51 protein-coding genes, 4 tRNA genes, 1 pseudogene and 1 riboswitch (1 of these 57 running past the window's edge) are annotated in these 57,671 nt (G+C 48.3%); of the genes and pseudogenes, 10 read left to right on the top strand and 46 right to left on the bottom strand.

All coding sequences use genetic code 11. The features are described from left to right. Positions 1-238: 238 nt before the first annotated feature. Positions 239-802 carry a transposase gene (locus H1S01_RS04660; RefSeq protein ID WP_188038954.1) on the top strand — a complete coding sequence of 188 codons (564 nt, stop codon included), beginning with the start codon at positions 239-241 and terminating at the stop codon, positions 800-802. Here H1S01_RS04660 and H1S01_RS04665 read toward each other — a convergent pair. The 11 genes and pseudogenes from H1S01_RS04665 to miaB all read right to left on the bottom strand — a co-directional run bounded on the left by H1S01_RS04665 (position 786) and on the right by miaB (position 14,420). Then, the gene (locus H1S01_RS04665) at positions 786-2,696 is read right to left on the bottom strand and encodes a recombinase family protein (protein ID WP_188038955.1); all 1,911 of its coding nucleotides are present in this window, start codon (positions 2,694-2,696) and stop codon (positions 786-788) included. The two genes, H1S01_RS04660 and H1S01_RS04665, sit on opposite strands and share 17 nt — an antisense overlap. 66 nt (positions 2,697-2,762) lie before the next feature. Further along, positions 2,763-3,137, bottom strand: coding sequence for a hypothetical protein (locus H1S01_RS04670; protein WP_188038956.1), 375 nt, complete (start codon positions 3,135-3,137; stop codon positions 2,763-2,765). A gap of 20 nt (positions 3,138-3,157) precedes the next feature. Beyond that, positions 3,158-3,616, bottom strand: a pseudogene (locus tag H1S01_RS04675) (AAA family ATPase); the annotation flags it as partial. A gap of 237 nt (positions 3,617-3,853) precedes the next feature. Then, on the bottom strand, positions 3,854-4,675 hold the full coding sequence (locus H1S01_RS04680; protein ID WP_188038957.1) for a hypothetical protein: 822 nt from the start codon (positions 4,673-4,675) through the stop codon (positions 3,854-3,856). Positions 4,676-4,709: 34 nt separating this feature from the next. Further along, positions 4,710-5,981 carry an NHL repeat-containing protein gene (locus H1S01_RS04685; RefSeq protein WP_188038958.1) on the bottom strand — a complete coding sequence of 424 codons (1,272 nt, stop codon included), beginning with the start codon at positions 5,979-5,981 and terminating at the stop codon, positions 4,710-4,712. Positions 5,982-6,120: 139 nt separating this feature from the next. Then, complete coding sequence (gene hfq / locus H1S01_RS04690) at positions 6,121-6,357, bottom strand: RNA chaperone Hfq (protein ID WP_012283609.1); 237 nt, start codon at positions 6,355-6,357, stop codon at positions 6,121-6,123. Continuing rightward, positions 6,354-7,388, bottom strand: coding sequence for a tRNA (adenosine(37)-N6)-dimethylallyltransferase MiaA (gene miaA / locus H1S01_RS04695; RefSeq protein WP_341479035.1), 1,035 nt, complete (start codon positions 7,386-7,388; stop codon positions 6,354-6,356). Before miaA ends, hfq begins: the two co-directional genes overlap by 4 nt. Further along, positions 7,381-8,169, bottom strand: a complete 789-nt coding sequence (locus H1S01_RS04700) for a class I SAM-dependent methyltransferase (RefSeq protein WP_341479042.1) — start codon at positions 8,167-8,169, stop codon at positions 7,381-7,383. Before H1S01_RS04700 ends, miaA begins: the two co-directional genes overlap by 8 nt. Positions 8,170-8,189: 20 nt before the next feature. Beyond that, positions 8,190-10,277, bottom strand: a complete 2,088-nt coding sequence (gene mutL / locus H1S01_RS04705) for a DNA mismatch repair endonuclease MutL (RefSeq protein WP_188038960.1) — start codon at positions 10,275-10,277, stop codon at positions 8,190-8,192. Next, positions 10,268-13,024, bottom strand: a complete 2,757-nt coding sequence (gene mutS / locus H1S01_RS04710) for a DNA mismatch repair protein MutS (RefSeq protein ID WP_188039180.1) — start codon at positions 13,022-13,024, stop codon at positions 10,268-10,270. Before mutS ends, mutL begins: the two co-directional genes overlap by 10 nt. A gap of 73 nt (positions 13,025-13,097) precedes the next feature. Next, positions 13,098-14,420, bottom strand: a complete 1,323-nt coding sequence (gene miaB, locus H1S01_RS04715; protein WP_341479036.1) for a tRNA (N6-isopentenyl adenosine(37)-C2)-methylthiotransferase MiaB — start codon at positions 14,418-14,420, stop codon at positions 13,098-13,100. 273 nt (positions 14,421-14,693) lie between these two features. On the opposite strand from miaB, the gene H1S01_RS04720 reads away from it, so the two are divergent. The 4 genes from H1S01_RS04720 to H1S01_RS04735 all read left to right on the top strand — a co-directional run bounded on the left by H1S01_RS04720 (position 14,694) and on the right by H1S01_RS04735 (position 15,021). Beyond that, positions 14,694-14,769, top strand: a tRNA-Glu gene (locus H1S01_RS04720). Between the two features lie 4 nt (positions 14,770-14,773). Beyond that, positions 14,774-14,849 (top strand) — tRNA-Phe (locus tag H1S01_RS04725). A 6-nt stretch (positions 14,850-14,855) separates the two neighbouring features. Continuing rightward, positions 14,856-14,940: transfer RNA gene (locus tag H1S01_RS04730), tRNA-Tyr, on the top strand. A gap of 6 nt (positions 14,941-14,946) precedes the next feature. Continuing rightward, positions 14,947-15,021, top strand: a tRNA-Gln gene (locus H1S01_RS04735). Between the two features lie 177 nt (positions 15,022-15,198). Here H1S01_RS04735 and H1S01_RS04740 read toward each other — a convergent pair. Further along, positions 15,199-15,921, bottom strand: a complete 723-nt coding sequence (locus H1S01_RS04740; RefSeq protein ID WP_188038961.1) for a cytochrome c biogenesis CcdA family protein — start codon at positions 15,919-15,921, stop codon at positions 15,199-15,201. A gap of 78 nt (positions 15,922-15,999) precedes the next feature. Continuing rightward, positions 16,000-16,680, bottom strand: a complete 681-nt coding sequence (locus H1S01_RS04745; protein WP_188038962.1) for a hypothetical protein — start codon at positions 16,678-16,680, stop codon at positions 16,000-16,002. A gap of 229 nt (positions 16,681-16,909) precedes the next feature. Here H1S01_RS04745 and H1S01_RS04750 point away from each other — a divergent pair, with 229 nt between their 5' ends. After that, a complete protein-coding gene (locus H1S01_RS04750; protein ID WP_188038963.1) occupies positions 16,910-17,812 on the top strand; it encodes a S8 family peptidase in 903 nt (300 codons plus the stop codon). An 86-nt stretch (positions 17,813-17,898) separates the two neighbouring features. On the opposite strand, the gene corA is transcribed toward H1S01_RS04750, so the two are convergent. From corA to H1S01_RS04825, 15 genes are all read right to left on the bottom strand, one after another. Continuing rightward, positions 17,899-18,870: a magnesium/cobalt transporter CorA gene (gene corA / locus H1S01_RS04755; protein WP_188038964.1), complete on the bottom strand. Its 972-nt coding sequence runs from the start codon at positions 18,868-18,870 to the stop codon at positions 17,899-17,901. Positions 18,871-19,071: 201 nt separating this feature from the next. Next, positions 19,072-19,238: riboswitch (M-box (ykoK) riboswitch) on the bottom strand. 106 nt (positions 19,239-19,344) lie between these two features. Next, positions 19,345-19,515 (bottom strand): DUF2197 domain-containing protein, encoded by a 171-nt coding sequence (locus H1S01_RS04760; RefSeq protein WP_188038965.1) that lies wholly within the window; start codon positions 19,513-19,515, stop codon positions 19,345-19,347. 27 nt (positions 19,516-19,542) lie between these two features. Next, entirely contained in the window at positions 19,543-20,550 is a 1,008-nt protein-coding gene (gene gap / locus H1S01_RS04765; protein WP_188038966.1) for a type I glyceraldehyde-3-phosphate dehydrogenase, read from the bottom strand. A 210-nt stretch (positions 20,551-20,760) separates the two neighbouring features. Then, a complete protein-coding gene (locus H1S01_RS04770) occupies positions 20,761-22,248 on the bottom strand; it encodes a putative amidoligase domain-containing protein (protein WP_188038967.1) in 1,488 nt (495 codons plus the stop codon). Next, a complete protein-coding gene (locus H1S01_RS04775; protein ID WP_188038968.1) occupies positions 22,226-23,332 on the bottom strand; it encodes a YheC/YheD family endospore coat-associated protein in 1,107 nt (368 codons plus the stop codon). The genes H1S01_RS04770 and H1S01_RS04775 overlap by 23 nt, the downstream gene beginning before the upstream one ends. Before the next feature lie 24 nt (positions 23,333-23,356). Continuing rightward, entirely contained in the window at positions 23,357-24,373 is a 1,017-nt protein-coding gene (locus H1S01_RS04780) for a YheC/YheD family endospore coat-associated protein (protein WP_188038969.1), read from the bottom strand. 296 nt (positions 24,374-24,669) lie between these two features. After that, the gene (locus H1S01_RS04785; protein WP_188038970.1) at positions 24,670-25,641 is read right to left on the bottom strand and encodes a YheC/YheD family endospore coat-associated protein; all 972 of its coding nucleotides are present in this window, start codon (positions 25,639-25,641) and stop codon (positions 24,670-24,672) included. Between the two features lie 235 nt (positions 25,642-25,876). Further along, on the bottom strand, positions 25,877-27,283 hold the full coding sequence (locus tag H1S01_RS04790) for an FAD-binding oxidoreductase (protein ID WP_188039182.1): 1,407 nt from the start codon (positions 27,281-27,283) through the stop codon (positions 25,877-25,879). 19 nt (positions 27,284-27,302) lie between these two features. Beyond that, positions 27,303-28,346 carry an electron transfer flavoprotein subunit alpha/FixB family protein gene (locus H1S01_RS04795; RefSeq protein ID WP_188038971.1) on the bottom strand — a complete coding sequence of 348 codons (1,044 nt, stop codon included), beginning with the start codon at positions 28,344-28,346 and terminating at the stop codon, positions 27,303-27,305. Positions 28,347-28,363: 17 nt separating this feature from the next. Further along, the gene (locus H1S01_RS04800; protein ID WP_188038972.1) at positions 28,364-29,152 is read right to left on the bottom strand and encodes an electron transfer flavoprotein subunit beta/FixA family protein; all 789 of its coding nucleotides are present in this window, start codon (positions 29,150-29,152) and stop codon (positions 28,364-28,366) included. 291 nt (positions 29,153-29,443) lie between these two features. After that, the gene (locus H1S01_RS04805) at positions 29,444-31,186 is read right to left on the bottom strand and encodes an ATP-binding protein (protein ID WP_188038973.1); all 1,743 of its coding nucleotides are present in this window, start codon (positions 31,184-31,186) and stop codon (positions 29,444-29,446) included. A 4-nt stretch (positions 31,187-31,190) separates the two neighbouring features. Continuing rightward, a complete protein-coding gene (locus tag H1S01_RS04810) occupies positions 31,191-32,189 on the bottom strand; it encodes an ATP-binding SpoIIE family protein phosphatase (RefSeq protein ID WP_188038974.1) in 999 nt (332 codons plus the stop codon). A gap of 41 nt (positions 32,190-32,230) precedes the next feature. Beyond that, positions 32,231-32,638, bottom strand: coding sequence for an anti-sigma regulatory factor (locus H1S01_RS04815; RefSeq protein ID WP_188038975.1), 408 nt, complete (start codon positions 32,636-32,638; stop codon positions 32,231-32,233). Then, positions 32,616-33,011 carry an STAS domain-containing protein gene (locus tag H1S01_RS04820; protein ID WP_188038976.1) on the bottom strand — a complete coding sequence of 132 codons (396 nt, stop codon included), beginning with the start codon at positions 33,009-33,011 and terminating at the stop codon, positions 32,616-32,618. The genes H1S01_RS04815 and H1S01_RS04820 overlap by 23 nt, the downstream gene beginning before the upstream one ends. Before the next feature lie 11 nt (positions 33,012-33,022). Continuing rightward, positions 33,023-33,880 (bottom strand): STAS domain-containing protein, encoded by an 858-nt coding sequence (locus H1S01_RS04825; protein WP_188038977.1) that lies wholly within the window; start codon positions 33,878-33,880, stop codon positions 33,023-33,025. 217 nt (positions 33,881-34,097) lie between these two features. Between H1S01_RS04825 and ybaK the strand changes: the two genes are divergently transcribed. Beyond that, positions 34,098-34,577: a Cys-tRNA(Pro) deacylase gene (gene ybaK / locus H1S01_RS04830; protein WP_188038978.1), complete on the top strand. Its 480-nt coding sequence runs from the start codon at positions 34,098-34,100 to the stop codon at positions 34,575-34,577. Positions 34,578-34,631: 54 nt separating this feature from the next. Here ybaK and H1S01_RS04835 read toward each other — a convergent pair whose 3' ends face one another. After that, positions 34,632-38,414, bottom strand: a complete 3,783-nt coding sequence (locus H1S01_RS04835) for a phosphoribosylformylglycinamidine synthase (protein ID WP_188038979.1) — start codon at positions 38,412-38,414, stop codon at positions 34,632-34,634. Between the two features lie 236 nt (positions 38,415-38,650). On the opposite strand from H1S01_RS04835, the gene H1S01_RS04840 reads away from it, so the two are divergent. Next, on the top strand, positions 38,651-39,604 hold the full coding sequence (locus tag H1S01_RS04840; RefSeq protein ID WP_188038980.1) for a polysaccharide deacetylase family protein: 954 nt from the start codon (positions 38,651-38,653) through the stop codon (positions 39,602-39,604). A gap of 54 nt (positions 39,605-39,658) precedes the next feature. On the opposite strand, the gene H1S01_RS04845 is transcribed toward H1S01_RS04840, so the two are convergent. Both H1S01_RS04845 and H1S01_RS04850 read right to left on the bottom strand, forming a co-directional pair. Further along, positions 39,659-41,005: an APC family permease gene (locus H1S01_RS04845; protein WP_188038981.1), complete on the bottom strand. Its 1,347-nt coding sequence runs from the start codon at positions 41,003-41,005 to the stop codon at positions 39,659-39,661. 411 nt (positions 41,006-41,416) lie between these two features. Further along, entirely contained in the window at positions 41,417-42,400 is a 984-nt protein-coding gene (locus H1S01_RS04850; protein WP_188038982.1) for a peptidylprolyl isomerase, read from the bottom strand. Positions 42,401-42,504: 104 nt separating this feature from the next. Here H1S01_RS04850 and H1S01_RS04855 point away from each other — a divergent pair, with 104 nt between their 5' ends. Then, entirely contained in the window at positions 42,505-43,620 is a 1,116-nt protein-coding gene (locus H1S01_RS04855; RefSeq protein ID WP_188038983.1) for a hypothetical protein, read from the top strand. A 50-nt stretch (positions 43,621-43,670) separates the two neighbouring features. Here H1S01_RS04855 and H1S01_RS04860 read toward each other — a convergent pair whose 3' ends face one another. Together H1S01_RS04860 and H1S01_RS04865 are read right to left on the bottom strand one after the other, a co-directional pair. Then, the gene (locus tag H1S01_RS04860; protein WP_207732191.1) at positions 43,671-44,210 is read right to left on the bottom strand and encodes a tetratricopeptide repeat protein; all 540 of its coding nucleotides are present in this window, start codon (positions 44,208-44,210) and stop codon (positions 43,671-43,673) included. 90 nt (positions 44,211-44,300) lie between these two features. Beyond that, positions 44,301-45,329 carry an aldo/keto reductase gene (locus H1S01_RS04865; protein WP_188038984.1) on the bottom strand — a complete coding sequence of 343 codons (1,029 nt, stop codon included), beginning with the start codon at positions 45,327-45,329 and terminating at the stop codon, positions 44,301-44,303. 242 nt (positions 45,330-45,571) lie between these two features. Between H1S01_RS04865 and H1S01_RS04870 the strand changes: the two genes are divergently transcribed. Continuing rightward, positions 45,572-47,284 (top strand): ATP-binding protein, encoded by a 1,713-nt coding sequence (locus tag H1S01_RS04870; RefSeq protein WP_188038985.1) that lies wholly within the window; start codon positions 45,572-45,574, stop codon positions 47,282-47,284. 179 nt (positions 47,285-47,463) lie between these two features. On the opposite strand, the gene H1S01_RS04875 is transcribed toward H1S01_RS04870, so the two are convergent. The 13 genes from H1S01_RS04875 to H1S01_RS04935 all read right to left on the bottom strand — a co-directional run. After that, positions 47,464-48,012 carry a BMC domain-containing protein gene (locus H1S01_RS04875; RefSeq protein WP_188038986.1) on the bottom strand — a complete coding sequence of 183 codons (549 nt, stop codon included), beginning with the start codon at positions 48,010-48,012 and terminating at the stop codon, positions 47,464-47,466. A gap of 16 nt (positions 48,013-48,028) precedes the next feature. Next, complete coding sequence (locus tag H1S01_RS04880) at positions 48,029-49,363, bottom strand: SLBB domain-containing protein (RefSeq protein WP_188038987.1); 1,335 nt, start codon at positions 49,361-49,363, stop codon at positions 48,029-48,031. A 44-nt stretch (positions 49,364-49,407) separates the two neighbouring features. Continuing rightward, positions 49,408-50,850 (bottom strand): aldehyde dehydrogenase family protein, encoded by a 1,443-nt coding sequence (locus H1S01_RS04885; RefSeq protein ID WP_188038988.1) that lies wholly within the window; start codon positions 50,848-50,850, stop codon positions 49,408-49,410. A gap of 30 nt (positions 50,851-50,880) precedes the next feature. Further along, positions 50,881-51,852 carry a cob(I)yrinic acid a,c-diamide adenosyltransferase gene (locus H1S01_RS04890; protein ID WP_188038989.1) on the bottom strand — a complete coding sequence of 324 codons (972 nt, stop codon included), beginning with the start codon at positions 51,850-51,852 and terminating at the stop codon, positions 50,881-50,883. Between the two features lie 19 nt (positions 51,853-51,871). Next, positions 51,872-52,162 (bottom strand): EutN/CcmL family microcompartment protein, encoded by a 291-nt coding sequence (locus H1S01_RS04895; RefSeq protein ID WP_155475087.1) that lies wholly within the window; start codon positions 52,160-52,162, stop codon positions 51,872-51,874. Positions 52,163-52,226: 64 nt separating this feature from the next. After that, the gene (locus H1S01_RS04900) at positions 52,227-53,024 is read right to left on the bottom strand and encodes a flavoprotein (RefSeq protein WP_188038990.1); all 798 of its coding nucleotides are present in this window, start codon (positions 53,022-53,024) and stop codon (positions 52,227-52,229) included. Positions 53,025-53,038: 14 nt separating this feature from the next. Further along, complete coding sequence (pduL, locus tag H1S01_RS04905) at positions 53,039-53,656, bottom strand: phosphate propanoyltransferase (protein WP_207732204.1); 618 nt, start codon at positions 53,654-53,656, stop codon at positions 53,039-53,041. Between the two features lie 67 nt (positions 53,657-53,723). Then, complete coding sequence (gene pduA / locus H1S01_RS04910) at positions 53,724-54,005, bottom strand: propanediol utilization microcompartment protein PduA (RefSeq protein WP_155475089.1); 282 nt, start codon at positions 54,003-54,005, stop codon at positions 53,724-53,726. Between the two features lie 13 nt (positions 54,006-54,018). Beyond that, positions 54,019-54,678, bottom strand: a complete 660-nt coding sequence (locus tag H1S01_RS21875; RefSeq protein ID WP_188038991.1) for a BMC domain-containing protein — start codon at positions 54,676-54,678, stop codon at positions 54,019-54,021. Then, positions 54,654-55,169 (bottom strand): glycerol dehydratase reactivase beta/small subunit family protein, encoded by a 516-nt coding sequence (locus tag H1S01_RS04920; RefSeq protein ID WP_188038992.1) that lies wholly within the window; start codon positions 55,167-55,169, stop codon positions 54,654-54,656. Before H1S01_RS04920 ends, H1S01_RS21875 begins: the two co-directional genes overlap by 25 nt. 5 nt (positions 55,170-55,174) lie before the next feature. Next, the gene (locus H1S01_RS04925) at positions 55,175-56,998 is read right to left on the bottom strand and encodes a diol dehydratase reactivase subunit alpha (protein ID WP_188038993.1); all 1,824 of its coding nucleotides are present in this window, start codon (positions 56,996-56,998) and stop codon (positions 55,175-55,177) included. 14 nt (positions 56,999-57,012) lie between these two features. After that, positions 57,013-57,531 carry a diol dehydratase small subunit gene (locus H1S01_RS04930; protein WP_188038994.1) on the bottom strand — a complete coding sequence of 173 codons (519 nt, stop codon included), beginning with the start codon at positions 57,529-57,531 and terminating at the stop codon, positions 57,013-57,015. Between the two features lie 15 nt (positions 57,532-57,546). Continuing rightward, positions 57,547-57,671, bottom strand: partial view of a propanediol/glycerol family dehydratase medium subunit gene (locus tag H1S01_RS04935; protein WP_188038995.1) — the 3' portion only. 520 nt of this gene lie beyond the right edge of the window; only the last 125 of its 645 coding nucleotides appear in the window; its start codon lies off the right edge, out of view — the gene reads right to left on this strand; the stop codon is at positions 57,547-57,549.

A 57,671-nucleotide genomic window follows, 5' to 3' on the forward strand; every position in this document is an offset into this window, starting at 1 on the left:
CGTATCCCACTTCTCGGCGTCCAGAGTGCGGATAGCCTCAAACATGGAATTAACGATTTCACGGGTTTCGCCTTGAGTACCACGTTCCCAGCTCCTTGCTTGAACACATGTATTTGATACTTCAAAAGTGATCCACTTTTAGGGGGAGTGATTACGAAAAAAGTGAGCCACCGAATTTCCAATTTTCCTGAATTCTAGGGAGTGACGAGCAACCTAGAAAGGCAGGTGACGAGAGGAAATGATTACGATGGCTCAATACTATGATATCCAAAGGATGCACTTTAGGGAATGCAAATCCAAACGCACGATTGCCAAAGAGCTGAAGATATCCCGCCGTACGGTGAAGAAGTATCTGACAGAGGGAAAAAAACCCTTACGACCTCCAACATGGAGAAGCATAAAACTAAGGCCGGCCCCAGTGATCGAAGAAGTTCGACCCTTGATTGAGAAGTGGATTCGGGAGGAAGAGAGTGCACCGGTAAAACAACGTCATACCAGAAAGCGTATCTTCGAGCGTTTGGTGACGGAACACTGTTTCACCGGAGCCGAATCGACCGTCCGAAAAGAAGTCGGGCGGATTCGAAACAAGATAAAAGAAGACTACCTCCCTTTGGAGTTTCAACTGGGAGACAATATTCAATGTGATTGGGGGCAAGCCCAGATCACCCTGAACGGAACCCAAAAACGGTTCACCTTTTGTCATGAGCATACACAAAATTATTTACAGACCCGAATATACACCACCAAAGCCGGTTACCCGCCCTTGGCGAAACGTTCAAACTACTTTAGGATTTCAATTTAAGAACTGCTTTAACATAATCAGGGGAGTAACCGTATTCATTATATATTCTTTTCAACGAGAAGCCTTTATTCAGATACAAATCTTCTATTATTGGAAAATCTTTTTTCCTTTTTAGCTCCCAAACCTCTGTCTTACTCCTTATGTGAATACTATTTTTAATAAGGATATCCCGTATTTTTACTTTGCTAAGTCCTGTTCTTTCGCAAATTTGTTGCATTGTAAAGAATTCTATTTCGTACATATTTATAATATCTTCCACATTATTAGCGATAGTCGGTTTAACATATAAATCTACAAACACCTTTTTAATATTCAATTCATAACCAATGAGATTATTCAAATCGACTTCAATGGACTTTTCTTGTAGGGTAATACTTTTAACAATTTTTTCAATAGCTGTTCTCTTAAGATTGATATCCGTATCATTCTGGTCTAAGTGTACTCTGATATCCTCTAGAACAATTACAATTTGTTGATTAATTAGTTTATATCTATCTCTTTTAACTCGAAAATCATTTAAGCTAATTTTTAATGCTTGTATGACGCTTTCTGAGTTATTTAAGCGATTATCAAGCTCAGTTAGTGTCATGATTTGTGATGAGACATAAGCATCTAAAAGTTCATCTACTTTTTTCTGCTTTTCTTGTATCTGGATGACAAAGTCATCTATTTTCTTATCTAGGTCAATCAAGTTAGGAATGTCAATTTGTTTTGTGTATTCTTCCGGATAATTTAAGATATTCTGGACTAATTCCCAAATCAACTTATCTATTTCGTCAACTCGCCAACTTCGTCCTTTGCATTTTTTATGAATATAACCCGACCCAACTACGTAATTCTTTTTTCCAGAGTTACAGCAAGTGTAATAACCTATCAATGTTCTTTGTTCACTTTTCGTGTTCTTACTGTACCTCTTTATAATGGCGGCACCACCACAACGTCCACACTTTACTAAACCACGCAACAAAGAGTACATTTTTTCCGTTGAATTAGGTTTACTTTTTTTGCTTAACTTTCTCTGTACCTCTTGCCATACCTGCTCATCTATATATTTAGGTATTGAAACAGATAGCCATTCATTTTCCGGATTTTCGACAATTTTTTTGATACCTTGTGATTGAATTGTACTAGTTTTGAAAAAGTTAAATTTCCCAGTATAAATCTCACTTTTTAGTATTCTTTGAATACTGCTGTGATACCATACGTTACCATACGGAGCTGGAATGCCACTTTTCGCCAGATACCTTCCAATCTTCGATACACTCATATCATTTAAGACACAGTTAACCATTAATAAATATATTTTCTTTTCTTCTTTATTTTCTATTAAGATATCTTTCTCCTTATCAAAAGTATATCCAAATACTTTTCTAATTCCAGGTACTTTTCCCGCTTTAACCATTTGCCTTTTTCCACGTTTTGAGTCTTCTAATATTTTCGATTTGTTGTACTGAGCAATTGAGCCCTGTACAGTCATTAATAGCATTGATTCGGGGTTATCGGGGTCAAAGTCAATTTCAACAAAGTGAACTTGTCCACCGAGAACCCAAACGCGGTGAAAAATCTGCGATTGAAGGTATGAGTCTCTACTTAAACGATTGGGATGAAGTGTAACAAGATGCCGACCTATACCTTTCTCCATAAGGTCGAGAAGCCAATTTAAAGCTGGTCTATTAGGATCATCTCCCGACTTCCCCGATTCAGCGACAACTAATATCTCATCTTCTGAAACACCAAATTTTCTCTTGCAGAAATCAGTCATATTGTCTATCTGAGAACTTAACGAGTATCTTTCAGCCTGTTCGTCGGTAGATACTCGAGCATAGCAAATTACAGTTATCTTCAGTAAATCCTTTTCTTCGACTTTATTTTTATCATATTGATCAATAATCATTTTTTATTAATTATCCTTTTCTAATAGTATAACAAAAAGCGTTTAAGAAAGCTTGTTCTTGAGTTTTTATTCACTTTTGCTCTTGTGAGTTATTTCGAAACCTTTTTCCACTAGTATCTTTTTAATATATTGTTTAGAAAATCCGTACTTTCGATGTAACTCCCCTATAGTTGTATTTTCGTTTAAGGAGTGACGGAATTCTTCAAAGTTTTTATCCCTTTTTACTTTCCACGTTTCTGACTTATTTCTTAGTGGTACTTTATTAGACTTGAGTATATTACGAACATGCCACCACTTGATACCAGTTATCCCTTCAATCTCAGTAAAAGACATCAATTTATCTAAATACAAGGAAATTATTTGTTCTGATTTGTCTCGGTATTTGTTAGCTTTGTAATTCCAGTTGACCCAGCGATCATATCGGGGCAAATCTTTAATCACTAACGCACAGAAACCTAAACCATCGCCTTGATTAAACTGTCCACAGCCTCTTTACCGAAGTCTTTTTCCCCGCCTCGAGCCAGCGAATAAGCCTCATCGATAAAAAGCACTCCGCCTAAAGCTTTTTTGACTTGCTCCCGGGCTTTGATCGCCGTATGTCCAATATACTCCCCCACGAGGTCAGCTCGCTCCACTTCGACGAGGTGCCCCTTGGGAAGAATATTTAATTCCTTAAACAGTTTTCCGACGATACGAGCTACTGTTGTTTTTCCAGTTCCCGGATTACCTTTGTAAATCATGTGGAGAGCCATGGGATCGTTGACAAGGGTTTCTTTCTCTCTCAGGTTACGAACGTCTACATAAGCGCGTATTTCATAAATCAGATCTTTGACTCGTTGCAGTCCGATCATATCGTTTAATTCTTCTAGAATGGCGTCCAGTCGATTGTTCTGGCGAGACTTTTCTTTCACCTTACCGATGGCGCCGTTTTTATCGATGATCAGATCATCTTGTCTATTGGAAGAGCCTCCTCGAATTAATGGATTCGGGATGGCCGACGTCAGCCAAGAGGGTTTCGGAATATGTAACGGGTTTGACTCAGGGTTTATGTTCACGCGGATCTTCAAAGAATTCACCTCCCGGACTTCCCGATATAATTATTACGCAAGCGCGGGAAATAGAATAAGGAAAAAGCCAAGCAAATGACTGCTTGGCTTCTACAAGGTATGTGTCGATTCCCGGTTGAGGGGAAATAAACCCTGACCAGTCTGGGGCAACTGAGTCGGTGGCGCCGAGTAAAGGGTATGCACCTGGGAACCGTTGTGAAATAAGACATAGCGGGCTTTTAATTTCTTTTCCGTCAAAGCCGCCACCAGTCGGTTCACTTCGCTGATCTCTTCTTCCAGAGGCATCCGCCGGTCTTCTTCGGTCCGAAACCAAACAGCTACAGAATGTCCCCCTTCAAGAGCAACCCAGGAAGTTAACTGAAAGGGTTCTTGCGGATCAAAATGGAGACTGTGAGAGCGCCGGACACCTAATGAAACAACTTCACCATCGCTGTTCATGACGGCCAGCGATAAACGCCCTCTTCCGAGACGGCTGTTCAGCGAGCACAATTCCGGGATGGATCCGCCCATCCAGACTTGTTCATCAAGATATTCGTCAAATTCAAAATCCCACTTGAACAAGACCTTGTGAACTAATACCTCTCGCTGTAATGAAACGAGTCGTGCTGTTGCAATCAGGAGCATCGCTCCAAAGGCCATAACGCCTGCTGCCGTCATCCTCCCCGTAAACGTCAAAGGAACTTCAGCCAATCGTGTCGCTTCCCCGACAAGAAGGTCCGACCCTAGATAAAAGATGGGGAAGCACCCGACGGCGAGGCTGGCGGCGCCGTAACGAAGCCACCAAGCATTTTGGCGAGTAAACCCTTGTTGCAACATGGAGGCTGATAGTTGGTCGCTGTAATTCCATAGCCCAGAAAAGAGGGCAAACCACGCGACCATTTCCAATTGGCTTTCCCAGGGAAATAAACTCATCCTCTACCATCTCCCAATTCGAAGAGATGCCCCTTTATTCAGGATATTTCGACATAACTTTTAAATTCCCTGGTCTGACCGCCGAAAATATTTTAATTTTTCCACTCAAATCGCCCACATAGAGCTTTCCTTCTTCACTTAAAGCGACCGATGCACATCCACCGTCAACGGTAAAGCCAAAAACGAACTCCCCGGAGCTTTTCCATATTTCAACTCGATCGCCAGCGCCTACAAAGACGTAACCTTTCGGATCGACAGCTAGGCTCTTAATGGCCGCTTTTTCACCGGCTTTGCTGGGGCCGATTTTGTTTTCGATCAAACCTTCCTTATTGATGACATATAATAGCCCGTCGACGTTAGCCATAAGCAAACGTCCCTCTGCCATTGGAACGGCAGCCGTGGGAGAAAAGTGGGTTTTCGGGAAGGTGATTTTCCCTTTAACGGTTCCCCAGGAATCCAATATGTCGCAACCTTGTTCATTCCAAGTTAAGTTTACATAATAGTTATCGGCGCTGATCGTCAAAGGAAGTTTTGTGCGGGCTGGCGGCAGAGGCCGTTCTTCATCAGGCTGTTGGGCACTGCTCCACCAGATGGCCGATTCAACGCCTTTGGTAAAAGTGACGGCTCTCCCGTCAGAGGCTCGCACCAGTCCATCCCAGCTCCGTTGTACTCGCTGTTTCCCAGACACCCCCCACGGTTCCGGTTGTTTTGTCCAAAGAACTTTCCCCTCTTTATCCAACGCCGAAAGCGTGCCATCTTCGGGGATGTTGACCAAAAACTCTCCACTCTGTAACGGCAGGACACGTACTGAACGTTGTTTGTTCCCTTTCTTATCAATCTCTTGAGGAACGACCCAGGCACCTTCGAATAATACGCCCTTTTCCCAAGAGCCTGTTTCAGCAACGGGCGGGGTCGTGACGACAGTACTCTCTTGTTGATGCTCTTCCACCGGATTCGACGGAAGGGTATCCTCTATCGGTTCACTGACGACGCCAGTTGTTACTTCTCGATCAAATATATGAGAAATGGTCCCCAAGTAAGACGGAGTTTTCAATATTCCCGTATACCACGCCCCAGCCAATGCCCCGACGAGCAACAGGGACAGCGCCGTGGTGCTAAAGATGACTTGTTTGCGAGAACGATTTTTTCTTCGCTTATATTTATACGGAGGCAACGAAGGCACAATCGTTCCGTCTGCCCCTTGCTGAAAACCAGCGGCCACGATTTTTCCTCTTCTTTTACTTCGAAATTCATCCTCTTTCAGCGGGGTCTTTTCGGAAAAGGGCAGGTTAGATTGGTGTTCCATAATAACTCCACCTCTTAGGAATATTATGGAAGATGTATTCGCTGTGAAATTTACATATCCTGCCATTATACGCAAGTTTCTCTAAAAAAAATGACAAAAAAAAAGCACCTACAATCAGGTGCTTTTTCTCTCTGCGTGATTACGCTTTATTAGCGTCCATGGACAAAGATACCGGTCGAAGGGGCATAATCGTGGAAATGGCATGTTTGTATACCATCTGTTGTTTGCCTTCAACATCAAGGAACACTGTAAAGCTATCAAATCCCTTGACCATACCTTTGATTTGAAAACCGTTGACCAAAAAAATGGTAACAGGAAGATTTTCTTTGCGGACCTGATTCAGGAAAGCATCCTGAAGGTTCAGCTGTTTCGTCATTGAAGCGACCCTCCAAAATTTATGTTCTCTATGTGCCCTCCAAGAGCCTTCCTGATGCTATCGTAGATGTTTTCAAGCAAAAAATCCCGCTCCATCACATCTACTGCAAACCAGTTCAACCGGGGATCACGTCGAAACCAGGTATATTGTCGCTTGGCAAAGTGTCGTGTATCCCTTTGGATCAGATAGAGGGCGTGGGAAAGGTTATATTCACCCCGGAGATAATTGACGATTTCCTTATACCCCAAGCCTTGCATGGAAGGAAGTGCCGGATCATATCCCCGTTCCAACAACCCTTTCACCTCTTCTACTAGTCCCAATTCTATCATGATTTGGGCACGTTGGTCAATGCGACGATACAGTTCCTGGCGGTCCATCGTCAAGGCGATAGGGGCCAGTCGGTATTTGGGCTTTTGTACAGAAGCAGCGTAATGAAATTCGCTTTGCCGTTTGCCTGTTAGGTGATAGATTTCCATCGCCCGAATGATTCGTTTGCGGTCATTGAAATGTATCCGCTTTGCAGCATCAGGATCAATCTCCGCCAAGAGTCGATGAAAAGCTTCGGAACCTAACTCATCGGCCTTTGTTTCCAATCGTGCCCGCAGTTCCAGATCTTTTGCCTCTTCGCTAAATTCATAATGGTCAGTGATGGAACGGACATAAAGGCCTGTTCCGCCGACCATGATGGGCAGACGCCCTCGGGCAACAATTTGTGGAATGAGCTCAGTGACACGCCGTTGAAAGTCTGCCACGCTGAAGAGTTCATCAGGATCGATGATGTCGATCATGTGGTGAGGAATACCTCCCCGTTGATTAGGAGGTAATTTGGCCGAACCAATGTCCATACCTCGGTATACTTGCATAGAATCACCGGAAATGATTTCCCCGTTAAAGTGCTGCGCGATGGCGATACCGATATCAGATTTACCGACGGCGGTCGGACCGACGACGAGCACCAACGGAAGCAGCGTTTCCGATCGGGCTGCTTCCGAAAGATCATTTTCTGTGAGGTGGCTTAAGGGCTTATCCACGGTCCTTACCTCCTACATACCAAATTCCGTAGCCCACAGAGGCATATTTCCCCGCCAAGACTTGGTCTGGTTGTAGTCGATACCATTCGTCGCTGTTGCTGCGTTCTTTCATAACCACCCGGCGGCGAGCGACACGACAAGCTTCCTTAATCACCGTAGGTTCCAAGGGTTTTAAATCGGCGAGGCTGCGAATTCCAGCAATGCCGTCAGAGTTTTTCTGGGGGTTACGGAACATGGGATCGAAATAGACGCTGTCAAAGCTGTTGTCAGGAAACTCTCGAAGCATGTGACGATGATCTCCCTGGACTACTTCAATTCGTCCCATTGCCTCAATCACATCTGGTTCTAGTTTTTCTTTTGTCGAACGGAGACCTTCCCTTACGATCAAAGCGATCAACGAACTATGCTCTATGCCAGTTACTTTACCCGTCGTTCCGGCAGCGTAGGCGGCAACAATTGCGTCAGCTCCTAGGCCAATCGTACAATCCAAGATGCAATCGCCTGAGCGAATATCTAGCGCTTCCACAAGCGGAACTGCTTGCCCTCTTTTTAAGGCACGAACTCGATGCACCGCCATATTTGGGTGAAAGAAAAATTCTTCATTGCCCATTCTAAGGACAATGCGATTTTTTTTGACAATCAGAAATTGGTCTCGATCGTACTCACGGCGTAAGGTATCTAAAGATTTTTGTTCTCGCGGTGCGAAAGGGGCTTCCAGATGGGCAGCGATTGCTTTTGCTCGTTCTATCAGTTCGCTACTCGCTTCTAGCGCAGTCGTCACGATTACCAAAATGTCAACTCCTAGGAGCGGTGAAATCTGTGTTCCAGCTCGCTGCGGTCAATACGTAGCAAGTAAGGACGGCCATGGGGGCATGTGTCCATGCCTTCCAACCGGGCCACTTGTTGCAGTAGAGCAGCCATCTCAGCATGGCTCATCGTTTGTCCCGCTTTGACTGCCCCCCGGCAAGCCAGGCTGCTTAAGGCCTCTCTACAGAGATCTTCTTTTCTCAGCTTGGCTCCCCCTTGGATGCGATCGATGATATCGCGAAGCAACCCTTCTTCCTCACCAGGTGGAAGACCGAGGGGGACGGCTCGGATGAGTAACGTATTGCCACCGAAATGCTCCAGGATAATGCCTGCATCGCGCAGGTCTGAAATCCGTTCGATCACGGCTTCAAACTCTGCCGGCGTCAACGTGACTGTTACGGGAAGCAACAGTTGTTGGCTCGACTGTTCGACATCAATGGCCTGTTCAAATTTTTCTTTCAAGTCATAGTAGAGAACCCGCTCGTGAGCGGCATGTTGATCGATCAGGTATAAAGCACCTTGTCCTTCGGCAAGGATATACGATCGCTGAAATTGCCCAATAGGGATCCACTCAGCGACCATAGCAGCCTTCAGTGGCTCATCATAGAGCGGACTTTTCGGTAAGTCCTCCGAGCAGGGCAGACTTTCCGCCACTATCGTATTTCCGGGATGCTTCTCCGGGGACTCTGTTTCGACGCAGTACTGGAGACTTGGGTAACTTGTTTTGTCGAAAAGTCCCGTACTGATTTCTTTTGAGTCTGTCTTCGTAATATTATTTATTGTATTTGTGGCAGCTTCTAATCCATCACGGTCAGTACTCTTTTCAAGGGAGTCTCCGGTGTTTTTTTGAACTCTTTCTCCAGTGGTTACGTCGCTTCTCCCCCTGTTGGGTTCCTGGTCTACACCTGAAGTTTCCCGCTTTGCGCTAGGTTCGATGGAATTTATCCACAGAGGTGTCATCTTGGCGACGTTGTTTAAAGACGGTCGGTCTTTGATCGTTTTATCCGGCGTTAAAGAGGATTGACTGTTATGCGAAGATGATATGGCTGGCTGGGAGGAACCTTCCCGGGTCCACAGCGGTCGGGACAAAGCCCGGCTTCGTAGGGTCTCCTTTAAAACCGATTGAATAAACTCACAAATGTCCCGTTCTTGATCGATTTTTATCTCCTGTTTCGTAGGATGGGCGTTTACATCGACCTTATGGGGAGGGAGGATCAGGTTGAGCACGAAAAAAGGAAAACGGTGTACCGGCAGCAAGCCTTGATAGACTTCTTCTACGGCCAGGGAGAGACTTCGGCTGCGTACCCAGCGCTGGTTAATAAACCAGGTCTGATGGTTGCGGTTAGCTCGGTTCAGGGATGGCTCTCCGATGAAGCCGCTCAATTCCCATCCCTCCGAGGATTTGTGGGAAAGTGCCAACAGGTGGGGAATGACTTCTCTCCCGTATACGGCCGACAAAGTTTCTAAAGTTTTATTATTCCCTGGTGAGCGAAAGGTAACCTGCCGCCCCTGTGTCAACGATACGGCTACGTGAGGATGGGCCAAGGAAAGGCGCCAGATGACCTCGGCACAGGCAGACCCTTCTGCCGTAGACGATCGAAGAAACTTTCGCCGAGCCGGTGTATTGTAAAAGAGGTCTTCCACTTGAATCGTCGTTCCCGGCGGTGCACCCACCGTTTCTACAGGCTGTCTTTCACCGCCTTCTACGCGCAATCGCGTACCTTGGCTGTCGCAGTGGCGGCGAGTGGTGATTTCCATCCGTGATACCGAGGCAATCGAAGGAAGAGCTTCGCCACGAAAACCGAGGGTTTCAATCGCCATCAAATCTTCAGCACTACCGATCTTGCTGGTGGCATGACGTTCGATACATATTGATGCATCTTCTGACGACATGCCGCATCCGTTATCGACGATCCGGATGAGTTGACGTCCGCCGTCCGTCAAATGCAGATCAATACGGGTAGCGCCGGCGTCAAGAGCATTTTCCATCAGTTCTTTTACGATGGACGCTGGCCGCTCCACCACTTCCCCGGCAGCGATTTGGTTGACCGTATGGGTATCTAGGAGTCGAATTACACCCAACGTTCATTCCTCCCCCGCCGCAGCCTCTTTTGTTGCTTAGCGAGCCAGTTCATCGCATCGAGCGGTGTCATGCGGTTGATATCGAGCTTGGCAAGTTCCTCTGCTAAAGCCTTGTCAACCTGAGCATTTTTTAGCGAGAGAACCCCTTCTTCAACGGTACCAGAAAACAGTTGCATTTGGCTTGTTTCTGAGTCGCTGTCATCATGGCTGGTTACAGAACCCTCGTGAGAAAAAGCTCCAGGTGAAACATTGTTCGATTCCTGCCGCACCAACGTCCTTTGAAGTGACGGTTGCTCATCCCTTTCCGATGGTATCGAAATAGCTTTTTTCCCATCTTTTTGCTCCAATCCGCTCAGGATCTCTTTGGCTCGGTTGATGACCATTGACGGCAATCCAGCCAAGCGGGCCACTTGAATGCCGTAGCTCTTGTTTACCCCGCCCAAGCGGATCTGGTGCAGGAATGCGATATCATCGCCTGATTCCCGTACAGCGATGTTGTAACAGCGTACGCCTGGAAGCGTCTCTTCTAGGTGGACTAATTCGTGATAGTGGGTCGCGAAAAGAGATTTGGCGCCTAGACGCTGGATGGCCTCTGCAACTGCCCATGCGATGGCCATTCCATCATACGTGCTGGTCCCCCGTCCAACCTCATCAAGCACGACGAGACTGCGAGAACTGGCATGGTGTAAGATGTGAGCGACTTCGGTCATTTCCACCATAAACGTGCTCTGCCCGGTTGCAAGGTCGTCCGAAGCACCTACCCGGGTAAAAATGCGATCAACCACCCCTATGGAAGCTGAGGCAGCAGGAACAAAAGCACCCACTTGAGCCAACAGGACGATCAGGGCCACTTGACGCATGTACGTACTCTTTCCGGCCATATTCGGTCCGGTGATGAGCAACAACGTTTGGTCGTCGCTAAAAGCTGTATCGTTGGGGACAAACAGGCCCGGTCCCAGATGAGCTTCGACGACAGGATGACGACCACCCTGAATAGAAATCTGACTGTTGTCGTGAATCTCTGGACAAATGTACCCCTGTTCTACAGCCACCTGGGCAAAAGAGGCCCATACATCCAACTGGGCGACCTGGTCAGCCGTCACTTGCAGTTGCGGTAATACTTCCTCGATGGAGCTGCGTAACTCTGTAAACAGCCTGTATTCCAATTGAGTCAGTTTTTCTTCTGCACCAAGAATCTTCTCTTCATAATTTTTCAGTTCGGGAGTGATATAACGCTCCCCGTTGGCCAGGGTTTGTTTGCGTATGTAATCTTCAGGTACACTGGCCATGTGAGCCCGGGTTACTTCGATATAATAGCCAAAAACCTTATTAAAGCCGACTTTCAAAGATCGAATTCCGGTCCGTTCCCGTTCCCGCTGTTCCAGGTGAGCGAGCCACTCCTTGCCGGAACCGGCTGCCTCCCGCAATTCATCGACTTCCTCGTGAAAACCGGGCCGGATGATTCCACCATCCCGTACGGATACAGGCGGTTCATCGACTATTGTTTCTCGGATACGGCTCGCAATCGCTGTAAGCGGGTCAATTTGAGCAGCTACTTCGGCTAAGATGGGAGGTCCCTGCCGAAGCTTGTCCAGAATCTCTGGAAGGGCTTGAAGAGAGGTGGCTAAGGCTAGCAAGTCCCGGCCGTTCGCTGAACCATAGGCTACTTTACCAGCCAACCGTTCCAGATCGTACACACTGCGCAAACCAGCACGTACATCCTGCCTTAGCAACCCGTCATCGATGAGTGCCGAAACGATCCGTTGGCGGTGATGAATTTCAGTCACCTGGGTTAGGGGTTGTTCAATCCACCGTTTGATCAGCCGTCCGCCCATGGCTGTGACTGTCTTATCGATAACCCCCAGGAGCGAACCTTTTCGGCTACCTTCTCGCATCGTCTGCGTCAGTTCCAGATTTCGTCTTGTCGCTGGATCCAGTCGCATAAACTGTTCCGTCGTATAGGACGTTAACCGCGAAATATGCCTTAAATTCGCTTTCTGAGTCTCCTGTACATAGCGTAGTGCGATAGCTGAAGCGACGATAGCCCCTGGCCAGTGGGCACAGCCAAAAGCATCCAAACTGGATACGGTGAAGTGCCGTTTGAGGACCGTCACCGCTTGCTCCAAAGTGAGTCCTTCCCGTGGGTATTCACTCACCAGTATGCCTTGTTTTTTCCATCCGGAAACGAGTTCAGGATAAGCATTGGCTAACGATGGATGCAGAAGCAACTCTTTTGGAGCCAGGCGCATGATTTCAGCCTGAAAAGCAGCCATCTCTCGGCCGTTCCAGCGCGCCGTTTGAAAATCACCAGTAAACACATCTAAGGCGGCAAGTCCCCACTCGTCGGCGTTTAAGGCTGCACAGACGAGAAAGTTATTGCTCTTTTCCTCGATCAAATTCATATCCATGATCGTGCCAGGTGTAATGACACGGACGACTTCCCGTCGGACAATCCCCTTCGCTGCCGCCGGATCTTCCACCTGCTCGCAAATGGCCACTTTATACCCTTTTTCCACTAACCGAGAAATATAGCCCTGAGCGGAATGAAAGGGGACACCACACATAGGTATCCGTTCCTCTAATCCGGCGTCCCGCCCAGTCAAGGTAATCTCTAGCTCCCGTGATGCCAGGATAGCGTCAGGCCCGAACATCTCATAAAAATCGCCCAACCGAAAGAAGAGAATCGCCTCTGGGTTTTGATTTTTGATTTCCTGATATTGTCGCATCATCGGTGTTACCGCTTTCAGATCTGCCACCTCCACGTGGAAAATAGAAGAGCCTCGGGTGTTCCCGAAGCCCTATCATTGTTGCCTGTCTACATCAGATTTCTTTGCCGATCAACGTCCATGTGCGGGCCTCTTCAATCTTGACATTGATCAAACGGCCAATCATCTCTTCTGAACCTGGAAAGACGACAATTTTGTTTCCTCGCGTTCGGCCTGACATCATTTCCTTGTTATTTTTGCTGGAGCCTTCCACGAGGATTTCCTGCGTCGTTCCTAGCAGCGCCCGGTTGTGTTCTAGGCTGATGACATTCTGCAACTTGAGCAACCGTTGGAAACGGCTCTTTTTCACCTCATCGGAAATCTGTTCGTCCATTTCCGCCGCCGGTGTACCTGAACGTTTGGAGTATAAGAAGGTAAAGGCGTTGTCATAACGGACCTTTTCCAGAAGATCTAACGTGTCCTCAAAGTCGTCATCGCTCTCTCCAGGGAACCCTACGATCAAATCAGTCGTGAGAGCTACATTCGGCATGGCTTCGCGAATTTTGGCGATAAGATCAATATAATACTCCCGTTTGTAACCGCGGTTCATTTCTTCTAAAATTCGATTACTTCCGGCCTGTACCGGGAGGTGAATGTGTTCGCACACTTTAGCTGCTTTGGCCATGGCCTGAATCAGTTCAAGATCAAAATCTTTAGGGTGAGATGTAGTAAAACGGATGCGCTGCAACCCTTCGACTTTATTGACTTCCAACAACAAGCCAGCAAAGTTGATCGCCGGCTCGAGGTCTTTTCCATAGGAGTTTACATTCTGGCCCAACAAGGTGACTTCCTTTACTCCTTGAGCCACCAAATTCGTCACTTCTCGGACGATGTCTTTCGGTGTACGGCTTCGCTCCCGCCCGCGAACGTAGGGAACGATACAGTAGCTGCAGAAGTTATTGCAACCATACATGATGGTCACATGAGCCTTGATACCGTCCACTTTGCGATCTGGCAGGTCTTCGACAACTTCACCTTCACTGTTCCAGACGTCCACGACCTGTCCAGAGCGGCATTGTTCAATCATCACCGGAAGTTGGTGCAGGTTGTGGGTACCGTAGACTAGATCGACATAGGGGTATTCTTTCTGAATCCGTTCGCTCATACCGGGCTGTTGAACCATACAACCGCCAATACCGATGATCACATCAGGGTCGGCAAGCTTGTATTTGCGAAGTTCGCCGAGTTTGCCTAAGATTTTTCGCTCTGCCGATTCACGGACACAGCAAGTATTGATCAAAAGGATAGTCGCTTCGTCAGGGCTGGCCGCTTCATCGTAGCCCATCTGTCTCAAAAAACCAGCGAGGGATTCAGAGTCTCGTTCGTTCATCTGGCAACCGTATGTCAAAATCAGATATTTGTTGTTCTTATCGCTCACAAGTCTACTCCTCGACAATCTTTTCAGTTAGATTATTATACCCCGTGAGTTGACTATTGAAAAGCAGCGAGAGCATTTAGATAATTATTCGTTTCTATAAGAGATCGTTCGTCTAAAGACTTATTAAAATTTGTGCAATTCAGAGAAATATTTAGTTAAACTCAGTAAAATCACTATAATCAGCGTTTTTTAATAATTTTAAACCTATATCACTAAAAATACGGTTGATTTGTGTTCACATCTGATCTACAATACATCTTGCATTTTAGATTTGGCCCGTTGGTCAAGCGGTCTAAGACACCGCCCTTTCACGGCGGTTACAGGGGTTCGAATCCCCTACGGGTCACCATAACGCCTCGGTAGCTCAGTCGGTAGAGCAGAGGACTGAAAATCCTCGTGTCGGTGGTTCGATTCCGCCCCGAGGCACCATCCATCGGAGGGATTCCCGAGTGGCCAAAGGGAGCAGACTGTAAATCTGCCGGCTCTGCCTTCGAAGGTTCGAATCCTTCTCCCTCCACCATTTCATTGGGGTGTAGCCAAGCGGTAAGGCAGCGGACTTTGACTCCGCCATTCGTTGGTTCGAATCCAGCCTCCCCAGCCATTTACGAAATGAAAAACCGCAAACTATGCTTTGCGGATTATTACTTTTTAACTTTCTTAGTTCAACCGGTTAAAGATAATTCATCGAACAAAAAAGGAGTTAACCGTTACAAAGGTAATGGTTAACTCCTTTTTTGTATTGTTGAAAACCTATACGTATTCCCCTACGAGTATTTCCTTAGAAGCTAGGCAAAAAGTCCAGATAACCGCTGATTTGGCCCATCTGATCGGTCAAAATGAGAAAACCGATCGCCACCATAACGGCACCACTCGCCATTGAGATTTTCGATGAATATTGGACGAACCGCCTCATCCACTTTTCCGCTCTAGCCAGCGAGAAAGCTGTTATCAAGAAAGGAACAGCAAGTCCGGTAGAAAAGGCACCTAATAAAGCAATGCCTTGCTTCATCGTCTCACCAGTTGCCGCGTAGATGTAGATGGCAGAAAGAACCGGACCGACACAGGGAGACCAACCAGCAACGAAAGCCATCCCCAGCAAAAAAGCGCCTATTAAGCCACCGCTCTTCGGTTTTCCGCCGAAACGAACTTCTCGATAAAGTCCGGGAATCGGCATGAGTCCCGTAAGATGAAGGCCAAAAACGATGATGATCGTCCCCGCCACGATCCGAAAAGTCTCTTGATACATAAGCAACAATTGTCCCACAACCGTTGCCGACGCGCCGAGAGCGATGAAGATCGAAGAAAAGCCGAAGACAAAAGCTAAAGCTTTTTGAAAAGTGCCAACGTCAAAAGACGAACCCCCTGATTCATCTGACGGTAATTCAGCCACGGTCGCCCCAGTTAAATAGGTGATATAGGCCGGTACGAGCGGTAAGATGCAGGGAGATAAAAAAGATGCGATGCCGGCCATAAAAGCTACACCGATTGAAACCGAATCCAAAGATACCCCTCCCCCCTATTATTGTACCAGTTTACCGCAGGAGGGAATCCATTTCAAGCGTTACTATAATCTCTTCGACTATTCAAGATAATGGCTCGTATAGTGTTCGATCAACCCGTCTTTTTCATCACGAGCCACGGCTGGCGCCAGCGTCTGGGCCAAGAGCCGCGCATCTTCAAAGCTGGCGCAGGGAATTCCCCCTAACACAAAAGGCCGGTTTACTTGAAACCGAGGCACTTCCACCCGCAACGGTTCTGCCGGCAGTCGGGTAACCACCGTCAAATAGGGAACTTTGGCAAGCTTCGCGTATTTTCGCAAGATATGCTGCAATTTGCTTTCAAATTGGTCCCCCATCGGACCTAAGAGAAGCGTTTGATCATAGAGGTCTTTTCCCGATTTTTGCCATCTCCGTCCCAATGCCTCAAAGCTTTCAAATCCAGCCTTGGTGGCGAAGTTGGCCGATTCAGTGCGAGCCGCATTTGCCAGCAGTTTAAGGTATTCCTTACGAGAACGCGCCATGTCGAGAACAACGAAAGGCTGTAAGTTCCGGGCCACCGCCCCTGAAGCTAAGCGACGGTCGTCAGCTAGTTGAAAGGTCATCTTAATGATGATCAAGGACAGATTGATATCCCGCAAAATACGGCGTTCTTCTTCATCATAGAGAAAAGGTTCTTCTGGTCCTGGTGGACGCAGATCCGACCGTTTCGAAAAACCGCTTTGAGTTGCCGTCATCGCCTGTGAAGCTCCACGCTCCCCCATATTGGAATCTCCCCAATTGTTACTGCGACGTTGAAACAATTTGACCAGCATGCCCATGATGCAAATCCACCCCCGGCGCCTATTACCATTTTATTCCATATATTCTGTGATCACGCCGGGATTCCTCTATCAATATTTATATAGTTTTGTCGAAACAGACGAAGGAACGTCAAAAGGCTCAACTTCCATATATTGGCTTTAGATGCCATTTAATCAGGAAGGTGAGCGAATGAAAACGATCCATGGGAAAACCCAAATTTTTCCTTATGTCATTCATCGTATCTATAATCGTGTCCCCGGTCAAGTCATTGACTACGGTGTACAGTTGATTAACGCCCCCGTCGTTTGGAAGGAAACTCGTGGTGAAAGTGTCAAAGTAGCTGTGTTAGATACAGGTGTCGACATTTCACATCCAGATTTAAGCCCAAACATCAAAGGCGGCTATAATTTTTTGGACCGCAACGAGAACTATGCCGATGATCACGGTCACGGAACTCACGTCACAGGGATTATTGCCGGAACAGACAATGGCGTCGGCGTTGTCGGCGTAGCACCACGAACCGACATTTACGCATTGAAGGTACTTGATGAAAACGGAGAAGGCAGCGAAGGCCATGTGATTGAAGCGATCGAATGGGCCATTGATAATCGCGTGAACGTATTAAACCTTTCTTTTGGCAGTCAGAAACCGAATGGAAAGCTACGGAGCGCTATCGAAAAAGCAAACCAAGCTGGGATTGTTTTTGTCGCCGCTGCTGGAAATGACGCAACCAAAACAGTGTCCCTCGACTCGATCGACTACCCTGCGCGCTGGTCTGATTTGGTGATCACTGTTGCCGCGGTAGACCGCAACATCAAACGGGCGCCTTTCTCTAGCCAAGGACCAGAGTTGTACCTCGCAGCTCCAGGTGTAGACATTCTAAGTACCTATCCGAGAAACCGTTACGTCCGTCTCTCCGGTACCAGTATGGCTGCACCACACATCAGCGGTGCCGTCGCCCTGATTCTAGCAGCAGCTCGAAAAAAATCCATACCAAAGGTTAAACCGAGCGACGTCCGAAAAGTTCTTGTCCAACATGCCATCCAATTGGGGGACCATAACGACTACGGCTACGGTTTTTTTCGTTTCTAACATCCAACTTTCGAATGCACCGCTAACAGAGAGAATAAAAAAGACGCTGCTATCAAACAGCGTCTTTTTTACAACAGACTAGGAACTCAGACCCATTTCTTCCGTTTAAACCAATAGATCATCGCAACAGAAAGGAGTAACATGCTAACCCAGATGAGATAGAACATAAACTTATCTTCTTGAAAAGGAATCGGCACATTCATACCAAAGGCGCCGGTAATCACCGTCAAAGGCATAAAAATGGTTGACATGATCGTCAGAACCCGCATGATTTCGTTCGTTTTGTTCGAGATGATAGAAAAGTACGTGTCCATAGCACTGTTCACCAGGTCCCGGTAGGTGTCAATGGTGTCTGTAATCCGCTCCATATGGTCCACCAAGTCAAGGTAATAGGGTCGGTTATCTTCACGTACTTCAAAAGAATAGCGTCCGTTGATGTTCGAAAAGATCCGTTTCTGCGGTAAAATCGCTTTACGCAAAAGCAGCAACGTTCGTTTTAATGCCAAGATTTCGTCGGTTGTTTCCCGAGCTGGGTTGATATATAACTCGTCTTCCAGTTCGTCAATACGAACACCTAACCGATCAACGATGGGGAAATATTCATCAATGATACCATCCACAATAGCATAGAGAAGGTAGTCGGGACCTCTATTCATGAACTTGGGCCCTCTAAGGCAGTGGTAGGCTACCCGCCCTACCGCCGGAAGGGCATTTCGGTGAAGGGTGACGATGTAGTTCTCCCCCAAAAACACATGGAGATCAAATAGTGTCAGTTCATCGTCGCTCTCTTCATCATAACGCAGCGCATGAAAGACAAAGAAGTAATAACGGTCGTATCGGTCCACCTTCGGACGGGGACTGCCATGCAGCACGTCTTCGATGGCCAGGGGGTGAAAGTCGAAAACTTGTCCGATATAATTGACCTCTTTGGCATTGTAATCGTAAAGATCAATCCAAAGCAGATTATCGGGATGGGACAACCACTGATCGGTCTGTCCCAGTTCGATATCGTGAAGTACTTGATCTGCTTGGGCATTGTACAAGTACGTCTTGATCAACCTTTAGCCCTCCCTCAGGGGCTCCGCCGACTCCGTTGTAGGGTGTTCCGCGGCAACCCGCACATTTTGTTGTCGTTTTTCTGCATCTGTCTACTAGGTAAACTGTCCACGGAATCACCACCTCCTCCTTGTCAAGCAGTAAAAAGGCTGATCGAAAAAAGCTTCCCCGGAAAAGGGAAGCTTATACGCAGAATAATCCTAGTGAACTCCCCTTCGTCCAGTTTTAGCACTGTACAGCTTAGAGCCATGCTCAGCTACATTAAGCTAGACCTTAATTCGGTACAAGCCTGTTCAACCCATCGGCGTCTCTCGACATTTCTGGGCAGTAGCCTATGTCTGTACAGGAGCCTCACCTAACGAGAACTCCTTTATGCGATTTTGACATAATCCTTATTTAATTTACTCCTTACCAGAGGACCTGTCAACCCTGCAACGCCTAGTTACGACAAAAAAGAAAAGCAGCGCAGGCTGCTCTTACATCGGTTTGGGGACTTTTTGGTTTTCATTGGCTTCATAGTTTACTTTGGCGGTACAACGCAAACAGATATAGGCGGAGATTTTCATCTTTCCCTCAAAATCGGTCCATTTCGGGTGTTCTGGCCCAATAACTTCTTTCCTTCCGCAAAGCATGCAGCGAGCCTCCACAATATCCCCCCTGCCTTTTGATCTAAATTATAGCAAACTTCCTACTTTCGCGGCTAGATCTAGTACGCGGCAGGAGTAACCCCATTCATTATCATACCAAGAGACCACTTTAGCCATTTTTCCGCTCTTGGTCCCCATCGTGGACATAGCATCGACGATCGAGGAGAAGTGGCTTCCGTTGAAATCGCTCGACACAAGCGGATCGTCACAAACGGCTAAAATACCCTTCAGTTCCCCTGCTGCAGCGTTGCGAAGGGCTGCATTTATCTCTTCATTGCTGGCATCTCGCTCTAAGTTGACGACCAAATCAACGACAGAGACGTTAGGAACGGGAACGCGCAGAGAAAAGCCGTTTAATTTCCCTTCCAGTTCCGGAAGCACTAATGAAACGGCTTTCGCAGCACCGGTTGTCGTCGGGATGATGGAAAGATCTAAGGCACGAGCTCGCCGTAAATCCTTATGGACATCGTCGAGAATGCGCTGATCGTTGGTAAAGGCGTGAACGGTCGTCATCAGCCCTTCCACAATGCCGAACTCCTTATTGATCACTTTCGCTACCGGAGCTAAACAGTTAGTGGTGCAAGATGCGTTGGATATGATATGGTGGTTCACTGGATCGTAAATATGATCATTGACGCCCATGACGATGGTAGCATCTTCGTCTTTGGCTGGTGCCGTAATGATAACCTTTTTGGCACCGCCTTCTAGGTGTTTCGCCGCCCCGTCGCGCTTGTTGAATTTTCCGGTCGATTCGATAACAATATCAACACCAAGCTCACCCCAGGGAAGCTGGGCAGGGTCGCGATTGGATACGATAGGTATTTCTTGTCCATTTACAATCAGGCACTTATTTCCCGGCTGCACATCGGCATCAAAAACGCCATGAACGGAGTCGTACTTAAGTAAATAGGCTACAGTTTCCGGATCAGATGTTACGTTGACAGCTGCGATTTTCACGTCATCACGATTTACGGCCGCACGAAATACGTTCCGCCCGATACGACCAAAACCGTTAATCCCCAGTGTTACGGACAACGGGTATGCGCCTCCTTATGTACCAAATCTGGATACTAATTCTACTCATTTGGCAAATTTCCTGCCTAATTACGAAGAAATTAGGCAAATAGTATGGCATATTTATTTTTGTGGTCATTCTATTCAACCAACTTTTGATTATTCCCTTTAACGAGGTAATGTCATGAAAATTAAAAACAAAATCCTGTCCGGGATAGACCCAAACAGGAGTCAGCGCATGACGTTGCCAGTGATCCAGGAAAAGTTATGTCGAGGTCGCGGCACATAGCGGTAACGCTGCAAGCCGACGGGCAGTCTCCAAGTCTCTCGAAGGTTAACTTCTTCACTCATTCCCTGACGTTTTTCATAAAGGGACCAAAAGGTTTGGGTTAGTTTTTTAGTCTCCTCGGTAGGTTCTACCGCGTTCAGTTCCAATAGGGTTGTTTTTAACAATGGCAGAAGCTCATCTATTTTTCCTTTATAAAAAGCTTCTTGGATTTCGAACTGATAAAAGTCCCATCGGCATAAATATTTATAACGTCGCCCTATGAGCGAGGCGAGCGATAAAGCAACCCAAGCCAGTTCGGGAGAAGTAAGCCAAGAACTCGGGGTGCGATATTCAAAGCCATGGGGCTTACGGCGGTAATCTCCCAGCGAACCGTAAAACTGTCTTCGTCGAGCTGCCGTCTCCCCATTTTCTAAAAACAACAGGGGCATCGCCAGATATTGATCCAATGCCCGGATCAACTGGCTGTTTGGTCGCAATCCACCGAAGTGGATATGACCTCCGATCGGGTAACCTGGATAAGGTTCTGAACCGGCGTGCCAAGATACATTGGAATAAGGACAGAGCCGGTTCGCTTCGTTTAAGGCCCTTCGTAGTTGCTTCATTGCTTCGGTGACCGTATTAGCCGGCTCGGGACGGATCTCCGCAAGGGGGAGATCGTCAGAAGCGCCAAAGGCTCGCCGGTTATCACAACCAACGATCCCTGTGCGAGGAAAGAATCGAGAGGCCGGTACCATCCGCTGGCCTGGGGTCAGAAAAAGCATAAATTCCGGATCTGACCCCAGGGAAAAGGCTGGTTCTTGTTCCCATTCCGCGAATGAGGTCACAATAGCATCTGCATACAACTGTGCTAAGCGCTTGAGTACCATAGGTGATCTGTCTATACCGAGAAGAATCGGCCCCCGAGATCGATTGATGCCTAAATGAACCTTCCCGAAATCCAAACCTAAGCAATGAAGTGCCCGCATGGCTATGGCCGCCAAACGCTCTTCTTCCCAAGGAGACAGTTGTTCTACCCATTGAAAGGAAGGGATAAATGCTTTATTCGATGTGAGATCCCGTAACTGCTGCGTTAGCAATACCTTTCGCTGGACCCCTACGACTTTAGAATCCCATAAGTATACCAGATATTCCTTGGGCCAGACCGATACAGGCCAGTTGGTACCATCATCTCCCAAGAACGCCTGCAGATGATTTAGGCTTAAGATGTCTTCCATTTGAGATCTTCCGGTACGCCTTTGTTCCCAAGGAACGTTGAAATAGCGTTCGGCAGCTTCTAAGTCGATTTTTTTCCCCTCACCCCATTCGATCCACCAATCGACAGGCTCATCCGGGGCACCTCGACCAGCAGTTACGTCAATCCCTTTTGCGGCGAGCTTCCGGACCAGTTCAGAGACGGTAGACGGGTGGTCATAGTGAATGAATATTTTCATCTTCCATCCCCCTTCGCGCCCATAAATGCCGCAGATAGGCTGTTAACAGATCATAGCTTTTCCGCTGGATGTGAGGCTCATCAAAACTACCTGGCTTGGAATTAATCTCCAGAATCCATAATTTTTTCTCCTTGCTTTGCCACCCTACGTCAAGAGTTAAGATGCCAAAGGTCCCACCGTATCTTTCTTCCAATACCTTTGCTGCCCCGACAGACATCTGGGAGATTTCCTTTACAAATGGTTTCCACTCGTTCGGACCAAAGCGCCTATTGAACATCTTCTCGGGAAATACGATTTGACCGCCGTTTGGACGGTGAGTGACAACCTGCCCTCGAGCCGCTAAACGGATTCCTGTGTTTACAAAGGTCCATTCTCCCGTTTCGTTTTTTTGAACGAGTACTCGAAAATCATAAGGACGATTGCGATAGCGATCTAGAAGAATGCCCCGCTGGGCGAGGTACTTTTTCCGTCGGAAGAGTTTTTCCATCCATAAGCACAAGGTGCGGTCATCTTGAAAAGAGAAGTTTACCGGTCCTTTGTTCCGGACACCAGTGACCTGCCACCGGCCGTTTACTTTCTGTAACCGGTAAATGCCCTTTCCGGCGCAACTGTTCAGCGGTTTAAGGTAGATCCTTTTCCATGGAGCGACGAGTTCCACCACTTCCCCCGGCGATGGTTGCAACAGAGTTTCCGGCAGATAGCTGCAAACATCGGAATCGACAAGCAAGTTATAAACCAATTCTTTCGAAAGATAACCCGGGTTAAAAAGAATCTTGCCCTGCTCTTGAAGCGAACGAAGCGTTTTTTGCACCGTTGGACTTTGTTCTCTCCGACGACTTAAAATACGATTATAAAAGATATCCGGTACCGGTTGCTTTTCCGCATGCCATAGTCGATCCGTTCCTTGACGCCAAAAAGAAATCTTTTGTCCCTGGGAAAGATCTTGAATGGATACGGCACCGGCATTGATCCCTCTTTGGCGCAGCGCATTGACGACTTCGGCGATGGAATAGGACCATCGGCCGAAGGGGGCTTTCGAAGATTTTGTGCCCCAAGCAATAACCCCAACTCTGGGTCCGAGCAACATCGTTGCCCCCTTTGAATTCAATTAAAACCCGTCGAGATGGCGACCGAATGCCATAGGCCTTTCCAAGGACAATCGTACTTGTTTAGGATCTCCCTCTTCCGTAAACAACCGTTTAAAAGGCTTTGAATTTATCTCCAGAAGCCAAATCTTACCATTTCTGTCCAAAGCTATATCTAACCCCAGTTCGCCGAATATCATCCCTGTACTTTCTTCCAGTAATTCGGGAATCATAATTCCCCATTTGTTTAATTCTTTAAGAATAGCGGAACGTCTGCGTTTACGAGTAGTCGAAGCAGCCCGTAACGTATTGAGAATCCCCATCGCCTTTCCGCCTTGACTCAAGTTAGATGTGAATTTTCCTGGCGGTGCAACTCGGCCAAAAGATTTAGTGATCTGCCACACACCCTGACCGTCTTTTTGTGCTAACAGGCGTATGTCAAAGGGTGATCCGTTAATAAGAGCCATTCGCAAACCCCGCTGGGCGATGTACTCCTTTTTTTCTATGAGTCCTCTTATCTTCGATTCTAAAACTTGTTTGCCATACGCCCGTAAAGAATTCATCGACGAGCGCCGCTTTTGAAAGGTAAAACCACCCGCCGGGTGCACCGCCACACGATAGATGCCGTATCCCTTGGTTCCGTTCACTGGTTTCAAATAGATCACTCGATATTTTTTTAACATCGGCCAGATTTCGTCGGGTTGCTTCAAGAGGCGGGTTTCAGGGAGTATGCTTTGAACACTCTCTTCCTTATAGAGATGTTCGTGCGTTTCCCATTTGTTCAAGTAAGATGGGTTAAACAGTATCAAACCAGGGATATCCATGAAACGTTTTTTACATTCGACGACGGTGGAGGTGTTCTCAAATTTACGCGAGGGAATACGATTATAAATGACCTTAGGCAAGGGAAATGTTTTGCGAACCCAGCGCTGAGCGCTGAGAATTACTCCGGATATGGTCAATTCTTCCCAATTAATATCTTCTGCACTGAAAACAACGGCTACTATCCCTAATCGTCGAGCATGGCGTTGTGTTTCCATAAGGTGGGCTTTCCAAACATAAGATTTTTTTCTTTGATAGGTGAGAATTCCGATCAGCGGTCCGATAGAAAAAGACCGTTCTATTTCCGAGTATTTGAGCCGATAAGACACATCGTTTGGCCAGCCTATTTGCTCTAATACTTCAGCCTGTAAAGACTTTTCTCGAGATAGATTGGTTCGTATATGCACCGTTCCATCGACTTTTCTGAGACCCGCCTGAAAGGAGACGAGATCGCCATCGTGAAGGTTGTATTCTTTTGCCTGGTGAACGGTCAAATAAATTTGCCCCACAATTCTCACCTAGCTTTTCGCTTTGCAGCTAAAAATAGGGCGTACTCAATCGGTCTTCGAACAGATGTTCTGCGAACGGCGTGATCGCCGATCCGTTGAAACACGATTCGTCCCGGACGGGAGTTGGCTTCTAAAAACCACAGTCGACTGTCCCGATCGATCAAAAAATCTAAACCCAACTCGCCAAGTCTTGGATAAAGCTTGGTTAGCGTCTTAGCGACTTGCAAGCTCACATCGTGAACTTCTTCTAAAGATGTTTTTACTTCACTTTCTTCAAAGGCCTTATCTAAGGGGATAGCCTGCGCCCCTGTACATATATTGCAGGTGATACCGTTGTTAGCCACTCGGGCACTGCCGCCAGTCACTTGCCATGTTCCTTCCGAATCCCTTTGAACGAGGATCCGCAGATCAAAAATACGATCATTCAACTGCGCTGGTTGTAAGCCCTGTTGTGCGATATATCTCTGTCCATGGGTCACTTGTTTCAGCCAGCGTTTGAGTTTCATCGTATCCATCCAGCGACCTTGCTTATTGCCAACTTCCGTGACATAAGTTAACCTGTTTTTTCCTTGAATTAATCGAATGATTCCTCGTCCTTTAGAACCAGCGTCTGGTTTCAGATAAACCTGTTTCCATTTGTTCAATTTCACAAAGAATTCTCTCTCATTGCGAAAAAGGATAGTTTCGGGAAGATAAGATACGAGCCTTTTGTCCCGGGCAAGTTTTCGATAGATTTCATACTTCTTACCGATGATCGGGTTGAAAAGGGGAATACCTCTACGGCGAATGGATCGACGGAACTGGGCGACTCCCGCATAGTTGGATATGGTAAAAAATCGATCATAGATGACAGTCGGTAAAGGGAGTATACGTCGTACCCATTGACAGTCTTTTTGCATGACATAACCGTTCACCTTGTTTAGACGCCAATTGACGTCAAGCGGGGTAAAGACCGTAAGGGTAATATCCAGTTCCATAGACAACAGCCCTAATTGGTCCAAAAAAATCCTATTTTTACTTCTCCGATTGGGGGTTGCAACTGGATGAACGAGCACTCCAAGTATGATGGCGGAACACCCCCCCGCAAATCTATTGCACTATATGTGGAGTGATCTTACTCGGTGAAAATAAAAATGCCGCAACTTTTTCGAGTTGCGGCAGGAACAGAATTATATATTATTCAGCAAGGGTAGATGGGGAATTAAATCAGGACTAAATCAGGACTTTACCAGGGTTCATGATGCCGTTAGGGTCCAGTGCCTTCTTGATGGTCACCAGCACCTTGCGTTGGGCATCGGTCAAGTGTTTATCCATGGCTTTGGCCCGTTTGGCACCAATGCCGTGTTCGCCAGAGAGGTTGCCGCCGAGAGCGTAGACTTCTTCGTAGAGTTCTTCCAGGACAGCATCTTTCAGCTCATGCCATTCATGGTCGTCTCGGTTTTCCCGAAGAATGGTGCAATGGATGTTGCCGTCTCCGGCATGGCCGGCGCTGGGAATTTTACATTCATATTTGGCAGAAATCCGTTCGATCGCTTCAATCGCTTTGGGAATGTTCGATACGGGAACGACGATATCTTCCATACAGTATACAGGGCTGATCATGCGGATAGCTTCGGCATAGCATTTCCGGGCTTTCCAGATCCGTTCCTGTGTGGACATGTTATCGGCGACGAACACTTCCAGGGCGCCGTTTTCCATGGCCAATTTGCCGATGGTTTCATAGTCGTCTTGAACTTGCGTTTCTGATGTACCGTCAACCTCGCAGATGACATAAGCACCAGCATCGCCATAAGGCAGTTTCTTGTTCAGATACATTTCGGCCGACTTGATCGATAGGCTGTCCATAAATTCTAAACAAGTGGGGATGATCCCGGCAGTCATGATCTTCGGCACTACTTTGATGGCTGTTTGCATATCGGCAAAGGGAATCAGCAGATCGGCTACATATTTCGGCAGTGGCATAAGTTTCAGCCATACTTTAGTCACGATGCCAAGGGTCCCTTCGGAACCGACCATGAGGTGAACGATGTCATAGCCGGTGACGTCTTTCACGTTTTTGCCGCCGAAGGTGACAATTTCACCGTCCGGCATGACGATTTCCAGCCCGTAGATATGGCGGGAAGTAACACCGTATTTGACGGCTTTATTACCGCCAGCATTGGTGGCTACGTTTCCAGCGATAAAAGAGCTGTCGGCCGAGCAAGGATCGCCAGCGTAGAGTAGGCCCTGTTCTTTTGCCGTTTTTTGAACTTCACCGGTCGTAACCCCCGGTTCGCAGACCATGAACAGGTTTTCCGTATCTACATCGAGAATCTTGTTCATCTTCTCCAAGGACAGAACCATACCGCCTTGAAGGGGAACGGCGCCTGCGGCGAGACCGGATCCAGCACCCCGGGGAGTAATGGGTATCAATTCCCGGTTAGCCAGCTTGACGATTTCCGATACCTGCTGAGTGTTTTCCGGTTTGACGACAACTTCAGGCATCTTTTCCCAAAGACGATCAGAGACCTCATCCTTGGCGTACATTTCCATCTTTTCTGCTTCCACGATCACGTTGGCTTGACCTAAGATGGAGATTAATTCGGCGACGATTTTATCAGTCACTTTATTAAATTGCATCACTCAACACCCCCTGCGATTAGGCATTGGCCTTCAGTTTTTTGAAGGCTTCAATCAACATGGGAACGACTTCAAAGACGTCTCCCACGATACCGTAGTCAGCCACTCTAAAGATTAGAGCATCCGGATCTTTATCTACAGCGACGATGACTTCCGAAGTCTGCATGCCTGCCAAGTGCTGGATTTTCCCGGAGATACCAAAGGCGAAGTAAAGTTTCGGTGAAACCGTCTTACCAGAAAGACCGATTTGGTGCGGGTATGTGGTCCAACCCAGTTCGACAGCGTCGCGAGTAGCACCTACACCAGCGCCTAAAATGCGTGCCAACTCCTCTACCATCTTGAAGCCGTCAGCGTTTTTCATGCCTTTTCCACCGGCTACGATGATGTCCGCTTCTTCGATGCTGACTTCCTGGGTGGTATCTTTGATGTACTCGAGAAACTTCTCAGGGGTGAAGAAGGTAGCGCCTTCGTATTCTTTAACGATCACTTCGCCAGTCCGGGATGGATCGATGGGAGCTGGTTTAGCCGATTTGGGACGGACAGTGGCCATTTGTGGACGGTGGTTCGGGGTTTTAATGGTCGCCATGATGTTTCCGCCGATAGCGGGACGGGTTTGAAGGAGAATTTTTGTTTCCGGATCGATAGTCAGTTCAGTACAGTCGGCAGTGAGGCCTGTTTCGAGTTTGGACGTTACCAGAGGCATCACGGTCCTGCCAGTAGTGGTGGCTGCAGCGACGATGATTTCCGGCTTCAGTTCCCGGCAAAGCTTCACGATGGCATTGCTATAGGGACGAGGCAGAAAGTTTTTTAGGCTGGCGTCTTTGATGAAGTAGACTTTATCGGCACCCCGCTTGACCACTTCTTCCAAATTATCGATGTGATCTCCTAGGAGTACACAGGAAAGTTCACAGCCAAGATCGTTTGCTAAGGCACGGCCTCGAGTCAACAGTTCAAACGTAACGGAAAGGATCTTGCCGTCCCGCTGTTCACCCAGAACGAGGACACCTTTATATTGAGAAAGTTCATTTTCATGTTGAACACTTGTATTTACATATGTCGACATGTTTTTGCTCCCCCTTCCTAGATGACATCTTTACCGGATAGGAACTTGATCAGTTCGTCAACCGGTTCTGTAGTGCCATTCGCTTTTTTCATAATCGTGTCCCGGGATAGTTTTGGGCTAAATACTTTTACAACCCGGGTGGGGGAGCCTTTGAGACCAAGTTCTGCCGGTTCGAGGCCAAGCGCTTCTGGTCCATAAACAGGGATGGTTTTTTGTTTTGCTTGCAGTTTTCCTTTTAAGGTCGGGAAACCAGGCTCGTTGATGTCTTTGTTGACTGTAGCCATAACCGGGTAGGGTACTTCAATTCGTTCAAAGCCGCCCTCGACGGTCCGCTTCAAAATAGCGCTCGTTTCTTTTACTTCGATGGCTGAAACATACGTCTCCACAGGAATGTCCAGATAATGGGCAATCATGGCACCGGTTTGCCCAGTTTCACCGTCTGTCGCCCGTTCACCGCAAACAATGAGGTCGACTGAATCAAGTTTTTTGATAGCAGCGGCAATCGCTTTGGCAGTAGCGATCGTGTCTGAGCCGGCGAAAGCCCGTCCGGAAATCAGCACGCCTTCATCGGCACCCATAGCGATTGCTTCCTTTAACGCTTTGATCGCTGAGTCAGGACCCATACTGATTGCGGTAACTTTCACATTTTCGTGTGAATTTTTAATCCGGATGGCTTCGGCCAGAGCGTTTTCATCGAGCGGATTGATAATGGTGTCCTTACCGCTACGGATCATTACGCCTGTCTCTGGATCCATTTTGACGTTGTCTGTGCCAGGAACTTGTTTAACGAGCACAACAATGTTCAACACTTGCACCCCCTGCAATATTCCCCAATCTGGGTGGGTTGCAGTAAAACCCATTCCACAAAAGGTCTAGTGGTATAGTGGTCAGACCATTGATATCATAAATCTATCCACTTAAAAATCATTACCAGTCTATCCTTGTGAAAGAGGCGCTTACCGCAGTTCGCGACAACTCATGGCGCTTGAGACTATTATAAGCGAAATATTGTATACATAAAATATTTTCTATAATAAAAATATTGCGAACAATAGCACTCAAAAATTGTTAGCCCCGGTTAGAAACCAGGGCTATAATTATTTATTTGTCGGGCCCTTATCGTCTTTACCCAACCATCGTTGGAGCATTTCACTAATTTGAACCATCGTCGCCGGTTTTTCGATGCAATCATCGGTTCCCATAGAAATACACTTTTCCCGGTCTCCTTGGAGTTCTGTGGTCGCCATGACCACAATCGGTCTACGGTCTCCGTTTTCATCTTTAAGTCTTTGAATGGATTCGACCCATTTAGATCCATCGGTCTCTTGCATCTGGCAATCCAGAAGGATCATTCCATAATGCTGCTTCTTTAGCGCCTGAACAGCCTCTTCCCCATCGTTGACAGTATGTACAGTAAGGCCAAACTTTTTCAATTGGTGTGTCGTCAATCTCTGGTTGACTGGATTATTTTCTATAAGCAGTACCGGTAAATCTACACGAATTGGGTCAACAAGGGGGGAAATGTCGACTACCTTTTCAGTTCCTCTTTCCAAAGGGACCGTAAACCAGAAGCAAGACCCTAACCCTGTTTTGCTTTGAAAACCGATAGACCCCCCTAATAATTGCACCAATCGTTTAGCGATGGAAAGGCCCAAGCCGGTTCCGCCATACTTGCGGGTTGTAGAACTGTCTGCTTGGGTAAATGGATAAAACAGTTTACCTTGAATATTTTCGGGGATGCCGATCCCCGTATCGAACACTTCAAAACAGACTTGTAACGACCTTCCCTCTTCTCTATCAACAGTCGCCTTTACCAGGACATGACCGGACTCTGTAAATTTAATCGCGTTCCCAACCAGGTTAAACAAAACTTGACGCAACCGAACCGAATCCCCTTGGACCACACAGGTTTTGTCGATGCGAATATCACTTGTTAAGACCAAACCTTTTTCGCGGGATTTTCCTTCAAATAAATGTACCGTCTCCTCGATAAATTCATAAAGGTTAAAGTTCGTCTTTTCAAGTTCTAGCTTTCCAGCCTCGATCTTCGAAAAATCGAGGATATCATTGAGGATGCTCAACAAGGAACCCGCTGAGTTGAGAACGACTGAAGCAAAATCACGTTGTTCAGCATTCAAAGGAGACTGAAGCAATATTTCTGTCATCCCAATAATACCGTTCATGGGGGTGCGAATCTCATGGCTCATCGTAGCCAGAAACTCGCTTTTTGCCCGATTTGCCGCGTCGGCAGCTTCTTTGGCAAACTTCAATTCTACGTTCAGACGCTGGACTTCACTCAACTGTCTTTTAAGCTCTGTTTCCTGTTGTTGGAGCAGTTCAAGAGCTTGCGTGAGTTCCCGGTTTTGTTGCTTGATCTCGTCCAGGGCCGTCTGCGGCTTCTCTTTTTCCAGCATTTGTACCCAGCGAGAGACACTCTGTTCTGTGACGGGCGAAAATTGAGCTGGTATAGCTTTGCACAACAGAACTACCGAACCTCTTCCCGGCTCGTTGTGAATAGAGAATTCATCGACCAGATTTTCGTAATGAACCCCCTGCCCCTGACGTTCATTCCGGCTTGTAGAGTTCGAAAAAAAGTCTTCCTGTCCCCGGACGAGGACCCGAAGGTATTGTTTAGACTCTTTTTCGACAACGGCAAACTCTACCGCTCCACCGCCGGTCATTAGAACGTTCCGAACGATATCGGAAACAGCGCTGATCAGGCGAGTTCGATCATGGTCTGTCAATCCAGCCATAGAGGCGATATCCCGAGCTCGTTGGCGAATCATCAAGATGTCTTGCTCGAACTTGACGAGTAAGTTCGAAATCAAATAAACGCTCATACTTTCACCTTTGCTGAACGACAACAACGGTTGCGTCATCGGTTTCGCGAGCATGATCACGGTACAGCAGCGCTGCCAAAAGGGACGGATGGTGGTTGATGATTCCCGGGTATTGACTAATATCCCAGCGGGAAGATATTCCGTCAGAATGTAATATCAAATACCCCTTAGGAGGACAGGAGTATTCGATTTCTTGAAAACGGTTGGCGTTCAGGCCTACGATCCCATTGTAAGATAAGCATCCAACAACTTTTTCTGATGAGATGATCCGCCCGGAGATATTACCTACAGCAGCGTAAGCGATTTTTTGTCTGGGCAAATCTATGGAGGCGACAGCCACAGCGGCTCCCCGCGTATGGCGTAAGGCCATATCCATCTTTTGAATGTACTCTCCCGGAGACACTTCGTTAGAGTGAAAGCATTGAATCGCTTCACGGGAAGCTACAGCCGCTTCTGTTCCATGCCCCAGTCCATCAGACAGGATAAGATGTAGCTTATCGTCCTGGCGCTGAAAAGACCATCCGTCACCACAAGCATCTTCACCCGGTTTTGCCCGCATGATTGAACCTATCTGGAGGTAGCTTTTTTCTTCGTTCCAAGGACGTTCAAACAACTGGGCGAGGACAATCGTACCTTTCTGAGGTATCGTGTATAGATCAAAGACTTGTGAGAGTCGTCGAACAGCACCTAAGCCGTTTCCTCCCGTCCCTGCCGTTGATACGCCGTCAAGGATCATGCGGCTCGGATTTTCGATTCCTGGACCATGATCGACACTGATAATCTCCAGCCCAAACGATTTATAATGGCCCAGTTGCCGTAAAAGAATCTCACCGCCGCCGGTGGCATGTTTCACTAGATTGGAAGCAAGTTCTGTCGCTACGATGGCAGCCCGCCCTGCCGATTCTTCATAGGACCCCATGGAGAAAGCCATCTCGTTTACAGCACGACGAACCTCACCAATTTGACTTGACTCGTAAACGGAAAAGATTCGGTGTTGAATCATTGGCCTAACATCCTTTTATCTTTGAAGCTTGGGAATTCTCTTTAAGCCCACCGAACGATGGAGACCCGTGTACCGAGACCTATTTTTGAGTCGATTTCAAACTCATTGACTAGGCGTTTTGCACCGGGTAAGCCGTGACCCAAGCCGTTTCCGGTGGTAAAGCCATCCAGCATGGCCATTTCCAAATCGGCAATACCAGGGCCTTGATCTTCAAAAGTCACCCGCAAACCCTTTTGTCCTTGATCGTCAATGTGTTCAATGACTACGATGCCACCGCCGCCGTACTCCACCATATTACGGGCAAGCTCACTAGTAGCCGTGATCAACTTAGTTTGATCAACTAGATTAAATCCAAGCGAACGAGCGTATTCTCGTACTTTTTGTCTCGCTAATATGATTTCCTGGGGACTTTTTACGACCAAGCTATCACTCTTCACGGTCAATTTCATGATCTTGCTCCGGCGCTAACTTCAATTTAGACCGCAATAAGTCCATTCCCTTTTCGACATTGAGGGCTGTCATGACTCCCTGCAGCGATATTCCTAACTCTACCATCGTAATTGCCACGGCAGGCTGCATCCCGACGACGACCGTATATGCGTCCATCAAGCTGGTTATCGAAGCAATTCCACCTAGCATGCGGCCAATATAGGAGTCGACCATGTCCAGGCTAGAGATATTGATTAAGACACCGCGAGCGCCATTAGAACTGACCATCTCTGTTAGGTCCTCTTGTAGGGCCATAACCAAACGATCGTGCATGTCCACTTGAATCGTCACCAGGAGAAAAGGACCCATTTTAATAATGGGAATTCGCTCCACATCTCTTCCCCCTATGCCTTTCCAATTTGAACGATCGTCAATTTTCGCATATCTAAAGCCAATTTCAAGGCACCGGCCAAAGTGGCTCTCGTCTTAACCATCGACAGATCAACGCCCAACTGTACGATCGTTTGCGCAATTTCAGGCCGGATACCGCTGATGATACATTCGGCCCCCATCAACCGGGCAGCACTGACCGTTTTGATGATATGCTGAGCCACCAAAGTATCGACGGTAGGCACACCGGATATATCGAGGATCGCTACATCAGAGTTGGTGGACAGGATCCCACGCAACAAATTCTCCATAACTACTTGCGTTCGCCCGCTGTCGAGCGTACCGATGAGGGGTAAGGCGAGGATGCCGTCCCACAACTGGATTACCGGTGTGGACAGCTCTAACATTTCTTGCTGCTGACGATAGATGACCTCTTCTCGGGCTTTTGAATAGGTCTCAAAGGTAAGGAGCCCTAGTTTATCTAATATTTTTGATATAGTTAACGTTTCTTGGATGAGTACATCCGGTTGCACACCGTATTCTTTTTGCAGCAAGCGGATGATTGCCTCTTTGAGTGTGAAAACATAGCTAGCCGTTTCCGAAGGAGAGTAGCCCTGACGGGAACGATTCGTTGATATCTCTGCTAAAATTTTACGAACGGTAGTCCATTCGACTCTGTTAATATCTTCAAAATCAGCCCCTTCGGCCGCTTGAACAAAGGCATCGATAAAATCTCTCGACTGACGGTACAGATTTTCGTTTCCGATTATGTCCTTGCGTAAAGATAGACTCGCCAAATGCAATTCAATCCATTGCTGCAGCAATTCGTCCTTTTTTTCCGCCATCAGACGAATCGTATTCACTTTTGCCATTTCCAAATCTAACTCCTCCGTTCTATCTACCACGTTTTTCTTAAGAAATAACGATTAGTGTTCACATTCTACAAAGACTATCTGTTTCCTCTAAAGAAACGGGAATTATGTTTTAGGAAGAGTCGGAATACTATCATCCCCTTTGCCCTACCATTCAAATCGTGTTACCTTTATCCCTATATAGACATTATCCGTTTTATGAAAGGGTAGGATCGCCATGCCTCGAAAAACGAACGCAGCCCGGTTGCTAGATCAATTAAAAATCCCTTACGAGTTAAAAGAGTATATGGTAGACGAATCTGATTTGTCGGCAGGCACGGTAGCAGAAAAAATCGGTTTTCCGATCCGTCAAGTCTACAAAACCCTCGTTGCCAAAGGTGATAAAACCGGGGTTATTCTAGCTTGTATCCCAGGAAATCAGGAATTGGATTTAAAATCCCTGGCCTCCTTAAGCGGAAATAAAAAAGTAGAGATGGTGGCCCTTAAAGAAGTGCAGCCACTTACCGGATATATCCGAGGCGGCGTTTCTCCGTTAGGTACGAGAAAAAAGTACCCCCTGTACGTGGAAGGCGAGATCGAGCAATTGGAGAGGATATCGATCAGTGCTGGAATACGGGGTTGCCAAATCATCCTCTCCCCTGCTGATCTGATTCGGGCTACGGAGGCGCAATTAGGCTCGATTTCGAAAGACGAATAAAAGAACCGTCCCATAGGCTTTGTCAGCCAAATGGGACGGTTCTTTTCTCTTTTATTAAGCTCTAAAATAATTGACACCTGATTCGAAGATGGGCTGATCCTTTTCGCCCGGTACGTTCAGAGCCAGGCCATTCGTCATGCGTTCCGAATGACCCATTTTACCGAGAACACGGCCGTCTGGGCTCGTGATACCTTCGACGGCCTCAAAAGAGCCATTGGGGTTAAAGCGAATATCGTTGACAGGCTTGCCGTCAAAGTCGACGTACTGTGTAGCCACCTGACCGTTGCGGAGCAAGCGGTCGAGAACTTCTGGAGGAGCCACGAATCTTCCTTCGCCGTGAGAAAGGGCAACCGTGTGAATATCACCAGCGTTCATCGAGGCAAACCAAGGAGAAAGGGTGGATACTACCTTTGTCCGGGTCATACAGGAAATGTGACGTCCGATCTGGTTGTACGTCAATGTGGGGCAGTCTTCCGTAATGTCAATAATCTCACCATAAGGCACGAGACCGAGTTTGATCAGCGCCTGGAATCCATTACAGATACCGAGCATCAGACCGTCACGATGTTTGAGCAGTTCCGAGACAGCCTCTTTCACCCGAGGGTTTCGGAACATAGTAGCGATGAATTTCCCCGAACCATCCGGTTCATCGCCGGCACTAAAACCACCGGGAATCATGACAATTTGGGCGGACTCGATCGATTTGACCATGGCTTGAATCGATTCTTCCACGTCACTCGGTGTCAAGTTCCGAATGACCAAAGTGTCAGTCATGGCGCCCGCTTTTTCAAAAGCTCGAGCCGTGTCATATTCGCAGTTCGTTCCCGGGAAGACCGGGATGAATACCCGAGGTTTGGCGATCTTCACAGCCGGTCGATGAGAGTTCCGTTCCCCATAGACGACCTGTTTCACTTCACCAGGAGCGGTTTTTACAGAGGTTGGGAAGATCTTTTCGAGTGGCTGTTCCCAGGATTGGCACGCTTCTTCCAGGCCGATTGCACAGCCTTTATATTCAATTGCTTCTCTTTCCCAGGTACGGCCCAGTTGAACAAAAGGCACCGTACCAAAGGCATCGGAAAGATCTATACCGGCGTCCATCTCAAGAATGATAGAACCGTAGTCGGCGCGGAATAGCTCACTCGCCTCAATGGTATCTTTGAAAGCTACACCAATGCGGTTGCCAAAGGCCATCTTGCTGATAGCGGCTGCAATTCCTCCGAATCCAACTGTGTGAGAGGCCCGCACTTTCCCGGTGCCGATGAGTTCATAAATTTTATCATAGTTTCTCATTAGAGCGTCAAAGTTGGGAATTTCCTGTTCGTCCCGTGCCGCTGGAATGAGCACTACCGGATTGCCGGGTTGTTTAAATTCCTGTGAAACGGTTTGGTTCGCCTTCAAGATACCGACGGCGAAAGCCACCAGAGTCGGCGGCACATTCAGGTCTAAGAAGGTACCCGACATGCTGTCTTTACCACCGATAGCTGGGATTCCCAATTGTTTCTGGGCAAGGAAAGCTCCGAGGAGGGCGCTAAATGGCTTCCCCCAGCGGGTTGCGTCTTTGCCGAGCTTTTCGAAGTACTCTTGTAATGTGAGGCGAACACGACGATAGTCGCCTCCTAAAGCGACTACTTTGGAGACCGCTTCCACAACAGCATAGAGGGCGCCATGGAAAGGACTCCATTTGGCCAACTGCGGGTTATAACCGTAGGACATCACTGTGGCCGTTGTCGTTTCTCCATGCAAGGAAGGGATTTTGGACACCATGCCTAAAGCAGGAGTGGCTTGATGTTTTCCTCCAAAAGGCATGAGTACGGTTCCGCTACCGATGGTGCTGTCAAATCGTTCTACTAACCCCTTTTGACTACAAACGTTCAGGTCTTCCAGGTTCGCTAACCAAGCTTTGCGCAGGTCCGGAAGTTCTCTCTGTACCGCCTCAGGCAGGCTGCAAAAATAGTTTGCTTCCCCTTCCGGTGCATTGACGTGGACATTTGTATACTGTTTGACACCGTTTGTGTCTAGAAAATCACGACTTAGATCGACGATCGGTCGATTCCGCCAGAACATTTTCATGCGACGGTCCCCGGTGACTTTGGCCACGAGATTTACTTCCAGGTTTTCTTCACGGGCCAATCGGGAGAAGTGCTCCGCATCTTCAGCCGATACGACGACAGCCATACGCTCCTGCGATTCGGAGATGGCCAACTCAGTGCCGTCAAGGCCTTCGTATTTTTTAGGGACTGCATCCAGATTGATTTCTAATCCCTCTGTAAGTTCGCCAATGGCAACAGAGACACCACCGGCGCCGAAATCATTGCATCGTTTAATCATCCGGCTTACTTCGGCATTTCGAAAAAGGCGCTGAATCTTTCTTTCTGTGGGGGGATTGCCCTTTTGCACCTCGGCGCCGCAAGTAAAGAGAGATTCAGCCGTGTGTTCTTTCGAGGATCCGGTGGCACCTCCGCAACCATCGCGACCTGTTCTTCCCCCGACGAGAAGAACCACATCACCCGGCTCGGGATGTTTGCGAACCACGTTCTCTTTTGGCGCTGCCGCGATGACGGCGCCGATCTCCATCCGTTTGGCTACAAACCCCTCGTCATAGACTTCGGCTACTTGGCCTGTGGCTAATCCGATCTGATTGCCGTAGGAACTGTAACCGGCAGCAGCACCGATCGTGATTTTCCGTTGCGGCAATTTGCCTGGCAACGTTTTTTCCACGGGCGTCCGCGGATCGCCGCTTCCGGTTACACGCATCGCTTGATAGACGTAGGAACGTCCCGAAAGGGGATCGCGGATCGCGCCGCCGAGGCAGGTGGCAGCACCCCCAAAAGGTTCTATCTCTGTCGGGTGGTTGTGGGTCTCGTTTTTAAACATGACGAGCCATTCTTCCCTATGGTCGTCGACATCTACATCGACAACGATGCTGCAAGCATTCACCTCGTCCGACTCATCTAAATCGTTCAGAAGCCCCCGTTTTTTCAGCTCTTTCATGCCTATAACAGCGATATCCATGAGACAGATATCGCGCTCTTTATCTTCATAAACAAATTGACGAGAACGAAGATATTCTTGATAGGCACCTTCTATCGGTTGACTGAAGCGATCTTTTTCGATCGTCACATCTTCCACTTTCGTCAGGAATGTGGTGTGACGGCAATGGTCAGACCAATAGGTGTCGATGACACGGATTTCGGTGATCGTAGGGTTTCGTTTTTCCTTACCCTGGAAATACGTCTGACAAAACTGTAAGTCTTCAAAACTCATAGCCAAGCCAAGATCGCCCATAAGTGCCTTTAATTCGTCTACAGATGCGTCAACGAACCCATCCAAGGTTTTTACGTCGTCGGGAACTTCCGACACCATCGCCAAAGTGACCGGCTTTTCCATCGCCGCTTCCCGTGATTCGACCGGGTTGATGCAGTAGGTTTTGATTCGTGCAAAGTCATCGTCCCCTAGAAGACCTTGGAGAAGGATGACTTTCGACGATAAGATGGTCGGCCGCTCCTTCTGGGTCAAGATCTGGATGCACTGCGCAGCTGAATCAGCCCGTTGGTCATACTGACCGGGCAGATACTCCATGGCAAAAAAGCGGCTCCCGGACTCAAGAGGAAGTTCTTCATCATAAACAAGATCCACATTAGGTTCAGAGAAAATTGTTGTGCGAGCCTGTTGGTACTCTTCGTCTATTATACCGGAAATATCGTATCGGTTTACGATACGGACATTCTCCAACCCTCGTATACCGAGATTATCCCTTAAATCACTGCACAAATGCTGTGCTTCCACATCAAAACCTTTGCGCTTTTCCACATAAATTCGGCGGACTTGGCTGTTCATATATCTTGTACCCCCTGTGTCAGTTATGGGTTGATTCGCGCTTCTTTGTCTAATTGGCGATTAACATTATAACATGCGATTCATAGGCTGCGTGATCAAACATGACAATTTGTAACTGGAAAGCTCTCTTTCATGGGATGGAGAATGGGGATTTTGTTCGAACTTATCGAATCACAGGAGGACTTGTCGATTGAGATGGAGAATCTTGATACATCTCAGCACAAGGAGATTCATCAATGAAAGACAAAGTTCTCCTCACCCTGGCTGTCGTGGGGCTAGTGGGCACTTTTGCAGCCGGAATGTTTTCAATGGAACAAACTCGGGCTGGTGAGAAAGTCTCTTTACCAACAGTTCAAGAAGAGAAGCAGCTATCACCGGCCCTAACGGCATCGACAGCCTCTACAGAGAAACCAATCGACGAAAAGACCACGGAAAAAGCTGCTTCTGAAGAAGTGGCAAAAAAGCCAGCAAACACTTCGAAAGCAACTGTTGTTTCTACAGCAGCGAAAGATTGGTGGATCCCTCGCCACGACACAGGTGTGCCCCCCCAATGGCCCCGTTCCATGACTGAAGCGATTGAACCCTTTGAACCGTTCTATCGGATACAAACGCAGGAAAAAGTCCTCTATCTCACCTTTGACGAAGGCTACGAAAATGGTTATACTCCGAAAATACTGGCTACTTTATCGAAAGAAAAGGTCCCTGCCATTTTCTTCGTCACTGGCCAGTTTGTCAAGTCAAATCCGGAACTCGTCAAAGTAATAAACCGGTTAGGATTCGGCATCGGTAATCATACCCAAAATCATCCAGACATGACATCACTCAGCTCGGCGAAACAGAAAGAGGAATTGGACAAGCTTAGCTCTTCGGTTCGTCAATTGACAGACCGCACACTGAATTACTACCGACCGCCCATGGGCCGTTACGATTCTGTCTCTGTCGCAACAGCTAGTGATTTGGGCATGCGAACTGTTTTCTGGAGTATTGCCTACAAAGACTGGGAAGTGGACAATCAGGTAGGACCTCAGACCGCCCTGCCAAAAGTGCTCAACCAGATTCACCCGGGTGCTGTCATTCTGCTCCACGCGGTTTCGAAAGATAATGCAGAGATGCTATCCCAATTTATTCAGCAATGCCGGGACCAAGGGTACATATTCAAATCTCTCCCGGGAGAGCCGTTGCCAAAGTAACTTACATAACGACAAAGCCTTCACCCCTACTGCTGTGGGTGAAGGCTTTGTGATTTAGTCAGCGCTTAGATTTTTGTCGCCCGCCATGAGTGGGTTGCGATTCAAATACCAGTACATCGGCAGTCCTATGACAGTGATAGCAAGAGCCATCAACGTATCCAAAGGATTATTCATAATCGTGCTGACAATGATAAATCCAGATCCCAAAATGGCCACTAGCGGAATAAAGGGATAGGCGGGGACACTATAGCTTCGCGATAGGGATCTATTTCTTTTGCGAAGGATAAAGACAGCTGCGAAGGCTTGAATATAAAAGAGATAAATGGCGAATATGGCGATATCGGAGAGTCGATCGGGGTCGCCGACAAAGATCATGATTACGGCGAGAATGACTTGAGACAAAGTGGCAAAGATCGGCGTACCGAAACCTGCATGAACTTTGGACAACAGACCGGAAAGAGGTAACTGTCCCCGTTCTGCCATCGCCAGAGGTACTCGGGGGAAGGTCAAAATTTTACCGTTCAAACAGCCAAAAATAGACACCATAATGCCAACACTGATGATCTTTCCTCCGATGCCGCCGAAAAGATTAGTAGCAACGGTACCTGCGGCATTTTCACCGAGTTTAGCGATATCAGCAGCAGGAAGCACATGCATCATGGCAAAGTTCACCGATAGATAGGCCACGGTAACGACTGACAATCCGATGATAATCGCCCTAGGGAGAATTTTTGCCGGGTTTTTCATCTCACCAGCCACGAAACCGACTAAAGCCCAGCCATCATAAGCCCACAAAGTCGCTAAAATAGCCGCTCCCATGCCCGTACGCTCCGTTACCCCGCTCGCCATACCCAGGATCTGGCCGTTTCCTTTCCAAATGCCAAAAATCGCAATGGCAGCAATGGGTATAAGTTTTCCGGCGGTGGAAATTGATTGAACAAAACCGCCGTACTTTGTCCCCAAACTGTTTACCAGAGCCAAAAAAGCGATCGTACTTAAACCAATCCATATCTTCCAGGTGGCAGGCAAATCGAAAAAGTGTGCAACTAGAGAACCGAAGAAGAGTCCCAACGCAGCGATAACAGCCGGTCCATAAATCAGTGTTTGGACCCACCCGCAAAGGTACCCCCAAACTTTCCCATAGACTTCTTCCAGGTATACATAGAGACCGCCCGTTTTGGGAATCTGAACGCTCACTTCGACGATGGTCAACCCGCTGGCCAGGGTGATGATTCCCCCGATTATCCATGCCCAAAGCGCCATCGAAGAATCACCGGCAGCGGTAATGACTTTACCCGGTTTCATAAAGATCCCTGAGCCGATAACGGAACCGATAACGATCGACATCGCCACGATCAGGCCGATGTCTTTTTTTAGCAAAGCTTCTGTGTTTTGTTGCAACGTATAATCCTCCCATCGTCTCCGTTTAAAAAAGTCCGTTTTTGTTTGTTCCTCGTGGACACTTGTACATTATACAAGGAACCAATCGGCTCGTCAGCTATATTTTTATGTTTTTCACACTATACAGAAGAATAACTTTAAATATTTAATATATCGTTACAAATAATCGAACATTCACAACAGTTCGATATCGGCTTCCACGTTACACCGAAATAATGCTCGAAATCGTCCGGAACGTTGTTTCATAAAATAGAAGGCGACTTTTAAAATAAAAGAAGAGCTGCCAAAGTTCTTTATGGCCAGCTCCCACAATTTGACTATGATCCCTCTTTTGAGTTCAACCTTCGTCATAAAAGGATATCTCAAAAGGTCATGATCTTTGAAAGAAATCAATAGGCTTATAATAATGAGTTACTTCTCTTCGATACTGATAGATTCGATTAAGACTTCTTCCATAGGTTTGCTGCGTTCTCCGCCGGCACTCCAACCGACGGGCGTATCGGAGATTTTCAGAACTACATCCATACCTTCGCTTACTTTGCCAAAGACGGTGTAGTTGGGATGTTGATTCAAGAACTTTGAATCATCGCCATTACAGATGAAGAATTGACTGCCGTTAGTGTTGGGACCCGCGTTGGCCATGGCCACAACTCCAGGACCATAAGGAAGGGCCGGAGGTAGTTCATCGGCGAAACGATATCCCGGTCCGCCAGTGCCGTTGCCGGCAGGGTCACCCGTTTGGATCATGAAGTTTTTGATGATCCGGTGGAATCGAACGCCTTCATAAAAGTTATCCTTTGCGAGAAAGACGAAATTGTTGACGGTAATTGGGGCTTTATCAGCTAACAGTTCGATTTTAATCTGACCCTTTGTTGTATTTACTGTAGCCACGTATTTTTTGTTGGAATCGATCGTCATTTCCGGTGGTTTGGAATATTTGTTGTTTTTCATCTTTGTACCGTTCCTTTCTTTTGAGAAAAACTTAGCGATTGAGGTGTCAGGATTCCACGTAGGGATAAAGTCAAAGAACTGACCAATGACCCCAGAAGGTACCATCACACGACCTTCCGTATTAACTGCTTTGGTAGGCATGTTAACCCGAACATCGTTAATATATACAAACTGTTGTCCGACAGGAATCCGAATGGTTTTATCTTGATGGTCGATTTGTACTTCTTGATTTTGGTTATCCCATACTACTTTGGCACCAAATTGGTTAGAAATAAACCGAACCGGGACCATGATTAGGTTGTCCTCATTTATGTAGGGCTGAGCATCGGGAAAGTCAATTGGCCTGCCATCGAGTAAGACCGTTATATAACTGGCACTAGCACTCGTAACAAAAACAACCACCATCATAAAACCGAGAAAAAGGCTTTTAAGATATTTTCTCAAGTATTCACCTCCAATCTAATTTAACAGCAATATATATCATATTACGTTAGCCCTAAAAAGCAAATCCTTTTGATAAGTTTAATTGAGAAAATGGAGGTACTCGCATGACCTTTCTACAACCTCTCTCCGTCGTCTTTCGGCAATATGACGTTCATGTAATTTTTTTCCTAAAAAGTCACAGCCACTACGACGCTATCGAAGCGATGATTCAACATCGGAAAGATCAGACTCCCTTGATAAGGATCATTGTCACCCACACCGACCAAAGTCAAGCCGATATCATCAATGACGCCGCTATCGTTGAAGCGTTGCAGCGGACGACGATAAACCGGCCTGTCCTTTATTCCCCGATTCGTTATGAACGATCGACCCACCTAGGGAAACCGGAAGTTCATATCGAGTTTCGGTCCCTGCGAGACGAAGAGATCGTCCTCCATTTCACCGCTGCCCTTAAAACTTCCCAAAGGTATGCCGGACTGATCGATCCCTTACGGCATGCAGAAAAGGATTCCCTCCCTGTCATGTACCGCGAACGGAGTACCCTCGCCGGCCCGAAAAGTTATGTCATGATCGACAATAGCCGCTGCCAGATACCTCGGAAAGTGTGGGTACCCCTGTTTTTCACTGGATTAAAAGCTTTTTATTCTGAGGTCTTTAGCATCGGTGTCTTGCGGTCTGATACCCGTCAATTGACGCGGCTCCATTCTCCATCAGAATTGCTCGTTGGTGAACAATGGATTTATCGGTGTAACGGAAAGGAAATCTGTTATAGATTGCTGGAAGTGACTACAAAAGAATTACGAATAGTATCTGTAAATGAACGTATCACAGTATCGAACTGTGCAAAAGGGTTCAAGCTCGCCCGCATCTGTGTAGAATCAAATAGTGGAGAAAAGGGAATCGGTCAGTTTCTTATCACCTTTACTCCTCCATTGCCGCTCAGTCAGGTTATTGAAAGAGTGAAAGCAACTCCCTCTTATGTGCACTTCTCCATTTCGATCGATCATCATCGTGATCTGGTGAATGGAAAAGTCTATTCAACATTTGAAGGGGATAGGCAGAAACTCTTGCTCGTTCCACAGCAGCCCCAGTGGGCCCTTAAGCGCCCTCTACGACTATTAATACAAAAAGAAGGGAATCAATTCACTATATCTACTGAACTGATTCCCCAAATTGCACTGCAAGAAGAATTGTCTAAAATGAAAAGTCCGGAACAATAACCTATCAGCGATCATCCTGCGAGTGCTTGTCCTGCCTTTTTATCGAAAAACTACTTGCGTTTTTTCTTACTCTTCGGTGGCGCCGTATAAATGCCCAGTTTTTTCTGAGCCTCTTCATCGCCTTGTTCAGCTGCTTTGCCATACCACAAACGTGATTCCTCTTTGTTCTCATCGACCCCTTGCCCTTCTTCGTACATAAAGGCGAGGTTGAATTGAGCATCAACATGTCCCTGCTCAGCCGCTTTATGGAACCAATGAACAGCCAGGGAGTCGTCTTTATCTAAACCTTGCCCTAATACATACATCATGGCCAGTTCAAACTGTCCGTCGGGATCACCCTGTTCGGCCGCCTTACGATACCAATGGACCGCCTCCGGATCGTTCCTTTCCACACCTCTGCCTTCTGTATACATGTCAGCCAAGTTGAGTTGAGCCTCAATCAGCCCCTGTTCAGCCGCCTTTTTATACCAAATGGCAGCTTCAGCCTCATCTTTCGTCACACCCTGACCGTTTTCCAACTTCTCAGCTAAACGGAATTGTCCCTCTACATCACCTTGTTCAGCCAGTGCTCGTAATGTCTCGATCGTCAACGTTATCTCTACCTTTCTATTTGCAATGAAACAGACTTTTGAGCATTGTGCGTATCACAATGCCCATCTTTTAAAACTGCCAAAATCGATTTATTTATTGCTTACCAGCTTGTGTTCTTCCCACATATCATAATGTGTTTTCAACATGTCTGGAATGGGTAGGTCATAAGGACAGCGTTTGATACAAGCGCCGCAGTTTACACACTTTGTCACCGATTCCATGGGGTTTCGTAAAAACTCTACCGCTACCGATGGCGACATGCGCATAGCCAGCACCTTATATCCCATAGCCGGAGTGATCATAACGCCACTCGGGCAAGGTTGGCAGTATTCGCAACGACGGCAAAACTGCTGTCCCAGTTCCTGTTTATATTGCTCCATTCCAGCCAGATCTTCCTCAGTGATGTGGTTGGGCTGTTCATAAATGGACAGGATTTCATCGACAGACTTGACCGAATCAAATCCTGGTATGGCAAGGATATCTGGAAACTGTCGTAGAAACTTAAAAGCCAGTCGCGCATTGTCGATCATCCCGCCTGCAAAAGGTTTCATCGCCAAAATGCCCATGCCCAGTTCCCGTGCGGCCGGGAATAGGTCCTCTTTCGCTGCATCTTCGATGAAATTAAAAGGGAACTGAACCGTTGCAAACAATCCTGTTTTCACCAGCTTGACGGCCATGGTCCGGCTGTGAGAGGTTACACCTAGGAGGCGAATCTTTCCTTGCTCCTTCGCTTTCTGTAAGACTTCCAGGGCGCCGCCAGGCGCTGTCAAGGCATCCCAATCTCGTTCCTGAGAGACCTGGTGCAGTTGATAAAGATCAATATAATCGGTACGCAGCATCTTCAAGCTGTTTTCGAGGTGTTCTAAAGCACCCTTTCCGTCCCGCCTCCCAGTTTTAGTGGCGATGATCACCTTATCCCGCATACCCGCAAAAGCGAATCCGATTTTTTCTTCACTGTCCCGGTAGGCATTGGCCGTATCGTAAAAGTTGATTCCCTTATCATAAGCGCGGTGAAGAACCTTGGTCGCTTCGTCTACACCCAAACGAATGATGGGAATTCCACCGAAACCGACTTCGGAAACTTTTAACCCTGTTTTTCCCCATTCTAGATATCTCATCAAACCTTCTCCTTTGCGTGAACTCAAGTACCTCTCTAGTTCCGTCCTTATGTCGTTAACTGTAACAGTTCTTTTTCCAATAGACAAATCCTTCAGAGCGCCTTATTTTTCTCGCTGAAGAAAGCTTCTTATTAATTTTAACGAGAACCACCTGTTACTGGACCATGGACATCTTTACCTTTTTCCTGGTATAGTTTGAGAAGATTATCTCACAAAAATTCCTTTGGCACGAGGTACTTATGATGAACGATTACATAATGAATAATGGAACTATGCATCACCAAGTGGTCATTGAATTTCGTCCTATTTCCACCTTAGACTCCCTAGGGATGTGGAAATTTACCCGCCAATACCCTATGATTACGAAATTGAAAAATGAAGCCGGCGGATGTTACCGTGCTGCTTTTTCCAGTCGTTCCGAGGAATTAAGCCAATTATGTACCCTATGGAAACAGATTCGCAAGTGGGCTATTTTGCGTATCTCGAAGGGCGAGCAGCAGATCGATCCCGCAGGGATGGACGCCGTCGTCGTTTGTTTGGAACAGCGACTGCACGCTAAGGATCCCCTTTTTTATTGTGACGGTCGGACACCTGGCATCACGGCACGTGACGAAAATGAATTGTTCTTCCCTGGATGTCGGTATCTCATTGTCGATGACCAGGATTACAGCGACCCCTTTGGATTTCGCTGGTATCATATGGGTACTCTCGACGCAGAAGGGCTTTTTCACGTCGACAAAAACGGAATTATGGAAAAGTTGCAGGAAATATCCCGTCAACGATTCTCCCTGGGCTGCCCCTTGTTGGATTGGGAACAAATTCGCCTGCGTGTGAATACCTTGCCGGACACCATCAATCCTCGACGTGACGGTGCTTGGGAATATCGCTGGGAAGAGGAACAAATCGTCGGGATCTGCCGGACTCCACTAGTCCGAGCCGGCCATGGACGCAAAGATATGGATCGATCTGTCACAAGTCAGCGCGTCGACGAGACCCGTTCCGTCGTGGATACAAACCCATCGGAAGTACCCAAAGAAGTCTCTCGTGCTGCTGATCGGCCTGATGCTGCTGAAGCCAATTCCACAAACAGTACGATACCTGGTACTCAAGAAGAGATCTTCCAGCCTGTCCAACCGGGCCAGCTCACCTATAACGATATCGGTGGGATGAAAGAACAACTGCGCCTAATTCGTGAAGCCGTAGAACTCCCCCTTCGCTACCCCGACTTGATTCGCACTTTAAATATCACGCCGCCGAAAGGGGTCTTACTATACGGACCGCCAGGCTGTGGGAAAACCCTTTTAGCTCAGGTTGTCGCCAACGAGGTGCAAGCCAGCTTTTTTGCGGTAAAAGGGCCTGAATTCCTCTCCTCTTTGCACGGACAGAGCGAAAAACGCTTGCGCGACCTCTTCGCCCAGGCAGAGCAAAAAGCCCCTAGCATCATCTTTTTCGATGAAATCGACGCTTTTGCTTTTGACCGCAGCCGGACGACCACTTCTTTTGAGGCTACTCTCGTGGCACAATTTCTCTCCCTCATGGATGGTTTTGACAGGCGGTCACAGATCGTCGTCATCGCTACGACCAACCGCCTCGATGTATTGGACAAGGCTTTGCTCCGACCCGGCCGATTTGATTACCGTATCCGCATCACTGTTCCTTCAAAAGAAGATCGCGAACAGATTCTAAAACTCCACACTTCTAAAATGCCATTGGAACCGGGCGTCGATATGACCCATTTGGTCGAAGCCACCGAGGGCTTCACAGGCGCCGATATTGCCGCACTCTGTGCCAAGGCCGCTTTGATGGCCGCAAGTCGCGCACTCGGACCCAACATGGATCATTGGCCCGGGACCTTATCGGTAGAGGTTATGCAGTCCATCCGGGTTACTCGGGAAGACTTTACCTTTGCTCTAAGCCAGGTGCAGCCGTCAGTGACTGATGACTCGGAGGAATAATATTTCTTCATTGGTTGAATAAGGGTGTTCGAATAATAAGGGACTCTTTCATAAGCATTCCATTGTCTTTGACAATATGGATATGCCTTAGAAAGAGTCCCTTTTCTTGCTCTTTAAAACTGTTCTTAATCGTACAGCCTAATTTACGACAATGAAACAAAATAGGTAAAGTAGTTTGATTAAAAGATACTCGCCTGGAGTCCTTTATGGGGCGCAGGAATGACGATTTGATCGACCAAAAAGCCGCTTTCTTTAATGACATGGCTGCCGGCCTGAATCGCTGCGCTAACGGCGCCCACATCTCCCGTGAGAGAAATGATCGATTTCCCGCCTAGACCTCTTGCCAAGCGAATCTCGATCAGTTCGACACCGGCTGCTTTCACAGCCGTATCGGCAGCTACCACGGCTGAAGCGACGGAGTAAGTTTCGATGACTCCTAAGGCCCTGATCTGCTTTATCTCGGAACAGCCGCTTAATGCCGGAAAGATGGAAGGGTGTACGTTCGGCAGGACAAAGTCATTGACGACAGATTCCTTTGCCACAGCCTGACCGCTGCGAACAGCGCTCTGCACAGCACCCACATCGCCGGACACAAGCACAATATATTTTCCCGGACACATGGGCTGAGCCACGACCAATTCTACATTGCCTGATTTCAGCATAGTGTCTGCTGCCAAGATACCTTTGGTGACGTTTTCAATTTCCAGTAAACCGATGGCATGTTTCATCGTTCTCCCACCCCTTTCAACGGTCGGCTCGGATGCCGATGTAGTTCTCTGTCGCAAAGACGGTTCCGCTGATGCTGGCATGGATATTAGCGCCGACAGCAGCTCCTTCTGGAATGGCAGCCACCAATTGACCTGCCTGAACGGAATCGCCGATGCTGACACAAGGTTGGGATGGGGCTCCGATATGTTGACGCAAAGGAAGTCGAACTTCGCTGATCGAGAGTTCACGATTCTCCAGCGGTGCCGCCACATCATAAGCGGATAAGTTCAACCGGGCAATGAGCCGCTTGATCGGAATCCGGCGGTTTTCCCGGTGTGATGCGGTCCGGAAAGGTTGGTTATGATAGGGATTCTTGATGCCGGCCGCTGACAGTTGCCGCTTTAGTTCCATGTTTACCCTGCGTGGCGATAAGCCCATGGAGCATCCGAAAGTATCGCAGGCACCACACTCGGAACAGAGAAAAGCCCGGGTAATCGCATCGCCTTGGTAAGAGGTACCGTTACCGATGGCTTGCATAATCCGGTGCGGTTCTAAGCTGTGGCCGAGCAAGTGCCGTGGGCAGCAGTCGGTGCAAGCCCGGCAAGCGCAACAGACCGATTTCGCCCGGTTGGCAATGGCTGTCCAAGGGAGTGTTTTCCCGGCGATCAAAGAGTGGTCCTTCGGCAGCACGATAATGCCGCCGGTGGTCTTTGTCACTGGCGAATCGACTTCAACGATGCGGCCCATCATGGGACCTCCATCGATCAAGGCATAGTCGTTGACAGTGGTACCGCCAGCTGCCTCAATCAGCAAGCGAACGGGAATCCCAATCGGGACTTTCAATGTTACCGGCTGACGGACGGCCCCAGTAACTGTCACGTACTTGGTCATGACAGGAAGACCATCTAAGGCTTTAGTAATATTGACAAGAGTCTCCACGTTGACAACAACAACGCCCACGTGCAGGGGAATTCCGCCTTCGGGGATGATCTTACCGGTTACTTCATAGACGAGAACTTGTTCATCGCCGGCGGGATAAAAGTCGGGCAAGATGAACAGTTCCACCCGCCCTTTGGCGTGGCGCTCAATCGATTGTTCTAGTGCCTCGATCGCCACAGAGTACTTTTTCTTCAGCCCGATATAGCTCTTTTGCGCACCTGTAGCCAACATGACGGCGATAAGACCGAGGACGACCCTATCACTCTCAGCGGCCATCAAGTGCTGGTGGGAACGAAGAAGGGGTTCACATTCAGCGCCGTTAGCAATGATCACATCTGCACTTGCATTCATTTTGATGTGAGTGGGGAAACCAGCGCCACCTGCTCCGACGACGCCGGCCTCTTTCACTGCCTTGACGATTTTTTCACGCATTTTTTCACCCGCTTTTATGGACGGTACTTCGCGCTAGTTCTTTTTTATACGATCTTAAACCCGTCGACGAGCACGCAACGGCGCTGGCGAGTGAACGTACGGGCAGATGTGAGCCCTTCTCCCGTCGGTCCAGCGATCGTAAAGGTGTTGTAACCTTCCCCACCGACACCGATGCCGGCATAGGACGGCCCATTCTTGACAAAAATCGTCGTCTGGACAGCCCGGGCAAAGCGAGTCAAGTTATCGACATTTTTAGAGTGCATGATCGCTGTGTGGCGGTTGCCATGCTCGACCTTGACACCCAATGCGATGGCAGCATCGATATTTTTCACTTGGACGATCGGCAGGATCGGCATCATCAACTCTTCAACGACGAAGGGATGGTCTTCTTCCACTTCACAGATGACGGCACGAACATCGCTAGGTACGTCAATGCCAATCGCTTTGAGGATAACCTGCGCATCTTTTCCCACCCAGGCTTTGTTGATGCCGTATGACTTTTTAGGTTTTACCGTACAGCCTTCGGCGATCTTTTCCTCTTTTTCCGTCATAACAACCTTAAGAAGGTCATCAATTTCCTTGCCTTTGATCAGATAAGCGCCGCTTCGACGCATATGGGTGATCAGTTCATCGGCTACAGAACCGACGACGATGCATTCCTTTTCAGCGATGCAGGGTAAATTATTATCGAAGGAAGATCCGGCGATGATATCCCGAGCTGCCTTGGGGATATCGGCCGTTTCATCGACGATCACAGGGGGATTACCGGCGCCGGCACCGATGGCTTTTTTACCAGACGAAAGGACTGCTTTCACAACGCCCGGTCCGCCTGTAGCCACCAACATAATAATGCCGGGATGTCGCATCATTTCATTAGCCGCTTCGATCGAAGGCTCTGCTACCATGGTGAGCAAGTTGGCCGGACCGCCGGCGGCGACAATCGCTTCATTGAGGATCTTCAACGTTAAGAAAGAAGTTTCTTTCGCTGTCGGGTGCGGACTGAAAACCACAGAGTTACCTGCGGCGATCATACCGATTCCGTTACAAATGATGGTCTCGGAGGGGTTGGTCGTAGGGGTAATTGCGCCGATTACGCCATAAGCGCCCATTTCGACCAATGTGAGACCATCATCACCTGTCCAAGATTCTGTTTTCAGGTCTTCTGTGCCTGGTGTTTTCCGAGCTGCCAGTTGATTTTTCAAAATTTTATCGCTGACGCGGCCCATTCCCGTCTCGCGAACGGCGATTTCGGCTAATTCCCGAGCGTTAGCGAAAGCGGCCTCTCGCATAGCTTGGATGAGTTCTTCCCGTTTGGCCATAGACAAGGTACGCAGTTGCAGGTAGGCATATTTTGCAGCTTCGACAGCCTGGTTAACGTTCGAGAAAACTCCCGGAATCAATGGGGTGGACTTTTTCTCTTGCTGCGGCTGTAGGTTCGCCATCACCTGTGACACAATTTGCGAGATCACTTCGTTCGGTATATTCATGGTTATTATCACTCCCGTGATTGGCTCCGTTTACCAGGCTGCAAGACCAGCCTCGGCAACAGACACGTCTTGTTCTATTGAGCCACCGCTTACACCGATGGCACCGATAATCCGTCCGTTATACACGATCGGCAAACCGCCTCCAAAGACGACCAGACGGCTCCCATCAGTTGTGTTTAATCCATAAAGCATCTCGCCAGGTTGGGCCAGTTTGGCGGCTGTTTCTGTAGTCATCTTCAAGGCGACTGACGTATAAGCCTTATCCCGGGAGATGGCAATGCTTGCGAGCAAAGCGCCGTCCATCCGGTGTTGGGCCACTAAGTTCCCCCCTTCATCGACGACTGTGATGACCATGGGAACTCCAATCGCTTCCGCTTTCGCTTCAGCCGCTGCAATCATTTTTTTGGCTTTATCCAACATAGTTCCAGCCTCCTGCCCTGATATCGCCTTGATCACTTCTCTCGTTACCCGTGATACCATTTCTTCTTGGTCGACATAACGAGCCAGTACGAAAAGCAAGTCTGATAATCGGTTGAGATAGATCATGACGGGCGGATGCACATCGGAAAACTTTGCCAGCGATACGGCAGCTCGTTCGGCTCTTCTTACAATCGTTCGAGCCAAATCGAGGGCGGATCCAGCCTGAGAAGCACCAGGGATGACAAAGCCCTTTTGAGGGATACGCTTTGCCTCCAAATCATCGATGATCTGCTCTAAAGCCTGCAGATGTCCATCGTTGATACGGTACCGAGGTTCGCCCCCCTTACCGTCTGCCTTTGGCTCTGTGGCAAAATCAGCGTTCACATCAAATATTTCTTGTTGCAGCCGGTGTATGAGTGACAGGGCTGTTTCATTGTTTGTGAGTGATTTAGCCAAGCCCATCGCAGCGGAGGCTTCATCCATCGTTCCATAAACGTCGACCCGGGCATGATCTTTCGGAACCCTCTGGCCGCTGTATAAGCTGGTAACGCCCCGGTCTCCTGTTTTTGTATATACTTTCATTCTCATTACCCCTCGCCGGTTAATCGTCGCAGGCGAGTAATCGTTCATCCATTTCCATCGAGTCGATGATTCCAACGATTGCAGCGTCTACAGCGCTATTCTTATTCGGCAGGATGAGCCGGGCCGAAGCGCCCTGCAGGACGAGAACCCTTTCCCCGTTCCCGGCTCCCACCGTATCTACGGCAACGTGCAAACCTGGACGGCTCACGCCGCTGCTAGATAAGGGCTTAATGATCAACAACTTGCTGCCGACTAAACTTGGATCTTTGCTCGTTGCTACCACGTTACCCACAACGGTACCGATCCACATGGAAAAACTCCCCCCTTTTCAGGTGCGCTCCGGTCACTTTCATTCCACCGCAAGCGCCGCTCGATCAGGCTGTTATGATCTCAACGCCAAAGTCTCGAGCAATGTCCCGAGCTAACGGTGTGATCACATCGTTCGTCGACGCGTTGAAAGTCCGGCCGCCATTTAATGCGACAGAACGGATCATCTCAGCGGTGACGAGTCCCTTTTTCACGGCTGTTTTTGCTGGTGCCCGATCGCTGTCGGAGGAAAGCTGTAGGTCTAACATTTGGCCTGCTTCTGTGGCCAATCTGTTTACGTCGACCAGTTGAACACCATAATCCCTGACTCTTTGCAGGTTTTCTTGAAAGGCTCGGACAAGCACGATCGGTGCTTTATCCATCGCCGCACCTGTTCGCCAGCAATCTTTCGGATCAGCCGCATTCTGGGCGGCAATCACCGGTTTGCCAAGCATGAGTGCCTGAAAAACCAGCGTCGTCGGTAACGTATCTGATAAAGTGTGAGCCAGTTTCGCCATCGTATTTTGGGTCAACACCGGTACCATAACCAAATCGGCTTGACGAAGAAGTTTTCCCGGATAGGGGTTAGAGGGAGTGATAATCTCCACGTCATCGCCTAACCGTTCTTTGATTCGCTTTACACCGACTATCTGTTCCGCCGCATGGGAAAGAACTATGGTCATCTCACAGGAACGTTGCTCTAATTCCTGAAGGGACTGTAAGCCCTCTTCTAGACCGATGGAGCCGCCGGTAAAAATAGCCATCACCCTAAACCGGGGCCGGGTAGGGGGTTCGTTCCCTATCCCGGCCTGGTTTAAGCGTCGCATGACCTCGGCGGTAACGAGGCGAACTAGATTGTCATCCATCGCTCCGCCTCCTTTCAGGACTGCCGGACCAGTTGCACCGCATCATTGTTATTCAGTTCGGCCGCATTAGCTTCATCTACATCGAGGTGCATCTCCAAGCGAAACTTGGGATGGACGCGAATCAGTACGTTCTTGAAAACGATTCCGCGTGTGCCCGTCGTCTCGATCGAAACTCGATCCTGATCTTTCAGGCCAAAAAAGGCGGCGTCATCGGGGTGCATATGGATATGACGTGCAGCCATGATGACACCTTCCGTAAGGGTAATCGACCCGCAGGGACCCACAATAGTGATCCCTGCAGAGCCTTCGATCTGTCCAGAATCTCGGACAGGTGCTTTGATTCCCAAGCCAAAAGCGTCTGTTCGAGATATTTCAACCTGAGTCGTTTTACGCAAAGGTCCGAGCACACGAACACCACGGATAACGCCTTTCGGGCCGACCAAGGTAACCGTCTCTTCGGCGGCGAATTCCCCTTCTTGAGCCAGGTCTTTCAACTTTTTCAGCTGGTGTCCAGCTCCAAAGAGGATTTCCACATGCTCATTGGAAAGGTGGATGTGGCGGTTAGAAATGCCTACCCGAATCGTTCGGGAAGCCGATTCCAATTCAGGCAGCCTGTCTTTTAGTGCGATCAGTACTTGGGCGACAACTTGTTCGATCAACTTGGGTTCCAAGGAATTCACCCACTTTACCTAAGACGCCTTAGCCCTCCAGCTTCGGCAGAATTTTTTCCACGTCCATATGGGGACGGGGAATGACATGAACCGAAATCAGTTCACCGACTTTTTGAGCGGCTGCAGCGCCAGAGTCAGTAGCCGCTTTCACAGCGCCCACATCGCCGCGGACAAGAACGGTCACCAAACCGGAACCAATCTTTTCATAACCGATCAAATTTACGTTGGCCGCTTTCACCATGGCATCGGCAGCTTCGATAGCGCCGACGAGGCCTTTGCATTCGACCATTCCTAATGCTTCTCCTCGCATCGTTCATACCTCCTTAGAGTTTTCGGTGATGAATACATTGGGAACGAGGTTCCCCTTTTTTTCGAGGACATTTGGGATCGCCGCAGAGATTGCACGTTTCTTCTCGGAGCGTCTCTACGTCTTGAATTATCTCTGAAAAAGTTGTAGTCGTCGTCTCCAGGGGACTTTCTAGTTCGGTCGGGTTGTCCGGTACGTCAATGGAGGATTCATCGACGATCGGCTCGTCGAAAGAAGAAATCTCCAAAAGTGGTTTTTCCATAACTTCCGCTACAACAGCAGTTTCAGTGAGAACCGGTTCCTCTGCAGCTTTTTCATCCGGGTCCGGTTCTGAGGAAGCCTCTTCCCGATTTCCCGTAGGATCTTTCACGGTTTTCGACGTCACTCTACCGGAGGTCTCCCGGGAGAAAATCATTCCTGACAGTTCCTGATGAGGACGGGCGATGACATGGGTAGAAACGACCTTATTGACTGAACGGGCTGCCACTTCACCGGCAGCAACAGCAGCCTTGATAGCACCTACATCGCCGGTCATCTTGACGACGATCATGGCACCACCTTTAGCCATCTCATAGCCAACGAGTTGGATGTTAGCCGCTTTTACTGCAGCGTCAGCTGCTTCTAAAGCCGCCGCTAAGCCAACCACTTCAATCAACCCCAAGGCATTCTGGACCATACATTCACCCCCTCATCAGCAGGACGTACCGGTTGTGACGATTGTTCTACAAGAACTCTTTTGACGATTTCTGCAATCGTTGCTTTGAGCACATCCAAATTCATATCATCGCCGTTGTTTTGAAAAGGCTGCTCTTCTTTGTCCTTGAAGGGGGTACCCTTCACCAATCGCGCCGCATTGTAGCCAAAACGGCGCCATTCAGCCCGTTCACCGGGCCCCTCTAAGATAAAGAGGGGCCGTTCTTCGGGCAAACGTGTATGGTGTATGCAGATAGATCCATCTTTTCCGACGCCGATACCTACTCCTAGGTGGGACGCACCTGCCGCTTGATAACCCAAGCGTTGGCTATCGGGTTCCGATTGGGAATGAATCACTGCCGGGATTCCTTCCTCTTCGAGGCCTGCTTGCAACTCCCGCAGCTTGCTCGCACAAGTTTCATGGGGATAGTAGTAGACCATCACGGTCGGTTTGACAGGCATCCGATCCAGCATGGCGATCACGCTCCTCCGCCGGAATAGGATAAAACCAAACCGGTTGCTACAGCGTTTCGAGGTCCTTCTGTCCCGCGAATATTACCACGACCGCATACGATGCCATACTCGGCCAATGCATCAGCGACCATATCAGCCACTTCAAAATCAAGGGCCGAACCGCCGACCATGACGACGAATTCGATATGCCGTACGTTTCCTGTCGGAGCGACTCGAGCGAGTGCCCGCAAGGCGTTAGTGACAAATACTTTTTTCTTTGCCTCTCGACGAACATGGCGAATCTTTTCTAAGGAATGTTCCGACGGAATGGGTACCATGCCGCTTTCTTTGAGTATCACGACCCGGGCAAAGACCTGGGGCGGTAAATGCTCTTCATAAAAGCGGACCGTTCCATCTTCAAGGCGAACATGGTAGAGACTTTCCACTTTGGCCAGCGGGAACTTCTTGATGTCTTCAGCCAAATCCAAATCATTGAGCCCTAGTTCCGAGTTGATGAGCATTGTTACCATGTCACCAGCACCGGCAAGGTGAATGGAGTGAACTTTTTCATCGCGAGTTACGATGGCTGCGTCAGTGGAGCCTCCGCCCATATCGAGGATGGCCAGCGGCTTATCCGTTCCCGGTGTCGTCAGCGCTCCAAGGACAGCCATGTTGGCTTCCACACCGGCGATGACGACAGGGATACCTAGCTGAGATGTCAGTTGGTCAGCGATCTGCTGCATCGGCAGGCGGCTTGTCTTAACCATGGCCGCCAAAGCGACAGCATTCTCTAGGGCGAACTCGCCGGCCAAACCACCGCGGACTTGCTGGGGAATAAAGGTGTCTACACTGAGCAGATCTTGAATGTTCATCCGCTCAAGAGACTGACCGGTCAAGTCGCTCATGACTTGTCGAACCCGTTCGATCATTCCGCCAGCGTTAGTACCGGGCTCGCCTTTGACATCGACGACGGGCTGCACCCGCTCTACCGCTTGCATGATCTTCGATGAACCAGATTCTACGTCTACCTCTTCCCGGTTTCGCTGCCCAAAGATCGTGAGAACGCCAGCCGGAATCGTGCGGGCCTTCACATCGCCTTGGGGCGTTCTCACGACAACGGCTGAACGGTTCCCGATCAATGCCCGGGCGATGGGCACGACCATTTTCGTCTCTTCCGGCGTCAGATTAAACACGGTAGCGATTCCGTAAGGGTTGGACAAGGTCTGAATCGTTCTCCCAGGTTCAGTCACTTCTACAGCAGCCAGCATGCCAATCGGCACTTTTTCGATAAAAGTCACTTCATCGACGATGGGGATCCTTTTATCGAGACGATTGGCGATCAATACGGCATCGTCCTGACAGGCAATAGCGCCTACCACGTCGACACCCCGGTCAAAAGCCCAGTTGATGGCTTGAGAGGCATCTTCAAAGTCAATTCGGGCCGGGATGACGACGATGACTTTATCACCGGATTGCATCCGATCCAATTCGGCGAAAGTGACTGTTTTGCCGACGCCTAGGCCGATGCCGCCCGGTGTACCTGGGTTGTGACCGATCATGGTCGATTCAGTGATGATCGTCTCTGTGATCGTCTCCATGGCCAAGTCGCCGATAACCGGTGTGGCTTCATTGAAACGAATCTGAATGAGTTCGTTCATGTCGACGCCGGCACGCCGTAAGGCGTCATCTAGTGCCGTCCGGATTCCAGGCAGGTTCGCTGTCGTCCCTTTAATCCCTGTGGTTTTGACAATGCTGCTGCTCAGATATTCTTTTTCTCCTCGGGCATTTACCCGAGCGAGGCAAACTTCAGTCGTGGAATTACCGATGTCTACTCCCGCCACAATGGCCATGAAAGCTCACTTCCCTATTCTGCTTTCAGTCGGCCCCGGCGTTCATACACTCCCGCAGCTTCACGAACAAAAGCAGCGTTGATTTTGGCTCCGTATTTGCTTTCCATCTCTTCGGCGATATCGAGCAGTTCCTGCTTGGAGGAACGATAAGGCCGTAAGGCATTATAGATCTCGAGGATGCGCTGGTCGGGAATCGCTGTCAGTTCAGCGGCCCGGCGCAGGTTGTTGCCAAATTGGACACGGCCAACGCCATCAGCGATCTCTGCTTGCATCCGCAACGTTTCGGGAGTGATGCGAACGTCTTCAGCTTTTACATCACCATTCAGAACTTTATCCAAGGTGATGTCGCTCAGTTTTTTGCCAGTAGGCGATTTCAGCAATTCAGGACGCTTGCTGGCCAAGGGGTAGTCTTTTTTCGGATCGAGCTTGCATTCTTTCGCCGGGACAGGACAAGCAGCAGAAGCGGCGGCCGGAGATTGCATCGATTGCATCACCTGGCGAACCAGTTCTTCGATCATTTTTTCTTGAATCATTCCCGTCACCTCCTTTTAGAACTGCACTTCGAGTTCGACCGGCTTGGAGCCGGGAACGACGTGCTCGGTTTCTTTTATATGCAACACGGCTGCTTTGGCTTGGAACTTAGGACGAGCCATCTGATCGTTTTTCGTGGGAA

The organism is Heliobacterium chlorum (genome assembly GCF_014502795.1).
Taxonomy (GTDB): domain Bacteria; phylum Bacillota; class Desulfitobacteriia; order Heliobacteriales; family Heliobacteriaceae; genus Heliobacterium; species Heliobacterium chlorum.

Bases quoted from the DNA above. Each gene is read 5' to 3' on its own strand.
- H1S01_RS04880 (WP_188038987.1), bottom strand. From the start codon at position 49,363: ATGCGTGAAAAAATCGTCAAGGCAGTGAAAGAGGCCGGCGTCGTCGGA.
- H1S01_RS04930 (WP_188038994.1), bottom strand. From the start codon at position 57,531: ATGATTCAAGAAAAAATGATCGAAGAACTGGTTCGCCAGGTGATGCAA.
- hfq (WP_012283609.1), bottom strand. From the start codon at position 6,357: ATGACGAAACAGCTGAACCTTCAGGATGCTTTCCTGAATCAGGTCCGC.
- H1S01_RS04790 (WP_188039182.1), bottom strand. From the start codon at position 27,283: ATGCAATTTAATAAAGTGACTGATAAAATCGTCGCCGAATTAATCTCC.
- H1S01_RS04875 (WP_188038986.1), bottom strand. From the start codon at position 48,012: ATGAAACATGCCATCGGTTTACTGGAAATTGAAAACGTCACCAAAGGT.
- H1S01_RS04895 (WP_155475087.1), bottom strand. From the start codon at position 52,162: ATGTGGATCGGTACCGTTGTGGGTAACGTGGTAGCAACGAGCAAAGAT.
- H1S01_RS04685 (WP_188038958.1), bottom strand. From the start codon at position 5,981: ATGGAACACCAATCTAACCTGCCCTTTTCCGAAAAGACCCCGCTGAAA.
- H1S01_RS04855 (WP_188038983.1), top strand. From the start codon at position 42,505: ATGACCTTTCTACAACCTCTCTCCGTCGTCTTTCGGCAATATGACGTT.
- H1S01_RS21875 (WP_188038991.1), bottom strand. From the start codon at position 54,678: ATGGTCCAGAATGCCTTGGGGTTGATTGAAGTGGTTGGCTTAGCGGCG.
- ybaK (WP_188038978.1), top strand. From the start codon at position 34,098: ATGCCTCGAAAAACGAACGCAGCCCGGTTGCTAGATCAATTAAAAATC.
- H1S01_RS04920 (WP_188038992.1), bottom strand. From the start codon at position 55,169: ATGCTGGATCGGATGCCTGTCAAACCGACCGTGATGGTCTACTACTAT.
- H1S01_RS04865 (WP_188038984.1), bottom strand. From the start codon at position 45,329: ATGAGATATCTAGAATGGGGAAAAACAGGGTTAAAAGTTTCCGAAGTC.
- H1S01_RS04925 (WP_188038993.1), bottom strand. From the start codon at position 56,998: ATGGCCATTGTGGCGGGAGTAGACATCGGTAATTCCACGACTGAAGTT.
- H1S01_RS04745 (WP_188038962.1), bottom strand. From the start codon at position 16,680: ATGGGGGAGCGTGGAGCTTCACAGGCGATGACGGCAACTCAAAGCGGT.
- H1S01_RS04785 (WP_188038970.1), bottom strand. From the start codon at position 25,641: ATGGAACTGGATATTACCCTTACGGTCTTTACCCCGCTTGACGTCAAT.
- pduA (WP_155475089.1), bottom strand. From the start codon at position 54,005: ATGCGAGGAGAAGCATTAGGAATGGTCGAATGCAAAGGCCTCGTCGGC.
- H1S01_RS04825 (WP_188038977.1), bottom strand. From the start codon at position 33,880: ATGGCAAAAGTGAATACGATTCGTCTGATGGCGGAAAAAAAGGACGAA.
- H1S01_RS04890 (WP_188038989.1), bottom strand. From the start codon at position 51,852: ATGAAAGTATATACAAAAACAGGAGACCGGGGCGTTACCAGCTTATAC.
- H1S01_RS04835 (WP_188038979.1), bottom strand. From the start codon at position 38,414: ATGAACAGCCAAGTCCGCCGAATTTATGTGGAAAAGCGCAAAGGTTTT.
- H1S01_RS04900 (WP_188038990.1), bottom strand. From the start codon at position 53,024: ATGGATGACAATCTAGTTCGCCTCGTTACCGCCGAGGTCATGCGACGC.
- H1S01_RS04770 (WP_188038967.1), bottom strand. From the start codon at position 22,248: ATGAAAATATTCATTCACTATGACCACCCGTCTACCGTCTCTGAACTG.
- H1S01_RS04665 (WP_188038955.1), bottom strand. From the start codon at position 2,696: ATGATTATTGATCAATATGATAAAAATAAAGTCGAAGAAAAGGATTTA.
- H1S01_RS04660 (WP_188038954.1), top strand. From the start codon at position 239: ATGATTACGATGGCTCAATACTATGATATCCAAAGGATGCACTTTAGG.
- H1S01_RS04885 (WP_188038988.1), bottom strand. From the start codon at position 50,850: ATGAATATACCGAACGAAGTGATCTCGCAAATTGTGTCACAGGTGATG.
- H1S01_RS04805 (WP_188038973.1), bottom strand. From the start codon at position 31,186: ATGAGCGTTTATTTGATTTCGAACTTACTCGTCAAGTTCGAGCAAGAC.
- H1S01_RS04750 (WP_188038963.1), top strand. From the start codon at position 16,910: ATGAAAACGATCCATGGGAAAACCCAAATTTTTCCTTATGTCATTCAT.
- H1S01_RS04870 (WP_188038985.1), top strand. From the start codon at position 45,572: ATGAACGATTACATAATGAATAATGGAACTATGCATCACCAAGTGGTC.
- H1S01_RS04815 (WP_188038975.1), bottom strand. From the start codon at position 32,638: ATGAAATTGACCGTGAAGAGTGATAGCTTGGTCGTAAAAAGTCCCCAG.
- H1S01_RS04810 (WP_188038974.1), bottom strand. From the start codon at position 32,189: ATGATTCAACACCGAATCTTTTCCGTTTACGAGTCAAGTCAAATTGGT.
- H1S01_RS04795 (WP_188038971.1), bottom strand. From the start codon at position 28,346: ATGTCGACATATGTAAATACAAGTGTTCAACATGAAAATGAACTTTCT.
- H1S01_RS04780 (WP_188038969.1), bottom strand. From the start codon at position 24,373: ATGGAAACACAACGCCATGCTCGACGATTAGGGATAGTAGCCGTTGTT.
- H1S01_RS04840 (WP_188038980.1), top strand. From the start codon at position 38,651: ATGAAAGACAAAGTTCTCCTCACCCTGGCTGTCGTGGGGCTAGTGGGC.
- H1S01_RS04680 (WP_188038957.1), bottom strand. From the start codon at position 4,675: ATGAGTTTATTTCCCTGGGAAAGCCAATTGGAAATGGTCGCGTGGTTT.